Source organism: uncultured Zhongshania sp., assembly GCF_963975605.1.
GTDB lineage: Bacteria > Pseudomonadota > Gammaproteobacteria > Pseudomonadales > Spongiibacteraceae > Spongiibacter > Spongiibacter aquimaris.
On the sequence record NZ_CAXBHN010000001.1, the window covers coordinates 230,687 to 288,357 of the forward strand.

The 57,671-nt window shown below is 50.4% G+C and carries 42 protein-coding genes, 1 pseudogene and 1 riboswitch (2 of these 44 running past the window's edge); of the genes and pseudogenes, 31 read left to right on the forward strand and 12 right to left on the reverse strand.

All coding sequences use genetic code 11. The features are described 5' to 3' along the window. From AAC007_RS01055 to AAC007_RS01075, 5 genes are all read left to right on the forward strand, one after another. Positions 1–375 carry the end of an efflux RND transporter periplasmic adaptor subunit gene (locus AAC007_RS01055; RefSeq protein ID WP_339674134.1) on the forward strand. The gene continues 915 nt to the left of window position 1, outside the view, so 375 of the gene's 1,290 nt are visible here — the last part of the coding sequence; its start codon lies off the left edge, out of view; its stop codon occupies positions 373–375. A 9-nt stretch (positions 376–384) separates the two neighbouring features. Beyond that, on the forward strand, positions 385–3,492 hold the full coding sequence (locus tag AAC007_RS01060) for a multidrug efflux RND transporter permease subunit (protein WP_339674137.1): 3,108 nt from the start codon (positions 385–387) through the stop codon (positions 3,490–3,492). Further along, the gene (locus AAC007_RS01065) at positions 3,489–6,656 is read left to right on the forward strand and encodes an efflux RND transporter permease subunit (RefSeq protein WP_339674139.1); all 3,168 of its coding nucleotides are present in this window, start codon (positions 3,489–3,491) and stop codon (positions 6,654–6,656) included. Before AAC007_RS01060 ends, AAC007_RS01065 begins: the two co-directional genes overlap by 4 nt. A gap of 7 nt (positions 6,657–6,663) precedes the next feature. Beyond that, entirely contained in the window at positions 6,664–8,115 is a 1,452-nt protein-coding gene (locus tag AAC007_RS01070) for an efflux transporter outer membrane subunit (RefSeq protein ID WP_339674141.1), read from the forward strand. Positions 8,116–8,286: 171 nt separating this feature from the next. Further along, on the forward strand, positions 8,287–8,700 hold the full coding sequence (locus AAC007_RS01075; RefSeq protein WP_339674143.1) for an MAPEG family protein: 414 nt from the start codon (positions 8,287–8,289) through the stop codon (positions 8,698–8,700). A 144-nt stretch (positions 8,701–8,844) separates the two neighbouring features. Here the strand turns inward: AAC007_RS01075 and AAC007_RS01080 are convergent, their stop codons facing one another. Together AAC007_RS01080 and AAC007_RS01085 are read right to left on the reverse strand one after the other, a co-directional pair. Beyond that, complete coding sequence (locus AAC007_RS01080; protein WP_339674145.1) at positions 8,845–9,660, reverse strand: alpha/beta hydrolase; 816 nt, start codon at positions 9,658–9,660, stop codon at positions 8,845–8,847. Between the two features lie 129 nt (positions 9,661–9,789). Continuing rightward, a pseudogene (locus tag AAC007_RS01085) lies at positions 9,790–10,088 on the reverse strand (MerR family transcriptional regulator). A 132-nt stretch (positions 10,089–10,220) separates the two neighbouring features. Here AAC007_RS01085 and tmpT point away from each other — a divergent pair. Continuing rightward, positions 10,221–10,865, forward strand: coding sequence for a thiopurine S-methyltransferase (tmpT, locus tag AAC007_RS01090; protein WP_339674148.1), 645 nt, complete (start codon positions 10,221–10,223; stop codon positions 10,863–10,865). Positions 10,866–10,920: 55 nt separating this feature from the next. Here the strand turns inward: tmpT and AAC007_RS01095 are convergent, their stop codons facing one another. Beyond that, complete coding sequence (locus AAC007_RS01095; protein ID WP_339674150.1) at positions 10,921–14,001, reverse strand: parallel beta-helix domain-containing protein; 3,081 nt, start codon at positions 13,999–14,001, stop codon at positions 10,921–10,923. Positions 14,002–14,150: 149 nt separating this feature from the next. Between AAC007_RS01095 and AAC007_RS01100 the strand changes: the two genes are divergently transcribed. Next, positions 14,151–15,167 carry an AraC family transcriptional regulator ligand-binding domain-containing protein gene (locus AAC007_RS01100; protein WP_339674152.1) on the forward strand — a complete coding sequence of 339 codons (1,017 nt, stop codon included), beginning with the start codon at positions 14,151–14,153 and terminating at the stop codon, positions 15,165–15,167. 53 nt (positions 15,168–15,220) lie between these two features. On the opposite strand, the gene AAC007_RS01105 is transcribed toward AAC007_RS01100, so the two are convergent. Continuing rightward, the gene (locus tag AAC007_RS01105) at positions 15,221–16,462 is read right to left on the reverse strand and encodes a cytochrome P450 (protein WP_295870738.1); all 1,242 of its coding nucleotides are present in this window, start codon (positions 16,460–16,462) and stop codon (positions 15,221–15,223) included. Between the two features lie 142 nt (positions 16,463–16,604). Here AAC007_RS01105 and AAC007_RS01110 point away from each other — a divergent pair, with 142 nt between their 5' ends. Further along, positions 16,605–17,483 (forward strand): SDR family NAD(P)-dependent oxidoreductase, encoded by an 879-nt coding sequence (locus AAC007_RS01110; protein WP_295870741.1) that lies wholly within the window; start codon positions 16,605–16,607, stop codon positions 17,481–17,483. An 89-nt stretch (positions 17,484–17,572) separates the two neighbouring features. Beyond that, entirely contained in the window at positions 17,573–18,184 is a 612-nt protein-coding gene (locus tag AAC007_RS01115) for a TetR/AcrR family transcriptional regulator (RefSeq protein WP_339674156.1), read from the forward strand. Positions 18,185–18,218: 34 nt separating this feature from the next. Here the strand turns inward: AAC007_RS01115 and AAC007_RS01120 are convergent, their stop codons facing one another. Next, positions 18,219–19,160, reverse strand: coding sequence for a DMT family transporter (locus AAC007_RS01120; RefSeq protein WP_339674158.1), 942 nt, complete (start codon positions 19,158–19,160; stop codon positions 18,219–18,221). A gap of 178 nt (positions 19,161–19,338) precedes the next feature. On the opposite strand from AAC007_RS01120, the gene AAC007_RS01125 reads away from it, so the two are divergent. Next, positions 19,339–19,782, forward strand: a complete 444-nt coding sequence (locus tag AAC007_RS01125; RefSeq protein ID WP_339674160.1) for a septal ring lytic transglycosylase RlpA family protein — start codon at positions 19,339–19,341, stop codon at positions 19,780–19,782. 134 nt (positions 19,783–19,916) lie between these two features. Here the strand turns inward: AAC007_RS01125 and AAC007_RS01130 are convergent, their stop codons facing one another. Beyond that, positions 19,917–20,873 carry a sensor domain-containing diguanylate cyclase gene (locus AAC007_RS01130; protein WP_295870749.1) on the reverse strand — a complete coding sequence of 319 codons (957 nt, stop codon included), beginning with the start codon at positions 20,871–20,873 and terminating at the stop codon, positions 19,917–19,919. A gap of 507 nt (positions 20,874–21,380) precedes the next feature. After that, complete coding sequence (locus AAC007_RS01135; RefSeq protein ID WP_339674163.1) at positions 21,381–21,926, reverse strand: nuclear transport factor 2 family protein; 546 nt, start codon at positions 21,924–21,926, stop codon at positions 21,381–21,383. Between the two features lie 402 nt (positions 21,927–22,328). On the opposite strand from AAC007_RS01135, the gene AAC007_RS01140 reads away from it, so the two are divergent. The 10 genes from AAC007_RS01140 to AAC007_RS01185 all read left to right on the forward strand — a co-directional run bounded on the left by AAC007_RS01140 (position 22,329) and on the right by AAC007_RS01185 (position 35,443). Beyond that, complete coding sequence (locus AAC007_RS01140; RefSeq protein ID WP_295870754.1) at positions 22,329–23,303, forward strand: Rieske 2Fe-2S domain-containing protein; 975 nt, start codon at positions 22,329–22,331, stop codon at positions 23,301–23,303. Positions 23,304–23,369: 66 nt separating this feature from the next. After that, a complete protein-coding gene (locus tag AAC007_RS01145; protein ID WP_295870757.1) occupies positions 23,370–24,140 on the forward strand; it encodes an acetoacetate decarboxylase family protein in 771 nt (256 codons plus the stop codon). Positions 24,141–24,374: 234 nt separating this feature from the next. Beyond that, positions 24,375–24,502: riboswitch (guanidine-I (ykkC/yxkD leader) on the forward strand. A 61-nt stretch (positions 24,503–24,563) separates the two neighbouring features. After that, complete coding sequence (locus AAC007_RS01150; RefSeq protein ID WP_295871975.1) at positions 24,564–25,607, forward strand: putative urea ABC transporter substrate-binding protein; 1,044 nt, start codon at positions 24,564–24,566, stop codon at positions 25,605–25,607. Positions 25,608–25,708: 101 nt separating this feature from the next. Then, complete coding sequence (locus tag AAC007_RS01155; RefSeq protein WP_219042159.1) at positions 25,709–26,533, forward strand: ABC transporter permease subunit; 825 nt, start codon at positions 25,709–25,711, stop codon at positions 26,531–26,533. Continuing rightward, complete coding sequence (locus tag AAC007_RS01160; RefSeq protein ID WP_296434651.1) at positions 26,530–27,306, forward strand: ABC transporter ATP-binding protein; 777 nt, start codon at positions 26,530–26,532, stop codon at positions 27,304–27,306. The genes AAC007_RS01155 and AAC007_RS01160 overlap by 4 nt, the downstream gene beginning before the upstream one ends. 1 nt (position 27,307) lies before the next feature. Further along, positions 27,308–28,018: an urea amidolyase associated protein UAAP1 gene (locus AAC007_RS01165; RefSeq protein WP_339674169.1), complete on the forward strand. Its 711-nt coding sequence runs from the start codon at positions 27,308–27,310 to the stop codon at positions 28,016–28,018. A 15-nt stretch (positions 28,019–28,033) separates the two neighbouring features. Beyond that, positions 28,034–28,675 carry an urea amidolyase associated protein UAAP2 gene (locus AAC007_RS01170; protein ID WP_295870764.1) on the forward strand — a complete coding sequence of 214 codons (642 nt, stop codon included), beginning with the start codon at positions 28,034–28,036 and terminating at the stop codon, positions 28,673–28,675. 105 nt (positions 28,676–28,780) lie between these two features. Continuing rightward, positions 28,781–32,395, forward strand: coding sequence for an urea carboxylase (uca, locus tag AAC007_RS01175; RefSeq protein WP_339674172.1), 3,615 nt, complete (start codon positions 28,781–28,783; stop codon positions 32,393–32,395). Beyond that, positions 32,392–34,191, forward strand: coding sequence for an allophanate hydrolase (gene atzF, locus AAC007_RS01180; RefSeq protein WP_339674175.1), 1,800 nt, complete (start codon positions 32,392–32,394; stop codon positions 34,189–34,191). Before uca ends, atzF begins: the two co-directional genes overlap by 4 nt. Positions 34,192–34,408: 217 nt before the next feature. After that, positions 34,409–35,443: an alpha/beta hydrolase gene (locus AAC007_RS01185; protein WP_339674178.1), complete on the forward strand. Its 1,035-nt coding sequence runs from the start codon at positions 34,409–34,411 to the stop codon at positions 35,441–35,443. A gap of 103 nt (positions 35,444–35,546) precedes the next feature. Here the strand turns inward: AAC007_RS01185 and AAC007_RS01190 are convergent, their stop codons facing one another. Further along, positions 35,547–35,942, reverse strand: coding sequence for a carboxymuconolactone decarboxylase family protein (locus AAC007_RS01190; RefSeq protein WP_339674180.1), 396 nt, complete (start codon positions 35,940–35,942; stop codon positions 35,547–35,549). Positions 35,943–36,149: 207 nt separating this feature from the next. Here AAC007_RS01190 and katG point away from each other — a divergent pair, with 207 nt between their 5' ends. After that, on the forward strand, positions 36,150–38,318 hold the full coding sequence (katG, locus tag AAC007_RS01195; protein ID WP_339674182.1) for a catalase/peroxidase HPI: 2,169 nt from the start codon (positions 36,150–36,152) through the stop codon (positions 38,316–38,318). Between the two features lie 66 nt (positions 38,319–38,384). Here the strand turns inward: katG and AAC007_RS01200 are convergent, their stop codons facing one another. Further along, entirely contained in the window at positions 38,385–39,299 is a 915-nt protein-coding gene (locus tag AAC007_RS01200) for an SDR family NAD(P)-dependent oxidoreductase (protein ID WP_339674184.1), read from the reverse strand. 116 nt (positions 39,300–39,415) lie between these two features. Here AAC007_RS01200 and AAC007_RS01205 point away from each other — a divergent pair, with 116 nt between their 5' ends. Then, positions 39,416–39,613: a CPXCG motif-containing cysteine-rich protein gene (locus AAC007_RS01205; protein WP_295870779.1), complete on the forward strand. Its 198-nt coding sequence runs from the start codon at positions 39,416–39,418 to the stop codon at positions 39,611–39,613. A gap of 59 nt (positions 39,614–39,672) precedes the next feature. Here the strand turns inward: AAC007_RS01205 and AAC007_RS01210 are convergent, their stop codons facing one another. Then, positions 39,673–41,232 (reverse strand): sulfotransferase, encoded by a 1,560-nt coding sequence (locus AAC007_RS01210; RefSeq protein WP_339674187.1) that lies wholly within the window; start codon positions 41,230–41,232, stop codon positions 39,673–39,675. A 321-nt stretch (positions 41,233–41,553) separates the two neighbouring features. On the opposite strand from AAC007_RS01210, the gene AAC007_RS01215 reads away from it, so the two are divergent. The 5 genes from AAC007_RS01215 to AAC007_RS01235 all read left to right on the forward strand — a co-directional run bounded on the left by AAC007_RS01215 (position 41,554) and on the right by AAC007_RS01235 (position 47,009). Further along, positions 41,554–42,618, forward strand: a complete 1,065-nt coding sequence (locus AAC007_RS01215; RefSeq protein WP_295870783.1) for a Rieske 2Fe-2S domain-containing protein — start codon at positions 41,554–41,556, stop codon at positions 42,616–42,618. A gap of 29 nt (positions 42,619–42,647) precedes the next feature. Continuing rightward, the gene (locus tag AAC007_RS01220; protein WP_339674189.1) at positions 42,648–43,559 is read left to right on the forward strand and encodes a VOC family protein; all 912 of its coding nucleotides are present in this window, start codon (positions 42,648–42,650) and stop codon (positions 43,557–43,559) included. A gap of 108 nt (positions 43,560–43,667) precedes the next feature. Beyond that, positions 43,668–44,852, forward strand: coding sequence for an acyl-CoA dehydrogenase family protein (locus tag AAC007_RS01225; RefSeq protein ID WP_296434668.1), 1,185 nt, complete (start codon positions 43,668–43,670; stop codon positions 44,850–44,852). A gap of 182 nt (positions 44,853–45,034) precedes the next feature. Then, entirely contained in the window at positions 45,035–46,456 is a 1,422-nt protein-coding gene (gene pyk / locus AAC007_RS01230) for a pyruvate kinase (protein WP_339674192.1), read from the forward strand. Positions 46,457–46,604: 148 nt separating this feature from the next. Beyond that, positions 46,605–47,009, forward strand: coding sequence for a DUF1294 domain-containing protein (locus AAC007_RS01235; RefSeq protein ID WP_339674450.1), 405 nt, complete (start codon positions 46,605–46,607; stop codon positions 47,007–47,009). Between the two features lie 42 nt (positions 47,010–47,051). Here AAC007_RS01235 and AAC007_RS01240 read toward each other — a convergent pair whose 3' ends face one another. Next, the gene (locus AAC007_RS01240; RefSeq protein WP_339674193.1) at positions 47,052–49,748 is read right to left on the reverse strand and encodes a LuxR C-terminal-related transcriptional regulator; all 2,697 of its coding nucleotides are present in this window, start codon (positions 49,746–49,748) and stop codon (positions 47,052–47,054) included. Between the two features lie 132 nt (positions 49,749–49,880). Next, a complete protein-coding gene (locus tag AAC007_RS01245) occupies positions 49,881–50,894 on the reverse strand; it encodes an NADP-dependent oxidoreductase (protein ID WP_339674194.1) in 1,014 nt (337 codons plus the stop codon). 301 nt (positions 50,895–51,195) lie between these two features. Between AAC007_RS01245 and AAC007_RS01250 the strand changes: the two genes are divergently transcribed. The 4 genes in view from AAC007_RS01250 to AAC007_RS01265 are tightly spaced (at most 45 nt apart) and all read left to right on the forward strand, a layout consistent with a single transcriptional unit that may run on beyond the window. Beyond that, positions 51,196–53,136: a hydantoinase/oxoprolinase family protein gene (locus AAC007_RS01250; protein ID WP_339674196.1), complete on the forward strand. Its 1,941-nt coding sequence runs from the start codon at positions 51,196–51,198 to the stop codon at positions 53,134–53,136. 12 nt (positions 53,137–53,148) lie between these two features. Further along, complete coding sequence (locus AAC007_RS01255; protein ID WP_295870799.1) at positions 53,149–53,529, forward strand: acetone carboxylase subunit gamma; 381 nt, start codon at positions 53,149–53,151, stop codon at positions 53,527–53,529. Positions 53,530–53,543: 14 nt separating this feature from the next. Further along, on the forward strand, positions 53,544–55,688 hold the full coding sequence (locus AAC007_RS01260; RefSeq protein WP_295870802.1) for a hydantoinase/oxoprolinase family protein: 2,145 nt from the start codon (positions 53,544–53,546) through the stop codon (positions 55,686–55,688). Between the two features lie 45 nt (positions 55,689–55,733). Then, positions 55,734–57,671, forward strand: the 5' portion of a protein-coding gene (locus tag AAC007_RS01265; protein WP_295870804.1) for a hydantoinase B/oxoprolinase family protein. Its footprint extends 309 nt past the window's final position; the window shows 1,938 of its 2,247 coding nt (coding positions 1–1,938); the start codon lies at positions 55,734–55,736; its stop codon lies beyond the right edge, outside the window.

The following is a 57,671-nucleotide window of genomic DNA, read 5'->3' on the forward strand; positions in this document are numbered from 1 at the left end:
TTGAACAGTATTGCCGACGCATTAACTATTCCCGCTGACGCTGTTCAACACGGCTCGCAGGGTAGTTATGTGTACGTGGTGGAAGACAGCAAGGCGTATATTCGGCCGATTACCACCGGCATCGTTGACAGTGATCGCGTTGCGGTTATAGAAGGCTTGCAAGCAGGCGACCGGGTGGTGATAGAGGGCTTGGATCGTCTGCGCGATCGCCGCGATGTCATCGTTGATGGTGATGCGCCGGTGGCCGCCGCAGAGCAGCGGGCGGGTGGAGCAGCGGATTCAGGCTCTCGCGAGGGTGGAAAAGCACCTAATAGCTCAGCAGGCGGTCAACGCCCGAATCGTGATGGCGGCGCAGCCGCGTCGTCACCGCACTAAGGCGCGATCATGAATAGTATGTCGCGCCCTTTTATTTTACGGCCAGTGGCCACCTCACTGCTGATGCTAGCGCTTTTGGTGGCGGGTGTGTTGGCGTGGCGACTGCTGCCGGTAGCGGCGTTGCCGCAGGTGGAATATCCCATCATTCAGGTTTTTACCTTTCATCCAGGCGCGGGGCCAGACGTAACAGCGCGCACGATTACGGCGCCATTAGAAAGACGGCTGGGGCAAATTCCAGGCCTTAAACAAATGGCCTCTACTAGTTCGGGTGGCGCTTCAGTTATTACCTTGCAGTTTGCCCTAGAGGTGGACCTAGGTGTTGCCGAGCAAGAAGTTCAGGCGGCGCTTAACGCCGCAGACAGTTTATTGCCCAATGATTTACCGACACCGCCCATCTATCGCAAAGTGAACCCGGCTGATGCGCCAATTATGACTTTGGCGATTAGCTCAGAAAGTCTACCACTGCCGGAAGTTCACGATTTGGTCGACACTCGTATGGCGCAAAAACTAGCGCAATTGTCGGGTGTGGGCTTGGTCAGTTTGGCCGGCGGTCAGCGTCCGGCACTGCGTATACAGGTTAATCCCACGGCGGTGGCAGCTTACGGTTTAAGTTTGAATGAAATTCGTTCGGCAATTGCCGCGACCAATGTTAACCAACCCAAGGGCAGTTTTGATGGCCCCAATAGAACCACCTTGCTCGATGCCAACGATCAAATACGTTCGGTAAAGGATTATGAAAAGCTGATTATCGCCTACCAAGAGGGCGCACCACTGCGCTTGGGGGATGTGGCAAAAATAAGCGACGGCGCTGAAGACCGCTTTCTTGCGGCGTGGGCAAATAGTCAGTCAGCGGTGCTGCTAAACATACAGAAACAACCCGGCGCCAATGTGATTGATGTTGCTGACCGGGTGCGGGCACTGCTGCCGCAGTTGTCCGCAACCATGCCGACGGCGGTGGACGTCACGGTGTTGAGTGATCGCACCGATAGTATTCGCGCCTCTGTTCGCGACGTGCAAAAGGAATTGCTATTTGCCATCGGCTTAGTTGTGCTGGTGACCTTTGCCTTTTTGCGCAGCGTACCCGCCACCATTATTCCCAGCATAGCCGTACCGCTGTCTTTGGTGGGCACCTTCGCCTTTATGTATTTGGCGGAATTTTCTATCAATAATTTAAGTTTAATGGCGCTGACTATTGCGACCGGCTTTGTGGTCGATGACGCCATAGTGATGTTGGAAAATATTGCCCGTCATCGGGAAGAGGGTGATACGCCGATGGCGGCCGCGTTAAAAGGCGCCAAAGAAATTGGCTTTACCTTAATTTCCTTAACACTGTCATTGATTGCCGTATTAATTCCGCTGTTGTTTATGGCCGATGTCGTGGGGCGCATGTTCCATGAGTTTGCCGTGACCTTGGCGGTTGCCATCGCTATTTCGCTGGTGGTGTCGCTAACCCTAACGCCAATGATGTGCGCGAGAATGTTGCGCGAGCCACTGCAGTCTGAGGACAGTGCGCCCGGTGCAATGGATCGTTTTATTGCTCGCTACGGTGAAATGTTGGACTGGGTCTTGGCTCGTCAACCCGCTGCCATGATGGCTATGTTGGCGACCATTTTATTGACGGTCTTACTGTACTTTGCAGTTGATAAAGATTTCTTTCCGGTACAAGACAGCGGTGTCATTCAAGTCGTCACAGAGGCGCCGCAAAACACCTCGTTTGCGGCGATGTCCCGTCGTCAACAAGCTCTGGCAGCCGCCTTGCTTGAAGACCCTGGGGTCTCGAGTCTGTCCTCTTTTATCGGCGTTGATGGCAGCAATACCACGCTAAATAGCGGGCGCATGTTTATTAACTTACCCGCTCATCACGATCGTAGTGAATCGGTTTTTGATGTGATGGCACGCTTACGCGAGCGCGCCGACGATGTCGCCGGTATTGAAGCGTGGTTCCAGCCGGTGCAAGAGCTGAGTATTGAAGACCAGATTACTCGCACCCAATATCGTTTTACGCTTACCGCCGCCAGCACCGCCGAACTTGCCGAGTGGGTGCCAAAGCTTATGGCGGCTCTGCAGCAGCGCTCAGAGCTGGTCGACGTTGCCAGTGATCTACAACAACAGGGCGAAGAAGCGTATATCAATATTGATCGCGACGCGGCAGCGCGCCTTGGTGTAAGCGTATCGTCGATAGCAGATACATTGCAGAACGCCTACGGTCAGCGCCAGATAGCGACCTTATTTACCCAGTCGAATCAGTACCGTGTGGTGTTGGAAGTTGACCCCGTGCAGAGCAGTGGTTTGGCTGCATTGAACAATTTGTATGTGCCGACTTCCTCGGGCGTGCCAACACCACTGAATAGCGTGGCAACGGTGGAGCAGCGTTCAGCGGCCTTGCTCATTAATCATCAAGGCCAATTCCCCGCAGCCACCTTGTCATTCAATTTGGCGGAGGGAGCCTCGCTTGGTGAAGCGGTTAAGGCAATCGAAGCGGCCCAGCTAGAGATCGGTTTACCGCTGGGTATTGAAAGCCGCTTCCAGGGCGCCGCTGAGGCGTTTAGGGCCTCGCTGTCTAATACCTTGTGGTTGGTGTTAGCGGCGGTCGCCACCATGTATGTGGTGCTGGGCGTTTTGTATGAAAGCACGATTCACCCAATTACTATTCTGTCGACCTTGCCATCGGCAACCGTTGGCGCCTTGCTCGCGCTGCTTATCACCGGCCGCTCCCTGGATATGATCGCGGTCATTGGTGTGGTCTTACTGATTGGTCTGGTAAAGAAAAACGGCATCATGATGGTGGACTTTGCCCTCGATGCGCAGCGCAATCATGGTATGAGTCCGCGTGAGGCTATTCATCGCGCAGCCCTGTTACGCTTCCGTCCTATTTTAATGACAACCTTGGCGGCGTTGTTTGGCGCCTTGCCGTTGATGTTAGCCGGTGGCTCGGGCGCAGAGTTACGTCAGCCATTGGGTTTGGTGATGGTGGGCGGTTTGCTGGTGAGTCAGGTGTTAACGCTGTTCACGACACCGGTCGTGTATTTGTTTTTTGATCGTTTCAGCGGTGAGGAATATTCGGGTTCAGATTTAAACCTGAACGATGATGTCGATTCACCGAGTGGCAATGCATGAATTTGTCGCGCCCCTTTATATATCGTCCGGTTGCGACGGGTTTGCTGTCCTTGGCGCTGGTCTTGGTGGGTTTGCTCGCCTGGCGGCTGCTGCCGGTAGCGCCGCTGCCGCAGGTCGATTTTCCGGTAATCAGTGTCACCGCTAGCTTACCCGGTGCCAGTCCGGAAAGTATGGCGAGCACGGTGGCGACCCCATTGGAAAGGGCGCTCGGTAGTATCAGTGGTATCTCGTCAATTTCGTCATCGAGTAATCAGGGATCGACGCAAGTTGTGCTCACCTTCGACCTTGATCGAAACTTAGATGAGGCTGCCAGAGATGTGCAAGCGGCGATTAATGTGGTGCGCGGTGAGTTGCCGGCAGGTATGCCGGGCAATCCGGAATTTCGCAAAATAGATCCATCGCAGGCGCCTATTATGGGCCTGGCCTTGAGTTCGGAAAATCGTTCGCCGAGTGAATTATACGATGCCGCGTCGACAATCCTCGCCCAGCGCTTGGCGCAAATTGTTGGAGTGGGTGAAGTTGGTGTAAGTGGCGCGTCTTTGCCTGCAGTGCGGGTGCAGCTAGATCCGGGCGCGCTATTGCATCGCGGCATTGCACTGGACGAAGTGCGCAACGCCATTACCCAGGCAAATGCCTTGCGTCCCCTAGGCGTTATTGAAGACAGTCGTCATCGCTGGCGGGTGAGTACCAATGACCCGCTGCGCAAAGCCAGTGAATATCGCGATTTAGTGGTTCGTCACAATAACGGCGCTGTGGTGCGATTGGGTGATGTTGCCGAAGTTAGCGAGTCGGTAGAAAACCGCTATAGCAGCGGCTTCCACAATGATCGCCCAGCCGTAATTTTGATGGTTAGCCGTCAGAGTGGTGCCAATATCGTGGAGACCATCGACGCTATTTATCAGGAGTTACCACGCTTGCGCGCGTTAATGCCAGCCGATAGTGAACTGTCTGTGATTATGGATCGCTCGCCGGTGATTAGATCGACCTTAAGTGAAGCGCAGCTGAGTCTGTTAATTTCCGTTGCCTTGGTCATGTTGGTGGTGTGGCTATTTTTGGGTAGCTTTCGCACGGCCTTAATTCCGTCTATTGCCATTCCCGTGTCGTTGATCGGCGCTTTTGTCGCCATGTATTTCTACGGTTTTTCGCTTAACAATTTATCCTTAATGGCCTTGGTCGTTGCCTGTGGTTTGGTGGTTGATGACGCGATTGTCGTGCTCGAAAATATTGAGCGGCATATTGAAGCCGGCTTGTCGCCACTGCACGCATCGCTGGTGGGTGCCAAGGAAGTAGGCTTTACCCTATTGGCGATGAACTTGGCATTGGTGGTGGTCTTCGTCTCTATTTTATTCATGGGTGGGGTGGTCGAGCGCTTATTCCGCGAGTTTTCAATTACCCTGGCGGCGGCTATGCTCATTTCGCTATTGGTATCGCTCACCTTGACGCCGAGCTTGTGTGCGCGCTGGCTGCGACCCCACCGTGATTCACACTCTGTCGACGAGGACAATGGTGAAAAAGGTTTCGAGAACCGCATGGCGGCTTATAGCCATGAGATGTTTGAGTCTCTTAAAAATGGTTATGCCAGCAGTTTAGACTGGGCCCTGCGCCACAGTATTGTGGTGATGTTAGTGTTGGCTGGGGTGATTGCCTGCAATGTCTATTTGTATATTGCACTGCCTAAAACGTCCTTGCCGCAGCAAGATACCGGACAAGTGCGTGGCTTTGTCCGCGGCGATGACGGCTTTTCCTTCCAATTAATGCAGCCCAAAATTGAGGTGTTTCGCAAATACATTTTGACCGATCCCGCAGTTGCGGACGTGACGGGCACCAGCGGTGGCAGCGGCGGTTTGACTAATGCGCAGCTCACCTTAAATTTAAAGCCGCTGTCTGAGCGCGGTGTCTCTGCACAAGCCGTCGTCGATCGCTTGCGCGCCAATGCACCCAAAGTGCCGGGCGCGATGTTATACATGATGGTTGATCAAGATATTCGATTGAGTTCGCCGTTTAGTCGCAGCGAACATGAACTGTTACTGCGCTCGGATTCGCTGGAAGCCTTGGATATATGGAGTCGCAAAGCGTCGTTAGTCATGCAGGAACTACCCGAGTTAACCGACGTTGATGCCATTGGTATGGCCGATGCGCGGCAGATCACCTTGAACATTGATCGGGAGCTAGCTAGGCAGTACGGCGTTGATATGAGTACGGTGGCATCCATGCTGAACAACGCCTTCTCTCAGCGTCAGGTTGCGACACTATACGACGACATGAATCAGTATCGCGTGGTGATGGAGCTATCGCCCGTTTATACCTCCCAACCGGCGGTACTGAGCCAGTTAAATGTATTAACCAGTGACGGTGCGCGAGTGCCACTGTCGACTTTTGCAACCTGGGATTATGGCATGGGCGAAGATCGCATTCGCCACGAAGCCCAGTTTGCATCAGAGGGAATAGGCTATGCACTGGCACCTGGCGTAACGGCACTTGAGGCGGAAAGCGCCATAGCGGAGGCACTTGATAGCATTATGCTGCCAACCGCAGTCCACGTTGCACCGGATGGTGGGCGCCCGGATTTTGGTGCCGATCTCAGTCAGCCGTGGTTGATTCTGTGGGTTCTATTAGCCGTGTATTTGGTACTTGGGGTTCTGTACGAGAGCACGCTACATCCACTCACCATTTTGTCGACCCTGCCGTCGGCGGGAATCGGCGCGCTGCTCGCGCTGAAAATTAGTCATACAGAGCTCAGCTTGATTGCCTTGCTGGGGCTGTTTTTATTGATCGGCATCGTAATGAAAAATGCCATCTTGATGATCGACTTCGCGCTGCAAGCTCAGCGTCGCGATGGCATGTCGCCGGATTTGGCTATCAGGCAGGCCGCGCGTTTACGTTTGCGGGCAATATTAATGACAAATCTCGCCGGCTTATTGGGGGCAGTGCCGTTGGCGATAGGCTTTGGCGAAGGCGCGGAATTACGTCGGCCCTTGGGGATTACGATTATCGGCGGGCTGGCTGTTAGTCAGTTCTTAACGCTGTATACCACACCGATTATTTATCTCTATTTAGAGCGTTTACGCCAATACGTATTGCGTGACAAATCGCAGGGTATGGATAGCGGCGATAAGCGTCTCGCGGCAGAAAACACCGATGCGACTTATGTCGAAAAGAAGTGAAAAATTTATGAATTTATTAAAAGTTAAATATGTTTTTGTGTTGCCGCTGCTACTTGGTTTGGCGGCCTGTAGTGTTGGCCCTGATTACCAGCAGCCGCAGTCTAGCGTTCCCGCGGTCTTTAAATACGAGGCTGGCTGGCAAACGATTTCGCCACAAAGTTGGGCGGCGCAGGGCGATTGGTGGACGGCGTTTAAGGACCCCGAATTAAATTTATTAATTACCCAGGCAAACGAAGCGAATCAAACCCTGGCACAGGCGGAAGCTCGCTATCGTGCTGCGCAGGGACAGTGGCGACTGACACGCGGTGATTACAGCCCGCAGCTCGACGCGTCCTTAAGTGGCAACCGCAGTGGTGGAGACAGCATTAGTGTCAGCGAAAGTTATTCTGCTCGGCTAAACGCGAGTTGGTCACCCGACTTGTGGGGGCGTGTGCGCCGTAGCGTAGAAGCTAGCCGCGCGAATATGCAAAGTAGTGCAGCCAATCTCGTAGCCGCTCGTTTAACTATTCAGCTCGCCGTGGCGCAAAGTTATATCCGCTTGCGAGCACTAGACTTACAGAAGATTATTCTTGAACAAACCATGGTTGCCTACGAGCGATCAAGCAAGCTAACAAGCAATCAGTATGAGGCGGGTATCGTACCGCGCTCAGATGTGATTCAGGCTGAGACTCAGCGTCAGTCCTTAAAAACGGATCTTATCGATTTAGAAAATCAGCGCGCGATAGAAGAAAACAGCATTGCGGTGCTGCTTGGTAAAGCGCCGGTAAATTACGCCTTAACGCCTACCGAGCAACTGCCAGAGCTGCCGGTGTTACCTGCTTCACTTCCGTCAACACTTATATCAAGGCGTCCCGATGTGGTGTCTGCCGAACGTCAGCTCGCCTCCGCCAGCGCGCAAATAGGCGTTGCTCAAGCGGCGTGGTTACCCAGCTTTAGCATCACGGCAGGTTACGGTGCAAGTGCTGCACGGTTTAGCGATTTGTTTGATGCACCGCAAGCTATTTGGTCAGTGGGGCCGTCGCTGGTGCAAACCCTGTTTGATGGCGGCGCGCGCAGGGCGAGCAAAGATATCGCCATTGCCCAATATGACGAGCAACTCGGTAACTACCGCCAAACCGTTTTGGATGGCTTGGCAGAAGTAGAAAATGCCCTCGCCACAATCAGCCTGCTAAAAGATAAAGCCGAGCAGCAAGATATATTGTTAAAGCTCGCCGAAGAAAACGAACGCATCGTCAATAACCGCTATAAGTCTGGTCTGGTAAGCTTTTTAGAAGTGGCCACTGCGCAAAACCAAACCCTTAATGCGCGACGTACAAGACTAAATACCTCTGCAGATCGCCTGCAAGCATCGCTGCAATTGGCAGCGGTGATTGGCGGCGGTTGGGATTTGAATGATCCGGTGGTGCAGTCGGTTAGTTTGGGGGCTGAGGCTGATGATGATTTGGAAGATGCGCAGTAGTCATCGTATTATTGATTATTCAATAAAAATGATGCAGTTTGATGTCTTCTCCTCCCTTGTTGTTTTTAGTCAATGATGTAATTAGTCTAATTGGATAATGTTTAAAAAAGTATGCAGCCAGACGTCGGAGTTTAGTGTAAGTTCGAGTCACCAAATGAATTTGGAATATATATGAATAATAATTTAATTTTGATTCCGGTGCTGGTACAGGTTTTACTCACGATAGTTTTGTATATTTCGCTTAACGTAGTTAAAGTTCGCGCAGTTAAGGCGGGTGAAGTAAATGAGGCACGACGTAGTTTGTATGAAGATGCATGGCCTGAGTATGTATTAAAATTAAACAACTGCATTCGCAATCAGTTTGAAGTACCTGTTTTATTTTATGTGCTCTCAATTTCCTTAATGGTTATTGAGGCTGTTAACTATCCTGTATTAATTCTTTCTTGGCTATTTGTAATTAGCCGGGTCGCTCATGCATACATTCATACAGGATCTAACTACGTGCCGCTTAGACGGAGAATATTTACCTTTGGTGTCATTGTTGTTCTGTTGATGTCGATAATGCTCGCTGTTTCGATTTTGTGACGATTAGGGTGTGGCGTTCTAGTATTAGGCAAAGAGTGCAGTGTCACTACGATACCCGCACCTTACCCCAATCCACCGTCAAAACTGCTGAGTACTGCAGAAAGTAACGGTTTAATTGCTAGGCTGTTTGAGCCGAAGGCGAATTTACTCACTCGCCTCGTGTGCTTTTACAAACTCAATACCGCTGCGCTCGGCGCCGCTGGCTATGGCGTAGGTCAGAATGTGACCTAGTAAGTTCACCGTGTAAGTTTCAACCGGGACGTTTTGTTTCTTTAGGGCGTCGGCCATTAAGGCCATTTGTTCCGGTTCGACAAGGCTGTCCCACTGGCCGTGGTATAAAAATACCGGCGGTGAATTTTTAACGACGCGGTTGACGGGCGAGGCTTCTATCCAAGTTTCTTCGGCGTTCGCTAAAGGTTCGCCAATCAGTTTCAATACCAGTGGTGAGTTCGGCCAGCGAGTGAGGTCGGCGGGGGTGCCACCGGCGACGATGCTGCGTAATTGCGGTGATTTGTCGCGATCTAAGCCCGCCATTAAGATTAAGTGCGCCCCAGCGGAATAACCCCAACCGCTGATGTTGAGGGGGTCAATTTCGTATTCGTCGGCGTGCTGGTAGAGCCATGTGATAGCGTCTGATACATCTTCAACCTGCGACGGATATCGGCTTTCAGGTGCGAGTCGGTAGGTGATGTTGAAGACCACAAAGCCATCGTGAGCGAGTTTTTTGCTGATGCCTTCCATTTTTCCGCTGCGGTTTGTCCAGCCGCCGCCGTGAACCACAATCACTGCGGGTTTGGGGCCAGCAATGTCAGGGATATACATATCTCCGGCTAGCGCGCTGGCGTCGACTTCCTTAAAAACAATATTCTCGATTTTGCGGACGTCAGTGGATTTGTTAAAACCGGTCGTCGAACAGGCTAAGACGAAGAGTAGGGCAAAGGCAATGAGAAGTAGTTTCATAGTCGCTGTCGTGGTTTGTGTGGCGTAAATACGCGCTGGGGCCGCTGAATATGTTAGTGAGTAATTATCTGTGCTGTTTGTACGGATATTAACGACAAGTAGATTCAGATCGAACGCCTTTACGGGCTTTTACCAGCTTGGCTTCGGCCGGTGGCGTGATTTGCCAGCGATGTTTAGCAGCCGTAAAAATGTAGGGCATTCAAAATGGCTATCAGCCTTGCAGACGGAGGCGTGCCTAAGTCCATCGCGAATACGGCTTAGCTCGGCAATTTTCTTGTCGAGATAAGCGCTAAGCGGTCTAATGCCTCTGCTTAAAAAAGTCGTCGAAATCCCTTTCTATCGGTGGATTGGATAAGGCCTTTTTCTTCGTAATATCGTAGCGTAGAGCTTGGCAATCCGGATGCCTTGGCAACTTCAGTGATGTCCATGGATGACCCCGTTATTGGCAGTATGATCGCGACACTTGACTTCAAGTTGACTTGAACTTGTATGCTATCTGTCAGCCGTGATACTCCCAAGCACAGCTACCGATACACGTTAATTGCTAATAGGAGTCGTTTATGGATGCAGAGTTTTGGCACCAACGCTGGGGCGCTAATGAGATTGGGTTTCACCAAGAGCAGGGAAACCCCTTGCTTAAAGCGCATTTTTCTAAATTGAATTTGGCTGTGGGTAGTCGGGTTTTTATTCCCCTGTGCGGCAAGACTAAGGATATTGCTTGGTTGTTAGCGCAGGGTGTCCACGTTATTGGTGCCGAGCTTAGTGAGTTGGCGATAGAGGCCTTATTTGCGGACTTGGGGCTGCGTCCTGATGTGACAGAGCTGGGCAAACTTCGTCGCTATCGGGCGCCATATATCGATATATTTGTTGGCGATATTTTTGAGCTGTCGGCGGAGCTAGTCGGCGAGGTAGACGCTATTTACGATCGCGCGGCATTGGTGGCCTTGCCTGAGAGCATGAGGCGCAGTTATACCGTTCTGCTGACGGAAATTTGCCGCGCGGCACCGCAGCTCATAATTTGTTTTGAATACAACCAAGACCTGCAAGAAGGACCGCCGTTTTCAATTGGCGAAGCTGAGCTGCGTGATCATTATGAGGCAGTTTACGCTCTGCAATGCCTAGATCGCGTGAAATTAGAGGGGGGGTTAAAAGGCGGTGCTGCTGCCAATGAAGTGGTGTGGTTGCTGAACAAAACGGAAGTGTAACTGCTGTGAGCAGTTTGGACATACACCGACAAAGGTGTATGTCCAAATGAACTACTTAAAACTCACCGAATATTGAGCTAAGTGGTAGACATTGGCCACCAAGCAGCGGTATTTCGTCGGGTGCACACAGAGATTCTGTGCTGCCGCCACCGGTGCTGCCTTTACAGGCATCGGCATTGTCATAGCTGTCGTCCACCACCTCATTGATCCACTGGGTCACCAAATTAAAGGCAGTGCCGTGAACTGTGCTGCGGGCAATCGGAGGCATGCGCGCGGCGAGGGTTGTCGCCTCGGGCCCCAAGCGATAAGGTAAAATAGAGTCTATGGCGCTGCCGGGCACGATGTCATATTCGCGTCCGCCGCGGCCTTCCGTGCCACTCGCGGTTGGTCCCTTGCAAATACCGAAGGTGTCGTTCACCGAGCGGAACACATCGAGGTAAAAGCCGGTGTTCTGGGCTAAGCCGCGAGGGTTATGGCAGTGGCTGCAGTTTACTTCTAGGTATGAGCGCACGCGCTTTTCAATATCTTGATCGCTGCCAGCGGCGAAGCCCGCATCACCAGGAACATTAAATTTGGGGTTGCGCTCAACGGCGGTTAAATACTGCGTCGTCGAATCCAATGCTAAGTTACTAGGGCAGTTTTTCATCAAGCCATTTTGGCAGAGATATAGCAATTGGTTTTTGCCATTAATTGGGTGTGAATCAATGCCGCTAGGCAGTGGGGACTCACTGGCAAAGGGACGGTTCAAATTACGCGCTTTAGGCCCAATCGGAGCGGTGCCTGTTTCGGCGTCGTCGTTGGCATGACAGCTTTGACACTGGTTGGCGTTCGGCAATGAGTAACTGTCGGTAGAGCCCACGTAGTGCTCGCCACTGTCGACATCGTGGTAATCCCAACTGCCGCTAACGACGTCGCCTTGTTGTAGCAATCTGGCGACTTTTTGGCCATTTTCTACTGTCCACTTATATTCCAAGCCTTCCCAGTAGAACTGACCGCCACTGGTTTGACGCTTTATTATCAAGCGCGTTTCAACAGCTGTTTCAGTTTGACTTGGTTCGTTAGTGAAGGAGAACGTCTTGGCTAATATAGTGCCTAGCGGGAACAATATGGCGGCGTTGGCATTGTCTTCGCCATCGCGGTAGATGGCTTGCTCGCCTTCTGGAATATAGGCCACGCGATACTTGGTGGAATAATCAGAAAACAATTTTGTATTCAGCACAAACGGCACACCTTGGCCGTTAGGTAGACTGGTCGGATCTTGTGGATCGCTGAATAAATGATACTGATCCAAGCGCGGGCAATTAACTCGATAGGCGTCTGCATTAATTTTTCCGTCAGCCACATTAGTTTGGCAAAGCTGATCGATTAATGATTGTGGTGGCGCCGGATCAATATTACCCGAGGCGACAAACTCCGGTATCACAATTGGCGGCAAGGCTGCCATATTGCTGCCATAGCTTTGTTCGCACAAATGGGGGGTTAAATCCGTGTCGGCCGGAAAGTTTGGAACACTGGTAATAATATCTACTATATCTTCTGGTCCGTCTGGTGGTAAGTTAATTAATACTTCTAAGCCTTCTGTGCCGTGGAAATTAGCAAAGGTTGCGCTGTCACTGTCGAAGTTGTTATCCGCGTCGATACACGAATACCACCATTGAGGTTTTTTGCGCTCGCCTGCGTCGTTAAATTTGTAGGCGTTATAGCGACAAGACGGGTTAGGGTATTGGTTACCTGAAATAGGCTTACCTTCCGCATCTGCAGGAATAGGTTCGCCCTTGCTGTCAGTTGGGTAGGGGCAGTCGGCATTGTATTCGTCCTCATAACCATCCCAAACGATATGCGCACCGCGATATTCTCCCGCGCCAGCGAGCATTTTTAAACCGACCAACATGGGAAAGGCCGATGTGATTTGCTCACCACCGGTTTCTAAAATGGCGGCAAAATCTGGCTGCGGTAGATCGTTACCATTATCCTTAAAGGTGTTATTCCAAATGTGTACGCCTTCGCTGTACAAGTCCATGCGCCGGTCGCCGGGCACACCAAATAACTCGTAGCTGGTGTGGACAATACCTGCGGTGCCGTTGTTCTCGAAGGTGTTTTCGAATACATCGATTTTGTCGTAGCCCATGGTTAGCATGCCGGTACCACGGGGCACATTAGAGACAATGCTGCCGGGTTCGGCAAAGTTGTAGCTATTGTTGTTGCGAGAGGTATTGCGGTACATACGGGTGCGGCTACCGTAGCGTGTTAGACCATCTAAATCGTAGACCAGGAAACCACCGGTATTACATTCAGATAGGTTGTCGACGTATTCGCCACCGCGCACGTTTTCTATTTCAAAACCAAAAACGTTATAGGCTGCTCGGCTATTGCGAATGATGGCATTGTCAGTTTGGCCAACATAGATGCCGGCGTCTGACGCACCCACCGATTCAGTATCTTCAACCAAGATATTTTTTGAATTAACGGGATAGATTCCGTAGCGCCCAGATAGCTTGCTCACAGTGTAGTCGGGGGAGCTGGTGTCAGTTTCCAATGGGTTGGGATTGTCTGGGTTGTGGCGTGCAGGGTCGGTACAGGCAACGTTAAGCTTGCTCGTGTAGTTGGCGGCGGTAATGGGGTCTTCGTTAGCGGTATTGCGACCACTGGACCAGATGGCGCGAACGCCGCGCAGCGTGCCGTGGTCAACGCCTTGCAGTTTAAACGCGTCGCCTGGTGAGTCGAGCACGGTTAAGTCTTCTACCGTAATGCCGCGCACGGTGGTGGCTAAAAAGCCTTCTTGAGAACCGCTATTTTTAAAGGATAACACCGTTTTGTCTTTGCCCTGGCCTTTAACCAAGATGTCTTCGGTGCCGGAAATTTGAATGCCGGATGTCAGCTCAAAATAGCCTTCGGCGAATTCGATAACATCTTTTGGCTTAACCTCAATCATTGCCACAAGCATTTGCTGGGTGGCATCGGCGCCTGGCTGAATGACAAAGGTACGGCCCAGGGAAGCATCACCTGGGTTACCCGTGTCTGGGCTTTCTGTTGCTGGAGTGCCGGCAGATGACGAATTGCTGCTCGAACCTCCGCAAGCGACAAGCCCAAGTATTGCTACCATGAGCGTAAGTCTGATCAATTCTCTATTTAGCATTTGCATTCATATCAGCCTGTAATGTTTGTCTTAGCAGAGTGGGCGCTAGCATTATTTATCGCCTCTCTGTTTTTGGTTCTCCCCAAACTCTATGCTAGCGGGTAAAAATTTGCGTACAATGCAAATTCGTGCCGAGAATAGGTTAATTCGTGACAAAAAACTCAGCGACCATTACGACCAATCTGCAATGGGCGCATATGATTGCCCAGGTTATCGCAGAAGGCTGTCATGTCGATCGGGAACACCTATTTAAGGAGGCCAAGTTGCATCCCAAAGCTTGGCAATCACTAAGCCGGGTCAATCAAGGTGACATTACCGCGCTGTGGCGAGCCGCAGATCGCTTGGGTGCTGCACCGGATATTGGCCTTGGCGTTCTAGAGCATTTTCATTTCCGTACTCTTGGGCCACTGGCATTTAAAATGATGGTGGCCACAACTTTTCGGCAATCTATTATTGAAGCACTCCAGCAAATAAGCGTGGTCAGCGAAGCCTGGCATTACACGCTAAGCGAGCAGGGCACGCTTAGCGTGATGACGTTCAAACTCGCCAATCCGCGAATGGAGATAACCCATCACTCCTACGATGCCTTTATTAGTGCCTGTACCCGTACTATGCAGGACTGTTTTCCCGGCGAAAATTACCGTTTTGCAGAGGTTTGGTTTGCCCATCCAGACTTCGGTTTACGCAATAAATACGAGCAACTATTAGGCTGCCCCTGTAAATTTAATACGACTAGCTATGCGATTTGCTTAGAGTCGCGGGTACTCGATTTGCCCTTAGCGTCTGCTGATCCGCTACTGTACGAATCGCTGGATTCCCGTTTAAAGCACCAAGCGCTCAATCTCAAAAACCTCCGCGGTGCCATCGAGACCGCGATCTTGGCGCAGATTGATAGTGGTCTGGTTCCTAGCCGCAAAACCGTTGCTGACAAGCTGGGCTTGGGTGAGCGCACCTTGCTTCGTCGATTGCAGGACGAAGGCATTAGCTACAAAGAAATTCAGGAACAGGTTTTCGAAAAACTTGCGCGGCACTGGCTAAAGCGCAGCGAATCCATGAATTTTATTGCTGAGAAACTATGCTACTCCGATGCCGCCTCACTTAGAAAAATGCTTAAACGCAGAACCGGACTCAGTGTCCGTGAACTCAGGGCATCCTTGCTCGATTAACGCGGCAATAGCAGCTTCATTGTCGGCCGCTTTCGCTACTCAACTAGTGTTTTTTATAAATTGGTATTAAGCATTAAGCGCTTAAATACCACTGCGTTGTGATCTTCTAAATCCCGCTCTGGTTCTTCTGCAAGTGAGATATTCGGGAAGCGCTTAAACATTTCTCCCAAAGTTAAGTACAGCTGACGTTTGGCTAATGCCGCGCCAATACAAAAACGTGGGCCGTAGCCAAACAGTACATCGGGCTCGAACTTGCGTCTTACGTCGAGTTTCTCCGGCTTGTCGAAATGAGCCGGATCGTGGTCTTTTAGGTGTGGCATCATCAACACCATTTGACCTTTCTTCACGTCTTGACCAAGCAGCTGCATATCGCTGGGCGCGTAGCGCGCAAAGCCCATTTTAGAGTTGCCGGACCAGCGCATAATTTCGCTGAAGGCATTGGAAAACGCATCGGCAGATTCCAGTGCGTAGGGCACTTGATCAGGGCTTTTTAATAAGGCGTAGACCGACCACTGCTGTGCGATCAAGGTGGTGTCTGCCCCAGCGCCGATCAGCGCGAGAATGAGGGTGATAATATCCCACTCATTGAATTTTTCATTTTCCGCTTCGATTTTTAGCAGGGCGCTGAGGAAGTCGCCTTCCTGCGGGTTTTCGCGGCGCTCGGCAATCACCACCTGCAGTATATCAATGGCCTTATTGCTGTCTTCCTGGGCGCGAAGACGGCGCTCATCCGATATGGTGGGGTTCCATGTTTCGGTGAAGGTTTGGGTAACGCGTTTCATTTCCGGCCAGTATTTTTCTGGTACGCCGACCATCGCGGTAATAGAAATAAAGGGGATGTGTTGGGCAATCTCAGTAATGTAGTCGAAGGACTCTGGCGTGCCGATGTCGTCAAACAGGCGCTTAACGTGCGGCTCTATTTGGCGCTGAATGTTTTCAACCACATTGCGCGAGAACGCCGGCGAGGTAATACGGCGAACTAGGCGGTGATGATCGGGGTCGGCTAGCAGACTGTGGCCTACCAGCGCTTTCTCGAACTTGTTCCAGTTCTCCTCGGTGGGGCGCGGCGGGGCAAATTCCCAGTCGTAAAAATCAGAGGAGAGGTATTCGCGCTTCCAGCAATCCATGATGTCTGGCATCTGGGTCATGATCCACGCCTGCCAGGGGGCATACCAAACTAGAGGGCCGCGCGCGGCTATGGCCAGGCACTGCGGCGCGGGGTTTTCGGCATAGGACTGTGAGTTAGGATCGAATAATGACTCGATGGGGGGCAGAGCAGTTGCACTTTCTGACATGATTGATCCTCTCTGGTGACGCGCTTGGCGGCTCAGATTGTTATTGATGCGATAAAATTTTAGCTGCTTGCAAAAAAATATACTCCAGTGTAATTTTATTCTCAAGTTACTTAATAAAAATTAACATCTGGAGTCCCAAGCTATGAAAGATTTCAAAGGCAAGGTAGCGGTTATTACCGGCGGTGCGAGCGGTGTAGGGCGGGCAATCGCCCATTTACTCGCCAAGGAGGGGGCAAAGGTCGTTGTCGCTGATATCGAGGCCAAGGCCTTAGACCGCACCGTGTCTGAGCTAGCGGCACTGGGTTGCGAATGCATGGGCCAGCGTGCCGATGTGACGGACGCAAGCTCGATGAATTCTCTGGTAGACGCTGTTATGGCGCGCTTTGGTGCAATTCACCTGGTGTTTGCTAATGCGGGTGTGGGCACCGGCGAAGCCGGCAATATGTGGGACTATGAGTTAAACGACTGGGAGTGGGGCTTTCGGGTGAATACCTGGGGCTTAATCCACTCGATCAACGCTTTCTTACCTAAATTAGTTGCGCAGAATGAAGAGGCCCATTTTGTGGTTACGGGCTCGGGCAATGGCGCCTTTTTAATGTTGCCAAATACGCCGATCTACACCGCAAGCAAAGCCGCTGTACAGGCCATTACGGAAAATCTTCACTATCAGCTGCAGGCTAGCCAGTCGCCGGTGAAAGTGAATGCCTTGTTCCCCGGCCCCAATGTGGTGAACACCGGTATCTTTAATTCTGAGCGCAACCGTCCGGAGTCGCTGCCGGGTAATCCTGATAAGCCCGATTCTGGTATTCATTCGGTAGAGGATATGAAGGCCATTATGGCGCAGTACGATATGCAATTGCAGACCACCGAGCCAGAGGAAGTAGCTGAGTTTGCCATTCAGGGCATTCGAGACGAGCGCTTTTGGATATCACCAATGTCTGACAAGGCTCGAGCCGCCTTTGTGGCAAGGGTAGACAGCATTTTAAATAAAACTACGCCGACGGTTCCCGACGTTTTGTAGTTAACCCGCGCTGGCGCTCAGTGCGCCAGCCTCGTTTGGTTCTCTGCCTAAGCTTGCGGTACTATCGCAATCCAAATCGGGGTTTAGAGGTGAATATTTTGCCAGTAGTGCAGCTTGGACGTAGAGAAAGAAAGAAAAAGGCGGTTCGCGAAAATATTTGTGAGCAAACCCTGCACTTGATTAGTCGATACGGCGTGGATGGCATCACCATTGATGCGATATGCGATTGTGTCGATATCGCCAAGAAAACCTTCTACAACTACTACGGTTCCAAGCACGATCTATTGGTAGATATTTGTCAGTCTGAGTTATTGCAGCGCACCGACGATCTGATTACCGAAGCCATAGCGCAGAGTGATGAACTGGTTGTACAGCTAGATTTTATTCTCAGCGTATTGGCTACACGCAACAGCACCGCCAGCAAATTAGAACGCGAATTGATTGGCTATTTAGTGGGCTCGCTGTCAACGAATATGAGTCAAGGAGCCGGGCAGTTACAATTTATGAGCAACTGCTATCACCGTTTATTCAATCACAGCAAAGAGCAATTGAAAGCGGGGCTTAGCCCGCAGTTTTGCGCGGAAATGACGGTGGGTATGACTAATGTGATCACCCTTAATTGGCTGCACGATGATCACTACGACACCTCTGCGCGGTTTCAGTCTCTGCAGCGCTTTTTGAAAGACAGTATGCTGAAGTAATTCTTTATTTGAACAGTGCTCTTATTGCTGGCAGCTATCCTAAGCGCAAAAGCTGAGTGATTGCCTTCAAGCGATTAATGACCAATGACAGTAAAATAAATAAGCAGCCTACTAGCTGGCTCGCGTTCATGCTCTCACCAAACCACGCCATCGCTATTAGTGTCGTCCACAGCGGTTCTAGCACCATAATAACGACGCCGTGGCTATTGGCCGTTAGGCTCTGCGCATAGGTTTGAACTAAAAAGCGCAGGGCGGTACCAATCGTCGCTGAGAGAAGAATCCAAACAACTAATTCGCCATGCATATCGGAGACTGTGGGTTGCCAGGGCTCAAGAATAGCTGATGCTAGCCCGGTTATTATGCCCGTAGTCGCCAGAACAATCGTCGTTAAGGCCAGCACTGGAACCTTGTTCGTTTTACCTTCTTCGCCATCGTCACGAACAAATGATTGAATATTGGTGACACGCGCATTTAAGTTGAAATACAAGGCGAAAAGAGCCGCGGACGACAGTAATAGAATATGGGAGGTTTCTATTTTTAAGGCGTGATCCATTGGCGCACTTAGCGACAGAAAACCGAGACCGATAAGCGCGACCGGCAGGGCAACCCAGGTGCTGGTGGGAATGGCTTCCTTAAATAAAGCTCGTCCAATTATCGGAACCATCACCACGCCGAGGCTGGCCAAAAACGCCGCTTCACCAACATGGCTTGCTTTAGCGAGGCCTGTCACCCAAAAACACATGGCAATACCAAATACTAAGCCAACCCGCGCTGAGTGCAGCCACGCGGAGACAGCCAGCTTGCCCAGGGCACGGTAAGACGCACAGCTGAGAAGCAAGGCCGCTAGAAAAAACCGAATTGACATAAATAGCAGGGGTGGCATCTGCAGCACAGCTTCTTTTGAAAACATCCAGCTGATAGAGGCTAGCAGGGTCACAAGCACCAGTAGCAAATCAGATTTATACGCGTTGTTCAAAAGTTCGGCCTGATTGATATGGGGCGGCTAGTATAAAGGGTCTCTAGTGACTTCGCATTCACCGCAACTTGTAGATGGTGTGGGTGTCTACTCTCGCTTATGCTATTACGCCACATCGCCTCTTAGGTTTGTGGCGCCATAAGAGTCTTTTAGCGTGATGTTTATTTATCGAGTGACAATGAAGATCGAATTAAAATACCTCGCCATTGCGCTGCTTGCCCTTGTGATTGCCGCTTGTAGCAACCTTCCGAAGGATGCGGGTAGTGCAGATTCAAGTCCGCTGGACGGCAGCGAACAGCTTCACCCAGATTTAGGCTCAGAATCCACTGCTTACAGAGAGAGCGGCCGGGCGTCATTTTATGCGGATAAATTTCAGCTCAGAAAAACCGCCAGCGGTCAGCGATATTTGCATGAGAATCATACGGCGGCACATAAAACACTGCCATTCGGAACAATAGTAAAAGTAACTAATCTTCAAAACGGCAAGAGCGTCGTTGTCAGGATTAATGATCGAGGTCCATTTATTCGCGGACGTATTATCGATTTATCAAAATCAGCGTTCAGTAGTATTGGCAATCTCGCGAGTGGCATTCTTAAAGTAGAAATTGAAGTTATTGAATAACCCTATGTCATTTCGAGTCGGGCGCAGCGGGCCTGTAGCGATGAATACCCCCGTGGCGAGGTCTCGTACCACGAGGGGTTTTCGGCACAGGGTTGATAAGTAAGGCGTCTATAATTTTTTGGTGACAGTTTCGATTATCGCTTTTTTTTGTGTTTGTACATTGCGGTATCAGCCTCTTTAATCATCTCCTCAGCTGATTTCTCAGTGTCATAGTCGAAGCGCTCTATGCCAACGCTGTATTCAATCTGGTAGGGCTTGTTCATGGATGAGTTGGTTTCTGCTACTGCTTTTGCCAAACGGTCTAAAATATCTTGGGTGTTTTGTTGATCCGAATCGGTGATCATGGCGACGAACTCATCGCCACCTAGTCGACCGATAACGTCGGTGTTGCGAAAGGTGTCGAGCATTATTTTGGCAAACGTGCTTAGCACAAAGTCGCCTTCATGGTGGCCGAACTCGTCATTGATGATTTTAAATTTATTGAGGTCAATGAGTAAGAACGACATGGACATTTGTTTGCGACGACACATTTTTATGCTGTGATCGGCAAGTGATAAAAAACCGCGCCGATTCGAGATCAACGTTAACTCGTCTAGCGTTGCTAGCTGAATTGACTTTATCTCTTGTTCAATCATCGCGCCGAGATCTTCGAGAAGTTGTTGATCTTCTGAGTCCATCTCTCTAGGTTTTTGATCGATCAGGCATAAGGTGCCGATGTTTAAGCCGGTTCTGATTTTTAGGGTATAGCCTGCATAAAAACGTATGTGGGGAGCATCTGTGACAAGTGGGTTGTCATGGAATCGTTCATCCTCAACAGCGTTCGGTATGATGAACAAACCGTCTTGGTTGATAGCGTGTCCGCAAAATGAAATATCCCTGGGCGTTTCACTTGCTTCAAGTCCTTGCTTTGACTTAAACCACTGACGGTCCTCATCTATTAGACTCACGAGCGAAATAGAGACGTTAAACATCCGCTTGGCCATCCTAGTGACGCGGTCAAAGCGCTCTTCGTGGGACGTGTCGAGGATGTTTAGTGTTCTTAGCGCATGTAAGCGCTCGGCCTCATTACTCGGGATTGCAGGTTTAATCATTACACTACCTTTAAAGTAAAACTTGCTCGTCAATTACCGTCAGCTTGGATTGTAAATCATGGCGTCGAAATCAAAAATATCTACCCTGTGTGAAAAGCCAAAAAAATGCCTTTCACAGTCACGCTGTGTACTAGTTCGCATAATGCGTTAAATCGACACAGGCATAAGTAGAACGAAGATTCGCTTTACGACCGCTAGTTCAGTCTGGATTTCGAAAAATGATGTGTTAATGGTGCGGATGCTAAATCGCAAATCGACAATAAGCCATTGTGTACTCTGCGTATATTTACGTTTAAGGCGGTTTCTCTAGCAAATAGACACCCAGCGATGATCTTTCATTCGCCTATGTGTGTCTGAAAACTCTGTGCAGATAGCGATTTTGAGAACTAATGAATGGCAGATTTCGACGCGCTGAAACGCCTTCGAGGCTTTATCTCAGGACTGTAATCACAATCAAGTAGCTTGAACTCTTGATCGTGAATTTGGAATGACGAAAGCGCTATGGTTTTAAGGTGTTTGCCGCTTAATGAGTTTAAAAAACGCGTAGGAAGGATCATCGGCCCCTGGGCAGCCGATATGAGAGCCGGCGACAAACGGATGCTCCAGGTTGACGATGCTAGGGTCTTGGATATTTACCCAGTCTGCCACCACTACGCGATGAGAGAATTTCCATTCGCCATCCCGCTTTTCGTACTTGTCAAAATAGCGACCACCTATCAACACGTCGATACTGCCGTCCGGCCCCGCTGCTTTATGGAACGCTAAAATGTAGACTTCGCCCTCTGCGTAGTCACCGTCAATTTCGATATTTACGGTGGTTACATTGTGGTGAAGTATTTCCATGGGCGCCTGAATGTCAGGCAGTTTGTCGATAAAGTCGGTCGCCAGCCCCTTAAAGAAAGCCCCGTGATCATCAAGTGCGTCAGCATGGTAGAGCGCGCGCAGGGCATCGTGGTCATGCCTGTCAGCCGCTTGGCAATACCGATTAACTAACTCCAATATCTCCTGTTTATCGATGAAATAGTGAAGTCGTTCGTCTGTTGATGTTGTCATTTTCATTATTTCACTTTATCGGAGGTGTTTTTATTACGGCATCGTCTATAAGCACTAGTACTCCTTCAACATCATGTTGAAGGAGTACTAGCAAGCAAGGTAATAGTCATTGCTCTTAATTTCGTCGTAGATAGTTTGTCGCGCTTGCGATATGTGGGCTTGAATAGATCGCGGTGGATGAAAAGCACTCGTTTGCTTTGCGTTGTTTAGTTTTGGACGATTAACGGCTAAGCAACGTGCGATTCGAGCTAATTTGATCGCTCATTTGCTCAGTGAATGATCTTTCATGTGCATATTTGTAATCTCTACTTGACCTGCAAAGGGAAACCTTATACTTTTTTTACACTATGGTTACCTTTTTTATGGTCATGCTATTCGGTAGGGCCGGTGTGGGAGAAAAGTATGGGTACGCGTTATGACAAACCAATCCCATTTGGGTGGTTTGCGATTGAATATACAGCGCAATTACAGATTGGCGATGTAAAGCCGCTGCGCTATTTCGGCCGGGATCTGGTGCTGTTTCGCACTGAATCTGGGGTGGCGTCGTTGCTCAATGGCCACTGCCCGCATTTGGGCGCGCATCTCGGTCATGGTGGCGTGGTAAAAGGCGAGAGTATTAGCTGTCCCTTCCACGCGTGGGAATACAACGGCGAGGGCTTTTGTACCAAAGTCCCTTACGCTAAGAATATGCCACCCAAGTTTGACGGTAAGCAGGCCATCGTCCGTTATCCGGTCGTGGAACGTAACCAAATGATTTGGGCGTGGTATCACCCCGAAGGTATTGAGCCGCTGTGGGAGGTCGAACCCCACCCAGAGCTGCACTCTGCCGAGTGGACGCCGATGGATGTCTACGACTGGAAATTCAATTCGATTATTCAGGAAACTGGCGAAAACGCGGTGGACATTGCCCACTTTGTCACTGTGCATTCCTCACCCGAAATGCCGGTGGGTGAAGTCACAATCTCTGGCTATCAGCGCAGCACAGTGATGGACAGTTTAACCGAGGCCATTGATGAGTTCGGCAATATTGACCGCAGTGGTGAAAACTTTGATATGGGCCGCTTGGTAACCTCGTCATATGGGCCGGGGCAGACCTATCAAAAATTCTCGCGTTTATTTGAAATCGTCATGATGGGTACCGTTACCCCCATTGATGATCAGAGTATGCACATGCGCTTTAGCTTCAGTATGCCTAAGCAGCAGTCAGATGAGCACAAGCTATACGCCAATGCCTTCCGCGATGAGATTGTTCATCAGGTGGAGCAGGATATCCCGATCTGGGAAAACAAAGTCTATTTAGACGACCCAACACTGTGTGATGGCGACGGCCCCATCGCCAAGTATCGTAAATGGTTTCAACAGTTCTATGTTGCTTAACGGCAGGCTGTGAATAGCAGAATAAAAATCTGAATCTTAAATGCTAATAATAATGAGGAAATGATGATGACAAATGCGACTAAGCCAGTGGGTGTGCCGGGCGATATCTTGAATTGGCCAATGCTGAAAATAAGCTACCTCACCGACCCCGCCAGTATTGCCGCCTTATTGCCACCTGGCATCACGCCGGGTAAAACGCCGAAGGTGACCTTAACCGTTTACAATTTCCCTGTGCTCAATGAGCCTGAGTATGGTTGCGTGGTAAATATCGATGCCAATTACAATGGTATTGAAGGTGAGTACACCTTGGGTATTGCCATTGATCAGGAGGCTGCCATTTACGGCAGTCACGAGCGCTGGGGGCAGCCAAAGTATTACGGCGAAACCAAGTATTTCCGCTTAATGGATTACATCAGTGCCAGCGTGACCCATCGCGGTTACACCTTTTTAGAGTACAGCGGCCAAGTCACTGGTGAAGGCGAAATTCCGCCTGAGTTTGAAACCAATGAATGGTGGATTAAATGCCTGCGCGGTGTCGATATGGCGTCGACTGACTATGACTTCCCTCCCCATGTTGTGCGGGTATACAGTAAGTATGGCACCGCCTATGTTGAGAAGTTGAGCGGTAAACTTACCCTTAACGACAGCCCTTGGGACCCGGTGGCAAGTAAGCTACCAGTGCGCAGTGAGCCCGAAGCTCATCTGTGGACGCCGATATTTTTAGATCGTCGTATCACCCTCGAAGGGCCGCTAGATCCAGAGGGATTCCAGCCCTTTGCCGACACCATCGGCGGCTCTCGTTGGCCGGGTGAATTTGGTGCGCCTAAGAAAGGGTAGGGTGGTTTTTGGCTTGAGTGGTCTTCTGTTAAGCGGCCACTCTTGTCAAGCGTATTGCTTTATCTTGGTGCGCGACATGCTGCTCGATGGTGCAATTCATGGTGGGCAGACTTTTAAGGAATGGCCGTTTTTTTACTTAAACGCCGGTATAGCGGCGTTTTATTGGGCTTGGCACGAAACCTGTATTAGTTCTAATGTCCGCACTCTTGGTGACATTGGACGACCTACAATTTAGAAATGGAAAGCTAGGGTTCCGATCTCAGATAATTTGAGATGACTGGTCCGAGAGCTTTCGACCTTCGGCGATGTTAGCAGTTATGCTAATTCACAAGGTTACACGGCGGGACAAAAGCCCGGGAGACGATCGGCGATATTCGCCAGGAGTGCTCTATGAATCTGTGTAAAACCGCTGGAGGTTTACCTATGAAGCGAATTGCCGCTTTACTGCTTACCCTGACGTTCTCGTCGTTCTCTTCTGCTGCTACTGACAGCTTTAAAATCTGCTGGTCTATCTACGTGGGTTGGATGCCTTGGGGCTACGGCGCCGAGCAAAAGATCGTGGATAAATGGGCTAAAAAATACGATCTCGATATTGAGGTTGTGCAGATCAATGACTACATCGAATCCATTAACCAATACACCACTGGTGAATTTGCCGCCTGTGCCATGACCAATATGGACGCGCTGACTATTCCCGCTGCTGGCGGCGTTGACAGTACTGCGCTGATCGTGGGCGACTTCTCTAACGGCAATGACGGCGTGGTGTTGAAGGGTTACAAAGACCTTAAAGACATCAAGGGCCAGAAGGTCAACTTGGTTGAGCTTAGTGTTTCTCATTACTTGCTAGCGCGTGGCTTAGAAAGCGTGGGTATGAGTGAGTCTGACGTCACAGTGGTAAACACATCTGACGCCGATATGGTCGCTGTATTCCCGACTGCGGGCGTGACATCGGTAGCAACTTGGAATCCGCTGTTAAGTGAAATCATGACTATGCCGGGTTCGAATAAAGTATTCGATTCTTCGCAAATTCCAGGTGAAATCATCGACCTGCTAGTGATTAACACCGACGTGTTAAAAGCCAATCCAAACCTGGGTAAGGCCTTAACCGGTGCGTGGTATGAAATCATGGCTACCATGAGTGATTCAGGTAAAGCCGGCGTTGCTGCAAGAACTGAAATGGGCACGGCATCTGGCACTGATTTGGCTGGTTATGAATCGCAACTAGCGAGCACAAAAATGTTTTATACCCCAGCCAGTGCGGTTGAATTTACTAACAGCGCAGCGCTAAAAACCACCATGAAAAATGTTGCCGAGTTCTCGTTTGCCCACGGACTACTGGGTGACGGCGCGCCGGATGCAGGATTTATCGGTATCGAAACACCCGCTGGCGTATACGGGAATAGCGAAAATATTAAATTCCGCTTTGATCCTAGTTATATGCAAATGGCCGCAGACGGTAAGTTGTAAGGCTGAAGATCGACCTTTGTGCGACGATAAGCGACGCGAAATCGCCGCGCAAATGAGCAAAGCAGCTTACACAAGAAATACAGTCAACAAGGCAAGAACCTATGAAGCGACTTATCAATTTTACACCCTCGAGAATATGGCGAATCGGCTTAGCTCTGCTGCCCTTCGCCGCCATTATTCTGCTGTATATTTCAGCGTCAGATGCGCGACTGGCAGAAAACGCTGCCGATAAGTTGCTCCCTAGTTTCTCGCAAATGGGAGACGCTATTCAGCGTCTCGCTTTTGAACCGAGTAAGCGGAGTGGCGATTACCTGTTTTGGCAGGATACCGTGAGTAGCCTCCGTCGCCTGGGTCTGGGCATGCTAATAGCAGCATCGCTGGGTATGTTCTTTGGATTAATGACGGGGGCATTGCCGGTTTTAAATGCCAGCTTCGCGCCCTTGCTTACCGTGGTGTCGCTGGTGCCGCCGATGGCCCTTTTGCCGGTTTTGTTTATTGTGTTTGGTTTGGGTGAAGTGTCGAAGGTGGCGTTGATTGCTATTGGCGTTACACCCTTTATTGCCAGAGATATCCAAAAGCGAACCTTGGAAATTCCCCGAGAACAATTGGTCAAAGCCCAAACCTTGGGCGCCAATAGTGGACAAATTATCTTGCGGGTTTTGATTCCGCAATTGATGCCTAGGCTGATCGATGCAGTGCGCTTGTCACTTGGTTCTGCGTGGTTGTTCTTAATCGCAGCCGAAGCGATTGCCTCAACTGACGGTTTGGGCTATCGCGTGTTTTTAGTTCGCCGCTACTTGTCTATGGATGTCATTTTACCCTACGTAGCATGGGTTACAGTGTTGGCATTCACGATCGATTATTTACTCGCCCAATTAAGCCGCTTTGCCTTTCCCTGGCATGCGCAGCAGGAGGGCAAGTCATGATCGAGATTAAAAATATTTGGAAACGCTATGGCGACAATGTCATTTTGGAAAACATTTCTGCCACGGTAAAAGAAGGCGAGTTTATTACCTTGGTCGGCGCGTCCGGCTGCGGGAAGAGCACTTTTTTGAAAATGCTCCTGGGTACAGAAACGCCGTCGCAGGGCAGTATTTTATTAGATGGCAAGCCGATTCCGTCGGAGCCGGATGCAAATCGCGGTGTGGTTTTTCAGCAGTATTCGGTCTTTCCCCACTTAAGCGTATTAGAAAATGTAGTAATCGCCCGTGCCTTTGAGAAAACGCGCTTAGGTTTTTTATGGGGCGGAGCAAAAAGGGCTGCCCGTCAGGAGGCCGCTGAATTACTAAACATTGTCGGTCTTAGTCATATGCAACATCGCTTCCCCGATGAGTTGTCGGGCGGTATGCGACAGCGCTTGGCCATTGCGCAGGCCTTAATTTTAAAACCTCGAATTTTATTATTAGACGAACCCTTTGGTGCGCTAGATCCGGGTATTCGTGCCGACATGCATGAGCTGGTATTGGATCTATGGCGCAAGCATAAGCTCACCGTCTTCATGGTGACCCACGACTTAAAAGAGGGTTTTCATTTGGGTACACGGCTGTGGGTATTTGATAAGCGTCGAGTAGATGCGCAAGCACCTAATGCCTACGGGGCGGGGATAACCTATGACCTGCCAGTGGGTGTCTGTGAGCAGGAAATACTCGATGAAATTGACCAGAGCTTGGCTGTAAAAAGTCAGGTGGAGCACGTTTAAAATGCAAAAATATCAAACCGAATTGCCCGCAGGAGGGCATTGGTCATTTGAGGCGCGACGGGGTACACAGCTTACGCTGTGCGATATCAATGGCGGCGGCAATGCCGGTATGTTGTTTTACAATCCACGAAATTTATTAGAGCGCTACAACGCGCCAGACACCTTGAAATGCCAGCACACCTTTAAGCTGACCAAAGGCCATTGCCTGTATTCAGATATGGGACGGATTTTTGCCTCGGTGATTGTGGACGATCACGGTTGGCACGACACCGTCTGCGGCAACTCCCACGCCAGCCATGTGGCTGATCGCTGGGGTGCGCGGGACTATCAAAATGATCGCAACGAGTGGCATCAAAACGGTTACGACGCCTTCCTAACTGAGTTGGCTAAATACGGTTTAGGGGCGGCGGATATGGCGGCCAATATCAACTGGTTTAGCAAGGTGATTACCGACGCCGAAGGCAATATGTCCTTGGCTTCGAATGCAAGTGAAGCGGGCAGCAGTGTCACCCTGCGTTTTGAAATGGATACACTTGTTGTGGTTCACGCCTGTCCGCATCCCCTTAGAAGTGATGTGCAGTATCCTCGCCACCGCATTGGTATTGAGTTAGGTCTCGCTGCGCCGATGACAGAAGACGATGTGTGTTTAAACCACTGTGACGAAAACCGTCGCGGTTTTAAAAACAACGCACTGTACTATTTAGGCAGCTGAGGGGAGGGCCGCAACATGATTAGAGAAAGTAGCTTGTTAGTAGACGACGCGGTGTTCCGCGAAGTGGTTTGGGCGGGTGATTATTATTTAGGCAAAGTCGATGCCGGCCAAACATTCCGTATTCTCGATTTAGAGGGTAATCAGGCAGCCGATACCCTGTTTTTTTGTGCGGACAATCCCGCTGAGCGATACAGCGCCACCGATACCATTCGCGAACAACACAATGTGTATTTAACGGCGGGCTCGCTGCTGCGCAGCAATGAAAATCGCGCCATGCTAGAGATTGTAGCCGACACCTGCGGTCGTCACGACACCCTCGGCGGCGCTTGTGCCACGGAGAGTAATACCGTGCGTTACGATCTCGAAAAACGCTGTATGCACGCGTGTCGAGATAGTTGGATGTTAGCGATTGCCGAGAAACCTGAATACGGTTTGAGCAAGCGCGACATAAGCCACAATATTAATTTCTTTATGAATGTGCCGGTGACCGAAGACGGTGGTTTGAGTTTTGCTGACGGAATTTCCGGCGCGGGTAAATATGTTGAACTAAAGGCCTTGGTAGATGTGTACGTTTTGATCTCCAATTGCCCGCAGTTAAACAATCCCTGTAATGCCTATAACCCAACACCGATTGAATACCTAGTGTGGGATGCGTAAAGGAATCCTCAGACGCCTGACCCCCGACGTCTGACTAATTTAAATCATCTTCAGTGGACGGCCACTGTCGTATGACATAACGGGACGGCCCGTTACCGGATTGCTATGTTCCAGAAAGTATTAATCGCGAACCGTGGCGCCATCGCCACCCGTATTATTCGCACCCTCAAAAGCTTCAACATCACTGCCGTCGCTGTTTATGCCGAAGCCGATGCGCGCAGTCTTCACGTTCGCAATGCCGACGAAGCCTATAGCTTGGGCGACGGCGCAGCGGCCGACACCTACCTAAATGCCGATAAAATCTTGGCGATCGCGAAGGAGTGTGGCGCAGAGGCAATTCACCCTGGTTACGGTTTTCTTAGTGAAAACGCAAATTTTGTTGTCAACTGTGAGGCAGCTGGCATCGCATTTATTGGGCCGACCGCCCAGCATATGCTCGACTTTGGTTTAAAGCATCGCGCGCGGGAAATTGCCGAATCGGTTGGCGTACCGCTGCCACCCGGCACGGGTTTGTTAAACGATTTAGAGAGTGCGGTCAGTCAAGCCTCGGCTATTGGCTATCCGGTAATGTTAAAGAGCACCGCTGGCGGCGGTGGTATTGGCATGCAGGTCTGCCACGATGAGGCGGATTTGCGCAGCGGTTTCGAAAAAGTTAAAAAATTAGGCGGCAATAATTTTTCAAACGATGGGGTATTCCTTGAGAAATTTATCGCCCGCGCTCGCCATATCGAAGTGCAGGTGTTTGGTGATGGCTACGGCCAGGTAGTTGCCATTGGCGAGCGTGACTGCTCGGCGCAGCGCCGAAACCAAAAAGTGGTGGAGGAATGTCCGGCACCGAATCTGCCTGATTCAGTGCGGCATTTGCTGTATACCCAAGCCGAAGATTTGCTGTCGGCGGTTAAATACCGCAATGCTGGCACGGTGGAATTTATTTACGATCAAGACAGTCGCGAATTTTATTTCTTAGAAGTCAACACACGCCTGCAAGTAGAGCACGGCGTGACGGAAGCAGTTTGGGGTATCGATCTGGTGGCGTGGATGTTAATGCTGGCCAGTGGTGATTTACCTGACCTTGCCGATTTGCGCAAAAAGTTGGTTCCTAAAGGTCACGCAGTACAAGTGCGGGTTTACGCCGAAGATCCCTATCAGCAATTTCAGCCCTGCGCGGGCTTGCTCAGCAAGGTTAAATTTCCTGAGGCTGATGGCTTGCGGATTGATCACTGGTTGGACAGCGGCATTGAGGTGTCGCCGTACTTTGATCCGATGTTGGCTAAGATTATTTTTCATGCCCCCGAGCGAAGTGCGGCGCTGCAGGGCGTGGCGGCGGCGCTAGATAATACTGAGCTGTATGGCATTGTCAGCAATAGGGAGTATCTGCGAACTTTGCTCGATGATCCCTTGCTAAAAGAAGGTTTGGTCACCACGCGTTATTTGAATGACTTTCAGTGGCAGCCAAAGCGTATCACAGTGTTGCAAGCGGGTACTCAAACCACCGCTCAGGATTTCCCTGGCCGCAGTGGTTACTGGGATGTTGGCGTGCCGCCGTCTGGTCCCTTCGACAGTTACTCATTCCGCTTGGCAAATCGCTTGTTAGGCAATGACGAGCGCGCCGCGGGTTTAGAGATAACCCTGCAAGGTCCGAGTCTGCAATTTAGTATTGCCACCGATATTGTCTTGGGTGGTGCGGACATACCCGCTACGGTGTTTGGTGGTTCGGCCGGCTCGCAAGGACTGGCGATAGCAAGCTGGCAGGTCGTTCGCATTGAGGCTGGTCAGACCCTAACACTTGGTCGCATTAGCGCCGGTGCCAGGGCGTACTTGGCTATCGCCGGCGGCATTCAATGCCCGGAGTATCTGGGATCACGCTCTACCTTTACCCTGGGGCAATTTGGCGGTCACAGTGGCCGTGCTTTGCGGGTGGGTGACGTCTTAGAATTGAGCGACACGCCTGCACAGATTCACAGCTTGCCCGAACAACTCAAGCCACTGATAAGCAACGACTGGACTCTGCGGGTAATCTACGGGCCGCATGGCGCGCCGGACTTTTTTACTAACGCAGATATTGAGGCGTTTTTTTCTGCGAGCTGGGAAGTACACTACAACTCCAGCCGCACCGGTGTGCGCTTAATCGGTCCTAAGCCCACGTGGGCGCGGGACAGCGGCGGCGAAGCGGGTATGCACCCATCTAATATTCACGACAATGCCTACGCCTTTGGCACGGTGGATTTCACTGGCGATATGCCGGTTATTCTCGGCCCGGATGGCCCGTCCTTAGGTGGCTTTGTGTGCCCCGCAACAGTGATAAGCGCCGACCTATGGAAGCTCGGTCAGCTGCGTGCCGGTGATAAATTGCGTTTTGTGGCGGTGACGATTGACGATGCCGTCGCGGCCGAGGCAGCACAGCAAGCGAGTATCAACACCTTGGCAGGTGATATGCCCGACGTGATATCACTCACGGAATTACCATCACCCATCGTTCAGCGCTTGAGCGCTGACGAAGTCGGCGACGAGGTTGTGTATCGGGTTGCTGGCGATCATTTCCTATTGGTTGAATACGGCCCACTAGAGTTAGATATACGCCTGCGTTTCCGCGCTCACGCCCTAATGCAGTATTTGCAGAAGAATCCGGTGGGCGGTGTGCGGGAGTTAACACCGGGTATCCGTTCCCTGCAATTGCATTACGATTCTCAGCGTATTTCCTTGGCAGAATTGCTGGCGGTACTGAGCGCGGCGGAAAGACAGCTCGCCACCCAACTTGAACAATTAAATGTACCGTCGAGAACCGTTTACCTGCCGCTGAGTTGGGACGACGAAGCCTGTCGCCAAGCCATTGCGAAATATCAGCAATCGGTGCGTGAGAATGCGCCCTGGTGTCCAAGCAACCTTGAATTTATTCGCCGTATAAATGGCTTAGACAGTATTGAGGCAGTGAAAGACATTGTCTTCGATGCCGCGTATTTGGTGATGGGTTTAGGCGATGTGTACTTGGGTGCGCCTGTGGCTACGCCAGTTGATCCGCGCCATCGTTTGGTGACCACAAAATACAATCCGGCGCGAACGTGGACGGCGGAAAACTCGGTGGGTATCGGCGGTTCCTATCTTTGTGTGTATGGCATGGAAGGGCCGGGTGGCTATCAATTTATTGGTAGAACACTGCAAATGTGGAATCGCTACCGGCGCACGGCGGAATTTACCGAACCGTATTTACTGCGCTTCTTCGACAAAATTCGTTTCTACGAAGTGAGCCAGGAAGAATTGCTACAAATTCGTGATGACTTCCCCTTGGGTAAATATTCGCTGCGCATTGAAGAAGGCGAATTTTCCTTGGCGGATTATCAGCAAATGCTGGCTGATAACTCATCCGAAATTACTGCACATACCGAGCAGCGCGAGCAGGCTTTTGCGGAAGAATTAGCACGCTGGCATGCCGATGGCCAATTCCATTACGAGGCGCCTGAAATTGATGACGCCGCCGATGTGGTCAGTTTGCAAGAGGGCGAAATTCCCGTAGATAGTTCCGTCGCTGGCAGCGTTTGGCAACTGCTAGTCAAAGAAGGCGACGTGGTTGAAATGGGACAGCCATTGCTGCTGCTGGAGTCGATGAAGATGGAGATAGCCGTGTTTGCGCCACAGGCGGGACGGGTTAAAAAACAATTATTACGCGAGGGTGCGCGGGTGAGTGCCGGCCAGTCTGTGCTTATTTTGGAGGAGTTGTCATGAATCTTTCACTGACTGAATTACGAGCGGCCTATGCTGCTGGCACTGCCACACCGCGAGATGTAATGGCGATTATTGGCGAGCGCTGTGAACAATATGCGGATCACAATATTTGGATTCATCAGCTTACGGCCACGGAGTTAGAGCCCTATTTAAAACGTTTGGAAGCTAGCTCGCCATCTGCCTTGCCCTTATACGGAATTCCCTTCGCCATAAAAGATAATATTGATTTGGCGGGAGTGCCGACAACAGCTGCCTGCGAGGAATTCACTTACACACCGGAACGCTCTGCATTTGTGGTGAAACACTTGATTGAGGCGGGGGCAATTCCGGTTGGCAAAACCAACCTCGATCAATTTGCGACAGGCTTGGTGGGCACGCGCTCACCCTGGGGCGCATGCAAAAATAGTTATGACCCGAGCATGATTAGCGGCGGCTCCAGCGCGGGGTCGGCGGTGTCGGTGGCGCTGGGCATGGCAACATTCTCATTGGGAACCGATACCGCAGGGTCTGGACGCGTACCGGCCTGCTTTAATAATTTGGTGGGGGTAAAACCCAGTATCGGCTTGCTCTCTGCCAGCGGCATGTTACCCGCTTGTCGGTCTTTAGATTGCATCACCATTTTCGCCCTGCAGTGCGACGATGCCAATGCGATTCTAGCGGTCGCCGAGGGCGAGGATGCCACCGACGCCTATAGTCGCAACAACCCCTTTGCCAACCACGCAAGACATTATGGACAGTGGCAGGGTAGCTTGCGAGTGGGTGTATTGCCCGCCGAGCAGCTCGCCTTTTTTGGGCATGAAGAATACGCACAAAGCTATCAAGCGTCTTTGGCAGCGATCGCCGCGAACGGCTTGGAATTGGTCGAAGTTGATTTCTCAGCGTTTATAGAAGCGGCGCGTTTGCTATATGAAGGCCCTTGGGTGGCCGAGCGTTATATTGCGACTTCGCCGCTTATTCAAAAACGTCCGGAGGCCTTGCTGGATGTTACTCGAACTATTATCAGCGCCGGTGACAAAGGCTCTGCGGTCGATGCTTTTCGCGCGCAGTACCGTTTAAAGACATTGCGCAAAGCGGCAACGGCCGTGCTAGAAAGCGTCGATTGTTTGCTTACCCCCACCGCTGGTCGCCCCTATAGTATCGACGCGGTGAATGCAGACCCAGTCACCCTGAACAGTAATTTGGGCTATTACACCAACTACATGAATCTCTTCGATTTAGCCGGTGTGGCGGTCCCAATCGGATTTACCGGTAGCGGTTTCCCCTTTGGCTTAACCTTGGTCGGTGAGGCTTTTACAGATCGGCGGCTATTGTCGGTGGCGAATCGTTTACAGCAGCTCTTCCAGTTGCCGCTAGGAAAGGGGCAAGGCGACTACCAGCCCTTGGCTTCAGTGCCCGTTAAAGATCAACAATCTATTTCCGTTGCGGTGTGCGGCGCTCATTTAGAAGGGCAGCCGCTAAACTGGCAGTTGACCGAGCGCGGTGGCTATTTGCAATCTAAAACCATGTCGTCGCCTGACTACAAACTTTACGCCCTAGCCGGAGGCCCGCCGTTTAGGCCTGGGATGGTGATAGCGCCAGCGGGTGAAGGTTGCGCTATCGAAGTCGAGGTGTGGGCAGTGCCGACCGCCGAGTTTGGAAGCTTTGTAGCCGGTATACCTGCACCCTTGGGTATCGGTAAAGTTAGCCTGCAAGACGGTAGTCAGGTAAGTGGTTTTATCTGTGAAGCGTCGGGCTTAGCTGGCGCAGAGGATATTAGCCACTTTGGCGGCTGGCGGGGGTATTTAGCCAATAAATAATTATTATTTTAGGGCGCATTAATAGTTGGGTGAGAGGATCTACATTATTAATGCGACCTATAATGCTGAGATCTAAATCGCCATAGCGAAGTCTCGTATTTCTGTTCTAAGCCCGTTTTGTTTTGATCGCCGTTCGCTTCTGAAAATTTAAATGGTGTAGTATCTCTCGTCTAGTTATCGCCTTCAGAGCGCTAATACTACGACGGGGAATAATAATATGGATGGTTTGGATTCGAAATTTGCATATGTAAATGGCACTCGGCTGCATTACTTTGAACAGGGTGCCGGGCCGCTGGTATTGTTGGTTCACGGCTTTCCCGAAATTAGTTATTCATGGCGGCATCAGTTGCCCGCATTGGCGAAGGCAGGCTATCGCGTCGTAGCCTACGATCAGCGTGGTTATGGCCTGTCGTCTAAATACGCAAACTTAGAAGCCTACCGTATTCATCAACTCGTGGACGATGCCGTTGGCTTGGTGCAGGCCCTCGGTGAAGAGTCGGCTATTATTGTCGGTCACGACTGGGGGGCTGCTGTTGCGTGGTCGGCGGCATGGCTCCGGCCTGATATCTTCAAAGCAGTAGCTGGGTTGTCTGTCCCATTTGGCGGTAGGGGCATTATCCCTTTGCCAGGAAGCCCCTTTGGCGAGTTAGAACCCGATCCACTTCATGAGGCACTTGCAGGGCCTGGCCAAGATTTTTATCAAACCCATTTTGGCAAGATTGATGGCGCAATCGCTGAAATGGAAACTGATGTTCGCGGGTGGCTGCGTGGTGCAGTACTGAGTTTGTCTGGTGACGGACTTCGTCCGACGGGGATGGATTTTGCGGCTATGGACCCGATCGATCTTATTCGCGGCAGTGCTCTATGCATTGCCCATGGAGAGCAGATGAAAGATCGGTTTTTTGATATCCCCTCGTTGCCAAACTGGTTTAATGAGAATGATTTGGACGCCTATACCACAGCCTTTGAGGGCAGTGGATTTGTCGGTCCGCTCATGTATTACAAAAATCTGAATGCGGACTGGGAAGATTTAGCCTCAATGGGCGATAGCCCTCTGCAGGTTCCTGCTACCCTTATTCTCGGTGATTTAGATATTTGTTACGGCTGGGGTCAAGAAGCGATATCCCGCGCGCCTGAGCGGATTCCTAATTACCGCGGTACTCATCTCCTTGGGGGCTGCGGCCATTGGACACAGCAGGAGCGTCCGGAGGATGTGAATCGCTTATTGATTGAGTTTTTTAACTCCCTCTAAAAATCGAGGGGCTAATTTTCAGTAAAGCATACCGAGCACTTAATATGGCTATGTGCTCGGTAGTTGAAGGTTAGTTCTTAGTACTTGCTTTGATCGATTAAGTCTACTTTTGCTCAAGCGGCCAAAGGCCGTTTTCTTCCAGTACGCCGCGCAGGGTAAGCAGCGCATTATTCATGGCCGGAAAGCCCGCATAGACGCCTATTTGGAAAATGGATTCGCTAATTTCCTGCGGCGTGCAGCCGACGTTCAGGGCCGCGTGAATATGGAGTTTCAGCTCATCTTGTTTGCCCGTCGCGCTTAGCGCGGCAATAGCCACTAATTGGCGAGTGGTTTTGGGTAGTACATCCCGCGCATACATATCCCCCACCACAAAACGGGACATCTCCTTGGCCAGATTCTTATCAAAGCTTAGCCATAACTCATAGGGCTTTTCTTCTGTGTAGCCACTGAATAGCGCAGCTGCGGTGACTTTTATTTTCTTTGTCTTGTCGTCGGGCATGATTTGATTCCTTGCTGGTCTGCTTCTGCACAGATAGTAACAGGCCCAAGCTCATGATAAAGGAACATTCCTAGCGTATGGCGGCCTCAATCTAAGTCCAAGAGTTAAAAGCTATCGTAATGATTGAAAAGTACAGTTGGATAGTTTGCCTGCATGGGGCTATAACTATGTCTGGCAAAAGAATTATTTATCTCAAGGGAGAGCGCAATGTCGAATAACAAATGTCCAGTGAACCATACAGCTGGTGGTGGCACGACAAATAAGGATTGGTGGCCGAACCAGTTGCCATTAGAGATTTTGCACCAGCAGTCCGCTAAATCTAACCCAATGGGTGAGGATTTTGATTACGCAAAAGAATTTAAGAGCCTCGATTTTGCCGCCTTAAAGGCCGATATTGCGGCCCTGATGACCGATTCCCAAGACTGGTGGCCGGCTGATTTCGGTCACTATGGTCCCTTGTTTATCCGTATGGCTTGGCACAGCGCCGGTACCTACCGTATTGCTGATGGCCGCGGTGGTGCTGGTAGCGGCAGTCAGCGCTTTGCGCCCTTAAATAGCTGGCCAGACAACGGCAATCTCGATAAAGCACGCAGATTGCTGTGGCCGGTAAAGCAAAAATACGGCAAGAAAATCTCCTGGGCAGATCTGATGATTCTGACCGGCAACGTCGCGCTAGAAACCATGGGTTTTAAAACCTTTGGCTTTGCCGGCGGTCGCGAAGATATTTGGGAACCTGAGTTAGATATTTACTGGGGTGTTGAAGGCAAGTGGTTAGAGGACAAGCGTTACTCCGGTGATCGCGATCTTGAAAATCCGCTGGCAGCGGTGCAGATGGGTTTGATTTATGTGAATCCGGAAGGCCCAAATGGCAAGCCCGATCCCCTAGCGGCAGCGACAGATATTCGCGAAACCTTTGCGCGCATGGCGATGGATGATGAAGAAACCGTTGCCTTGATTGCCGGTGGCCACAGCTTTGGTAAAACCCACGGTGCAGGAGATGACGCGTTAGTTGGTGCAGAGCCAGAGGCGGCGGGTATCGAACAGCAGGGCTTCGGCTGGAAAAGCAGCCACGCCAGCGGTAAGGGCGCCGATGCCATCACCAGCGGCTTGGAAGTGACATGGACAAGTACGCCAACCCAGTGGAGCAATAACTTCTTCGAGAACCTGTTTGGCTATGAATGGGAATTGACCAAAAGCCCAGCGGGCGCGCATCAGTGGCAGCCCAAAGATGGCGCGGGTGCAGGTGCGATTCCAGATGCCTTTGACGCGACCAAGCGCAAAGTGCCGATGATGCTGACCACCGACTTGTCGCTTCGCGTTGACCCTGCTTACGAGAAGATCTCACGGCGTTTTTACGAGAACCCCGATCAGTTTGCCGATGCCTTCGCCAGAGCGTGGTTTAAATTAACTCACCGCGACATGGGGCCGCGTGCGCGCTTCCTTGGGCCGGAAGTCCCAGCCGAAGAGTTGATCTGGCAAGACCCGATTCCAGCGCTAGATCACGCCTTGGTGGATGAGAGTGACATCGCTGGCCTAAAAACAAAGATTGCCGCTGCCGGTTTGTCGGTTGGCGAGCTGGTCTCTACTGCTTGGGCGTCTGCGGCCACCTACCGTGGTTCAGACATGCGCGGCGGCGCAAACGGCGCTCGTATTCGCTTGGCACCGCAAAAGGACTGGGAGGTCAATCAACCTGCGCAGTTGGCTAAGGTTCTCAACGTGCTTGAAGGTATTCAAAGCGACTTTAATAGCGGCGGCAAAAAAGTCTCACTGGCAGATTTAATTGTGTTGGCCGGTGGGGTCGGCATCGAACAAGCGGCTAAAAATGCGGGGCAGACAGTAAGCGTGCCGTTCACTGCGGGACGTATGGATGCCACTCAGGAACAAACTGATGTGGACTCTTTTGCCGCTTTGGAGCCGATTGCCGATGGTTTCCGCAACTACGTCAAGGGTCGTTACTCAGTTCCTGCAGAAGCATTGTTAGTAGATCGCGCACAATTGATGACCTTAACAGCACCAGAAATGACGGTACTTGTCGGCGGTATGCGGGTGTTGGGCACCAACGTTGGCGGAACTCAGCACGGCGTGTTTACCAACAAAGTCGGCGCGCTTAGCAATGACTTCTTTGTGAACCTGCTAGACATGGGCACCGAGTGGAAAGCGACTTCGAAAACCGAGGAGGAGTTTGAAGGTCGAGACCGCAAAACAGGTGACTTTAAATGGACGGCAAGCAGAGCAGACCTCGTGTTCGGGTCAAACTCACAGCTGCGTGCAGTGGCAGAAGTCTACGGTAGTTCAGATGCCCAAACTCGATTTGTAAATGACTTTGTGGCGGCGTGGACGAAGGTCATGAGTGCAGATCGCTTTGATCTTGCTTAATTTCAAACCTTAAAAAAATCCCCAGCATGCTGGGGATTTTTTTATCTTAATTTTAAAAATAAATTATTATTTATCCTGCAAATATTTCTGCGCCTTTAACAAAAACTTCTCGGACTGATTAAAGCCCGTTTCCATTTTTGATTGCTCAGAACAGTCGCTGATCTTATCCCAGTGTGCGACGACCGCTTCTGGGGTTTGTTGTTCTGGTGGCAGATAGACGCCTTCTGTTTCAAAAATAGCACTTGTTGCGTAGCCACCTGCGCCGGCGCAGAGAATATTTCTGCTTGGTGCGTCGTCATGGCAAAGTACGAGTGCGCCAGCGGTAACCGCTTCGGGGACTAGCATGGCTAAGACCTCTGCGGGCATAAGGTCTTCGGTCATGCGAGTTGCGGCGGTGGGGGCCAGTGCATTTACGCGGACATTGTTTTTCGCGCCTTCAATGCCCAGGGTATTCATTAGGCCGATAACGGCCATTTTGGCTGCGCCGTAGTTGCTTTGGCCAAAGTTGCCGTATAAGCCGCTTGAGGAGGTGGTCATCACAATGCGGCCGTACTGTTGTTCTTTCATAATGTCCCACACGGCTTTGCTGCAGTTGACTGAGCCCATGAGGTGAACATCCATGACTAAGCTGAAATCGTCTAGCGACATTTTAGAGAATGTCTTGTCGCGCAAAATACCGGCGTTGTTGATGAGAATATCGATGCGGCCCCATTTTGCGATGGTTTGCTGCACCATGTCTTCCACTTCAGAATAAATCGCGACGTTGGCACCGTGGGAGATGGCTTCGCCGCCGTTCGCTTCAATTTCTGCGACGACGGCTTGCGCTGCGGCGGATGAGGCGCCGGTGCCATCTCTGCTGCCGCCTAAATCATTGATGACGACTTTTGCGCCGCGAGCGGCGAGGGCGAGTGCGTGACTGCGGCCTAAGCCATTGCCGGCGCCGGTAACGATGGCGACTTTGCCATCAAAACGAATGCTCATGGGGTTTCCTCGCTGATGTTTTTTATAAGGCGTGTATCTTAGAGTGTGGGGCAGTATAAATCGATATGGGCGGTGCTGCTCGTGTTTTACTTAGACGCTTCTGAAGGAGAAAGTACATGAATGCGATTGAATCGGTCTCAGATTTTTGTCCCTACTGTGGCGAGGCGATAGAGATATTGGTGGATGCCTCAGGTGGTGATGATGAGTATATCGAAGACTGCGAGGTGTGTTGCCGGCCGATGACGATTGCCTTGTCACTTGATGGCGACGACAGCATCAATATTCGCATATATGCGGAGAATGAGGCGTTTTAGGAATGTTGAATCCTCGTTGCTCCGCTGTCCTTTAGTACTTCTCTTGTTTGTCTTACTTTTTATTCTATTTCGCCAAGTTCGCGCAGGCGTTGGTACATAGGCTGAAGTTGCTGTTCAAACTTTTTCCATTGATCTATGCGGCTGGTGTTAATGGGCGATCTAACCTGGGTTGCCGATGTGGTTCTTACCGCCCTGGGGTTGTTGTAAAAATGCAGGCAGTTTTCTTCCCACGGTAAGTCGAGAAAGTGTAGTAGCGCTTTTACGGTGGCTTCGTAATCGCTGATCAGTGTTTCGTATTCCAGGAAGAACACCTTGTCGGGCAGTGCGCTTTGCCAGTAGCGATACAATTCACTGGCGGCCTGGTAGGTGTCGGCTAATTCTTCTTGATCGTAGGTGAATCGCAGTCCGTCGGCAAAATACTGGCGATAGCATCCCCACAAATTATCCATCGGCGCGCGTCGGCAAAAGATGATTTTGGCCTCGGGGTTGGCAAGGTGGATGAGTCCCAATGCTTTATAGTTTTGTAAATTTTTGTCGGTAAAAAATGGTGTGCCGTGTAGTTCACTCGTCATTGATTGGTAGTTGTCACCGATGGTTTTCCAGTCGGCTGGGCTTAAGTCATTGGCCCACAGAGGGAAGGACTTATCTATTTTCTTTTGCCGCAATACGGCGGCCGTGGCGCGCTGCAGAGCGACCAATTCGTCACCGGCGGTGACCATGGAATGGGTCGATATAATTTGTTCTACCAAGGTGGTGCCGCTGCGTGGCAAGCCGCAAATAAAGATTGGGCTGGCTTTTTTAGTCTCTCTTGGCAGTGGTGTTTGCGTTAACAGCTCTTGGCTAAAGTGCTTCGGAATATCGCGGGTTTGTTGTATTTCATCTGCGTGATGATATTCGAGTAAGCCACGTTTTAATTTTGCGCCTTGTTCGATATGGCTAAATTGCTTTTGGGTGTCGCCTTGAAATTCATAAGCGCGGGCTAGGGCGTAGTGAATACGCGCTTTATTGTGAGCCGTGACTGCGGGCTTGCTCACTACCGCTTCCATGCTTTCTAGTTCTTCAGTATCGATGTCGCGCAGTAAATCAGATCTATTCCAATAGGCGTAGCCGTCGAGTGGCGAGAGGCGTACGCAGCGATTAAAGCTGTCTAAGGCCTCGGTCATATTCCCCATTTCTTTGAGTATCACGCCGCGTTGATTCAAGGCACTGGTGTTTGCTGGCGCTAAACGCAAAGCCTTGTCGATAGCTTGCAAAGCCTTGTCGTGTTGGCCTAGCAACCTAAGTGCGGTTGTTTGAAATAGAAGCGTAGTGAGGTCGCGAGGCTTGCTACTTAAATACTGCTCGCTGGCGGTGAGCAGTCCGCTGTAGTCGCCGGCCTCGACGAGCCCTTTAAATAGTAAATGCCAGGCGCGTGTGAGTTGCGGAATTTGAGTGAGTAGTTGCCGGCACAGCACGATGACTACCGGCCATTTGCCGTCATTGCCTAATTGGGTGGCGAAGTTGAGCGCTTGCGCTGCGGGCATTTTATTGTTGCCGGAGCGGCCGGGAAGGCTAATGGCGACGTCTTTTCGTTCGTGCTTGTCGACAGGTGATTTACTCGAGCCTTTTTTACTTGCCATTGGTGACCATATTTAAGTGGGAATAAATGCAGATATGTTTTCGCGGCTTAGTCTTTTTACGGTTAAAGCGGCACTTGCTAACAGATTGAAGGTTTATTGTAACGGCTGGCTATAGCCGGCGATACCGGCGAATGGGTTTTTTAAATTCCGCGTCAGATTTGCTGATCAGGGCTTGTCTTTTTGGTAAAAAAATTAATAAAAACAGTGCTTTATGGATTGAGTGCAGCTCGTCTAAACGGAGGATGGTGTGGCTGGGGGGCATGTGTGAGAATTTTTCACCATGCAGAACCCTTATAAAAACGAGTTGGAAGGAGAGATACAATGAGTCAGGTAGCGCAAGTGCCGCGCCAGCCGCATATTATTGAGGCAGCGGAATTACCCGATCGCTATGCCCGCGGTTGGTACTGTCTCGGCCTGGCGAGCGAGTATACAAGTACGCCGGTCAAACTCAATTATTTTGGTACGCGTTTGGTTGCCTATCGCGGCGACGATGGCGAGATTCATATCCTGGACGGCTACTGTCCACATATGGGTGCCGATCTCAGTGAAGGTTGTGTAGAGGGTAGCTCAATTCGCTGTCCTTTCCACGCTTGGCGCTGGGGTGCAGACGGTGTTTGTGATGATATTCCCTATGCTAAGCGTATTCCGGCGAAAGCGGTTATCCGCTCTTACCCGACTTTAGAAGAAAATCATTTGCTGTTTATGTGGTTTGACCCTGAAGGCAATCCACCGATAGAAGAGCAGCGCCCGCCACGTATCGACGATGTGTTCAGTGACGATTGGACGATCTGGCAGATGGATTTGATGACCATCAACACCAATGCCCGCGAATTGATCGACAATATGGCTGATGTTGCGCATTTTGGTCCGATTCATGGTGCACCGATTACCGAGTTCAAAAATATAGTCTATAAACATACTTATCGGCAGGAATTAACCGGTGGCTCCGAGTTGCTGGCAGAAGATGGCGCTCTGAGTTCCGAAGCGACCTACTATGGCCCTGCCTATATGAATACCTATATGACCGGGCAGGCTGGTGGTGTGGACATCGCTTCTCGTTTACTGGTGACGCATGTGCCTATTAACCACAACAGTTTTGACTTGCGGTTCGGTGTGGCAGTGAGAAAAATCGCTGGTATGTCGGAACAGCAAAACGAGGAAATGGCGCGTGAATATGTTCAGCAAAACCGCACGGCATTTTTTCAGGATGTCCATATTTGGCACACTAAAACACGGGTAGATAATCCGGTCTTGTGCGATGGTGATGGCCCAATTACGCGCTTGCGTCAGTGGTATAACCAGTTTTATGTCGATGTTGCCGAGGTTCCGCAAGCGTTCAACGAGAAGCGTGAATACGTTGTGGATTATGCGCTTCGAAATACCTGATTAATTTAGTGTAAAAACGGGAAGCAGTAATGGATGTTCGCAGTTTAGCTTACGTAGTGATTGAATCGACAGAGCCACAGCAATGGCTAGACTACGGTACGAATATATTGGGCTTGATGGTTGCGCCAACAATGCCACAAGACGGCAATGTGTATTTGAAATTGGATACGCGGCCTTATCGCTTTGCGATTGTGAAGTCAGACCAGAATCGCCTAGCTCGCTGTGGCTGGGAGCTGGCAGACGAGGCGGGATTTAATGACGCAAAAGCGGAGCTGGCAGCGGCGGGTGTGGCCTTTGAAGAGGCGTCTGCGGCAGATGCACAGGCGCGTCGTGTTCGTGGCTTGATTCGCTTGCAAGATCCCTCAGGGAATGGTCTTGAGCTATTTTGGGGTGGCGAGCTGGACTACGCTAAGTTTATCTCGCCAAAAGGTATTTCGGGTTTTGAAACTGGCTTTAACGGCGATATGGGGCTTGGCCATGCAGTTCTGCCAGCGGCAAAGCTGAAGGAAACCCACGCGTTTTATAAAGAGCTGTTGGGCTTTGGTGACAGTGACTATATGCATTTTAAATTTTCGCCGGACCCCGATGACCCGGGTCAGGGCTTAAATTTCATGCATGTGAACAACCCCCGCCACCACAGCTTGGCCTTGTATGAAGATCCGGCTAACCCGGTAGGCTGCGTGCATTTAATGTTAGAGGTCACTGAGGTCGATGAGGTGGGTTACTGCCTGGATCGAGTTCAAGAAGCTGAGATACCCATAATATCGACCTTGGGTCGTCACACCAACGACAATATGTTGTCGTTTTATATGGCTACCCCGACTGGCTTTGCCATGGAATTTGGCACCGACGGTTTGCAAATGGACTGGGAGGGATTCACCCCAACGGTCACCAGTCTGCCAAGTTTGTGGGGCCATAAATTTTCTATGCCAGACGCGTAATTCTGCGCGGCTTTTTGCGGCGAGTAGTCGCATCGGTTTAGGTCGTGGTTTGGCTATTTAAAGTTTAATAGTCATCTCGCCATTAAGAATGTGTACAGGAGAAGTGCGATGAGCGTAGCGCAAGCTAAAAGTGACACCAAGGTATTGTCAGTACCAGAGATGATGGCTGCCATAAAAGACATGCAACCGCGTTTGCGGGAGCGGGCGGCGGAAACCAAGGCACTGCGGAAGGTGCCGCAAGCCTCTATCGACGAATTGCAGGAAATTGGCTTTTTCCTAGCCCTGCAGCCAAAGCGCTACGGCGGCTTAGAGCTTTCGCCACAAGATTTCTTCCGTATGCAAATTGCCTTGGCAGAGGGTTGTATGTCGACGGCTTGGGCAAGCGGTATTATCGCCGTTCACGCATTTCAAATTGCCGTTATGGATGACCGTGCTCAGCAAACCATTTGGGGCGACAATATCCACACACGCGTCTCGTCATCGTATGCGCCAATGGGTAAGGTCACGGTAGTTGATGGTGGCTTTAAGCTCAGCGGTCGCTGGGGTTGGTCGAGCGGTAGTGACCACTGCACGTGGGCTTTGCTTGGCGCCATTATTCCCGGTGACGGCTATCGTACTTTCTTAGTGCCAAAGGGTGACTACGACATTATTGATACCTGGCAGTCTATGGGTTTGGAAGGCACAGGCAGCAATGATATTGCGGTTAATGATGTGTTTGTACCAGATTACATGACCCATAAACAAACTGACGGCTTTGCCTGCACAAATCCGGGCCAAGCGGTGAATACCGCGCCATTGTACCAACTGCCTTGGGCGCAAACCTTTATTCGCGTGGTGTGTACGCCGGCGATCGGTGCCTGCAAAGCGGCAGTCGATCTCTATAAGCACGCAGTACTGAATAAGGCGAGCGGCGACCCGACTAAACTGGCTGGCGACACTCAAGTGCAAGAGCGTATTGCCGGTGCATTGAACGGTATAGATGAGATGGAAGCGCTGCTGTTCCGCAATTTCGATGCGATGATGGCGCTGGTGGAAGCGGGTAAACCGGTTCCCGTTGAGGATCGTGTTCGCTATCGCTATCACGCCTCGCTGGTTATTACGAAAAGTATCGACATCATTGACTCATTATTTGAAGTGGCTGGCGGTCAGTCGGTGTTCTTGGGTAGCGAAATCCAGCAGCGCTTTTTGGATGTTCACACTGCCCGGGCGCATGTGGCCAATAACCCAACTAGCTTTGCGCGCAATTTAGGTGGTCTGGGGTTGGGCATGGATAACGGGGACTTCTTCGTTTAAACCATCACTGGTTTGAATGAAAACCCGGCACTGCCGGGTTTTTTTATGTCCAAAATTTGTACGGCGTTAGTGTTTGAAATCGATAAATCATAAAAACTACACATTTGCTTAGTCGCTGTCTGTTGGATAGAGGTGTAACATAGGGTTTTTTATCACTATTTATTTAAAGGATAGCGCCATTCATGCGAAGAACTAAGATTGTGGCCACGGTCGGACCTGCTTGTGACTCTAGAGACATGCTCGCAGAAATGATTAGCGCTGGTGTGAATGTCTTTCGCTTAAATTTTTCACATGGCACCGCTGCTGAGCACGCGGATCGTGCAGCCTTAATTCGTGAATTGGCGCTTGAAGCCGGTTGCTATGTTGGTTTATTAGGTGATTTGCAGGGGCCAAAGATTCGTTTGCGCAAGTTGGCTGTCGACCCGATTGAGCTTAAAAAGGGCACCGAACTGATCTTAGATACCGAACTAGCCGATGGCGAGGGAGATGCCGCTCATATTGGGGTAGATTACGAGCCCTTGGCGCGCTCGGTCAGTGCCGGTGATGTTTTGCTATTAGACGATGGTCGTCTGCGTTTAAGCGTGGACAAAGTCGTTGGCGAAAAAGTGTATTGCCGATCTGAAAGCGTGGGTAAATTGCAGTCTCGCAAAGGCATTAACCGCTTAGGTGGCGGTCTGTCGGCTCCCGCCTTAACTGAAAAAGATATGGAAGATATCAAACTCGCCGCGCAAATTGGCCTCGACTTTATTGCCGTGTCCTTCCCCAGTAGCGCCGAAGATATTGAGGATGCGCGAGTTAAATTAGAAGCCGCTGGCTGTTTTGCCCATATCATCGGCAAAATCGAGCGGGCCGAAGCGGTTGCCAGCGACGAGCATCTCGACGCGCTTATTCGTGCTTGTGACGGTGTGATGGTGGCGCGCGGTGATCTTGGTGTGGAGATTGGCGATGCGAGTTTAATCGGCTTGCAGAAGCATATTATCAAGCGTGCGCGGGTGCTTAATCGCCCTGTCATTACGGCGACCCAAATGATGGAGTCGATGGTGAGTAGCCCCGTTCCTACCCGCGCCGAAGTATTTGATGTGGCCAATGCCGTCCTCGATGGCACCGATGCCGTCATGCTATCTGCAGAAACCGCTTCTGGGCTTTATCCAGTTGAAACAGTAAAGGCCATGGCCCGCAACTGCGAAGGCGCTGAACTTTACCCCTCGGCGCGCAAATCCAGCTATCGACTCGAGCGCAAATTTGAGTCGGTCGAAGAAACCTTGGCGATGAGCGCAGTCTATGCCGCCAATCATCAGCTTGGTGTAAAGGCGATCGTCTCAATGACCGAGACGGGCAGAACCGTATTGCTGATGTCGCGGTTGACGTCGGGAATTCCGATCTTTGCCTTTAGCCGCAACCCTACGACCTGCAATCGCGTAAGTCTATATCGCGGTGTCTATGCTATTGCCAGCCCAGCAGCAGGCATAGAAATTGACGATTGCGTAAGTGCAATTAAGGATCGCGGGCATGTGGTAAGTGATGACTTGATTCTAGGGACCACCGGCGATCAAGTGGGTGTCGACGGTCACACCAATACCTTGAAAATAGTGAGGGTGAGCTAAAGCGGTTGTGCCGATTTATGTGTCATTTAAGGCTCCAGTGTTGGAGCCTTTTTTATGTCTACTACACTCCAGTGTCGTGATTGGAAGTCGAGTTTTAGCGATGAAAAGCGTCAAAATTATTACCTGTTTTTTGATTTTATGTTTTGGAATGTCATATTTCCTTGGGTATACGCCGCTCTTGCTAAGTCTGTTTGTTCTGATCATCAGCCTACTTTGCTATTTTTATTACGCGAAAGATAAGAAGGCCGCGATGACCGGTTCTTGGCGCGTCTCTGAAAATACCCTCCACCTTCTCGCCTTGCTTGGAGGCTGGCCCGGTGCCTTATATGCGCAGCAGCGTCTTAGGCACAAAACCCAAAAGACATCGTTTCGAGTTGTGTTTTTTCTAAGCGTGTTAGCAAATTGTAGTGGCGTAGTCTTATTGCATTCGCACGATGGGCAGAAGCTGCTGCGCGTAGCGATGAACAGCGTAGATAGTGCGCTTATTCGCTATGTTGATTCAGACAGGGCCAGATTGCCATTATTGTTTATCACAAGACTTCGAACGCGCTAGTGCAATACCTATCAAGCTATCTTTCGTGTAATGAGCAGCAAGCTAAATAAGCCCGTGTTTGCTTGCGCTACTGATCGCCTGGGTGCGAGTGCTAACGCCAAGTTTGTGAAAAATATTTTTTAAATGAAATTTGACGGTGTTTTCTGAAACGAAGAGGCTGCGCGCAATATTTTTATTGGTTTCCCCCTTGGCGAGTAGGGACAGGATTTGCATTTCTCGTGACGTTAATGCTTCCGGTAGTTCGGTCTGAGGACTGGTGATATTGTCGCTTTCCTCACATTGACCCAGTAGATTGGTAATGTAACGATTAAGCGTACTTGACCAACTTCCGTTTAAGCGCGCTTTGAGAAGACTGATTACCTTTGGCCCTTCATCTAAAACACTGCGAATGACGCCGTATTCAGCTGCCAAGGTCAGCGCAATTTTTAGTTCGCTAGAGGATTTTTCTGCATTACCTTCGTTGCTCTCCAAAATGGCATTGAGCAAGTGAAGCTTTATTTCCCGCGCGATTAGATTGTGGTCTTGGGCTCTTTGAATCGCCAGTTTGAGTTTGCTTCGGGTGTCTTGCAGCGGCTTAGTGTGCACTTCTAAACGTATTCTACTTAAGGTCGCGTCTTCTATGGCGTCGGCAAAGCTTAGAAACGAGGGTGTGCTTAATTCTGGTGCCGGGTAGCCCAAGGTTGCGGCTATTGATAAGGCTTGTTGACTATTTTCGGTTAGTAAAGCTCGGCGGACGTTTTCCCATGCGCAGAGACGAACAATCCTCGGCCAGTTTGCGCTGATGGCAATATCTTCCAGTGTGTCTAGTAGCTTTCTGGCTTTGTTTGGCTCCCCTTTGGCGTCGTAAATTCTGATCATAGGCAGGTAAGCCGCTGACACAAAGTCGGGAAGTAGTCCGGTATTTATTTCCTGATGATACTGTTCAAAAACTTCTACCGCGGTGTCGAAGTCATTATTCTCGTAGAGTGGGAATAAGCAGCAGCAGACCGCCGATGTTGCTGCGTAGGACTCTTCAATATTAAGACCTTTGGCTTTTAATATTGAAATACTGCGTTCGTAGGCGTCGTTGATATTGCCCTGTAGGTAGCTGCTGATAATAGTTAAGCCAGTGTTGTAGCCGGCTAAAAATGGCGCGCTATCACCGTGGTTGTGATTGCGACCAACCGCAATATGATATCTTGCGGCGGCAAAATTGCCGTATGCAATGCGGCGGCATGCTTGAATGTTGGCAGCCGCGCCCAGTTCAAAAGCCCAGAAACCTCTGGCTTCGTGATTTTCGGTATTGATATCTGCAACGTTGGCAAAGGCGTGGTCAAGATGATCTAGCGCCATTTCAACGACGGCCATTGTTATTTGACGTTCAATTGAAAATTGCTCGTCTAGCGCTTGCTCGCCAAGTTTTTTAAGTACGTCGAGGTAGGGAAGTACTTTCGATCTGCGCCGCAGAAATGTCAGTGCCCATGTTATTTTAACAATCAGTCTGGGGTGCTGAAAAATATGTGCCAAAGGAATTTTATCGGCCCAGCGCTCTACAGAATGTAAGCAGGCATTGGTGATTTGATCGGTTGCCCAGATGTCCATCGCGGTGGTGGCGAGATTGAAATCTTGGGCTGCCACCGCGTGAAATAAGGCATCTTCATACAGCTGGTGCTCTAAAAACCACGTGGCAGCTTTGCTATGTATTTGACTGCAGCGCGCAGGGTGGCGTTTTCTAACTAGCTCTTGCAAATAGTGCGCAAAAAGTCGGTGGAACTGGAACCAGTAGCGTTCATTGTCGATATTGTTGAGGAAAAGCCCTTGGCGTTCTAACTGCTCTAGAATGTCTTGGCTATCTTTTCGCCCAGTGATCTCTTCGCATAGCGGTGCGCACAATTTGGGTAGTAGCGAGCAAGTTAGTAAGAATTCCTGCACATCGGATGCTTGCTGCTGTAGTACATTGCTCGCGAGGTATTCTGTGATCTGGAACGGTGTGTAGGACTCTAGATTATTTAGAGACTCTTTCACGCTTCGTTTTGCCAGTGTAAGTCTGAATAATTGCAGGGCTGCCGCCCAGCCTTCTGATCGACTGTATATGATCGCGAGGTCTTCATCGCTGAGGGATAACTGTTGTTCTTTTTGAAAGAATTCCTTTGTCTCTTGGAGAGAAAACTTAATTTCTGCGAAACGAAGCAACTCTAATCGCTGCTGGACCTGAAGTTCGGTTAGTCCAATTTTTGGCAGCGAACGTGAACCAATAAATACTTTGACAGAGTTGGGCAAATTGCTAAGTATATTTCTGAAGAGGTGTTCAATTTCAGGTTCGTCGATGAACTGAAAATCATCAAAGAATAAATGTATATCAGTACCTATTTCGGCAAGCCGATTATTGAAGCGCTCTGCCCGGCCTTTCGGTAGAGAGTTTTCCTTAAGGGTTTTACTGTGTTTTGCCTCTTGGCTTTCTTCAAGGTCGCTTATTATTTTGTCGAGGTGGAGTAGTAGCCGATGTAAATCATTGTCGGACTCATCTAATTTAAGCCACGCAGTCAGTTTTCCCGCGTCTTTGCTGAGATCAAAGATTTGCTTCAGAAGGGTGGTTTTGCCATGTCCAGCTGGCGCTTGAATAACCACGCACTGGATTGCGCCAAGCTCGCCAATTCGGGTCAATAGCTCCTGGCGGAGAACCTGCTTTTGCTCTCCTAGTGGCGCTTGGAACTTGTGATGCGATAGTCCAAGGTCTGAAATATTACTGCTAGTCAGCATAATTATTATCGTTGCTTGCCAAAATTGGCTGAGGACCGATGAGTGTACTTATCGTATAAGCTACTCACCTAGTCTACTTGTTTTATTTTGGCCGTGCACGGTGGCTGTCGCTGGTATTTTTGCTAAGTGAGTTTACAGCTTAACGAGAACTTTGCCGTTGTTTTCGCCGGTGTATAGACTCTGTAGCGCAGTCGAGGCGTGCTCTATCCCCTGATGACTGTGCAGTTTAAATTTTATTGCCCCATCTTGTATCCACTGGGCTAAATAGCGCTGCATGGCCGGAAACTCTGCCGCGTGGTCGAGTATGACAAACCCTTCTATTTTTAGTCGTTTCATAATGCTGTTGTGAAACATATACGGTCCAGGAACATTTTCCGCAGAGTTATACATGGAGATAAGACCGCAAATTACCACACGACCATTGTTGTTCATTAGCTTTAGGCAGCTGTCCAAAATACTGCCGCCAACATTTTCAAATTGAATGTCTATGCCATTTGGGCAGGCCTGGCGAAGGGCATCCTCAACGTTGGCGTCGCGGTAGTTTATTGCGGCGTCAAAACCTAATTCTTCGACTAAATACCGGCACTTGGCATCGCTGCCTGCAGTCCCGACGACATGGCATCCGCTAAGCTTGGCGATCTGCCCTGCCAGACAGCCGACAGCGCCAGAGGCGGCGGTGACCACCACTGTTTCACCCGGTCTGGGATGCGCAATATTAAGCAGGCCGTGGTAGGCCGTGGGGCCCGCGATGCTCATTACGCCAAATGCCAGGTCTAGCGGCATGTCTTTTGGTGCGACAAACGCTTGCACCGCGTTGGCGTCCAGTATTGAGTACTCTGCCCATTCTGTCAGTGAGCTTACTAGTTGTCCTTCTTGATATAAGCGGCTGTTGGATTTAACAATCTGGCAAAGCCCAAAGCCTCTCATGCTGTCGCCCAGGCTTATTGGTTCCATATATAGCTCTTCACGCTCGCCCAGCCAAAGGCGGTTGGTTGCATCCATCGACAGTATTAGATTTTTGACAAGCAACTGGCCCTCTTCTAGGGGAGGTAATTCTCGTTGCTGAAGGCTGAAAGTGCTGTCGTTGATGTTCGCTTCTGGGCGATTATCGAAGCGCCAGAACTGGCTGTGCGAAGGGCTGGTCATCATTATTTCCTAATTTCTATTTATATGTTTTTTGTTCAAGTGCCGCCCACGCTTATGTGATCCGTATTGTAGCTAGGCCGCGCAAGCGCTTGATACATTCCTAATTTGTACCTTAAACCGTGGCTTGATTCATCTACCCATGTGGGTAGTGCTAGCCGGGCGCGTTCTTTGCCAATAATAGCCTGATTCTCTTAGTGATCACGCCCACCGCTGAATAAAAATAACTGCTCGTTTGGGTAGTTGGCGCAGGGCTACTCGACGGAGAGAATGCAACACATAAATAGATAAGAAGAGATCTGGCATGGGAAAACTTATCAACATTGATAACGGCGGCACGCTTACTGATATTTGGGTATTGGACGGCGATAACTCGTATCACACCAAGACAATCACTACTCCCTTTGATTTGAGTAAGTGCTTTTTCGAAGGCCTTAAGAAGATTTCAGAGGATATCTATGGTCATGAAGATTTGCGCGCGCTGCTGCAATCTACTGATCACATAAGATACAGCACCACGCAGGGAACCAATGCTCTGGTTGAGCGCAAAGGGCCTTCGCTGGGGTTGCTGCTGAATACTAGCGACAATGACTGGTGCCGTGAAGACGATCATCAAGCGTCTTTATACGCCGATCTTTTGGGCGCTCGAGTGGTAGTGCTCGATACGACGCTCGCTCCTGAGGATTATCATACAGCGCTGACTGAGGCGGTAGGGCAGCTCGCGGCTGCTGGCGCGAGTCGAATTGTTGTTGCCTATACGGGCGATGCGTATGTCGAGCAAGAGCGGGCATTGCACAGGATGATGTTGCGCTCGTTTCCGCGCCATCTGCTGGGCTCGGTGCCGGTATTGTATTCCAATGCCTTGTGTCGGAACGCAAATCCAAATGTTCGTTTGTGGACCGCCCTGTTCAATGCATTTCTACATCCAGCGATGGAGCGTTTCCTCTACAACACCGAAAGTGAATTGAGTCACTTTCGTACCCGAAATCCCTTGCTTGTATATCGAAATGACGGCTATTCCGGTCGAGTTGCGAAAACAATTGCATTAAAAACATACAGCTCAGGTCCCCGTGGCGGTGCTGAGGGTGCTTTGGCATATAGCAATTATTACGACTACCTGCGTGTGATTACGGTGGATGTCGGTGGTACTACCACTGATATCGGTTTGATCGAAGATGGCAAGATTGTCGATAGTCGCCTCGGTTTAATCGAGGGTGTGCGCTGCAGCGATCCGCTGGCGGAAATTGTGAGTGTCGGCGTTGGCGGTGGCTCAATAATTCGAGCTGAAGGCGGCGAAATTAGAGTTGGCCCTGAGTCGGTGGGTGGAGCGCCTGGCCCTGCCTGCTTTGGTATGGGGGGCGATAAAGCAACAATTACCGATGCCTTGCTGGTACTTGGCTTGCTCGACCCCAAAACGTATTTCGGCGGCAAATTGGCGCTTAAGTATGACAAGGCGGAAGCCGCCATTCTTCGTCATGTTGCCGAGCCGTTGTCTCTCAGCTTAGAGCAGGCGTGTACGCAAATGCTAGACGCGTGGGCGGGAAAAATCGCCGATGGCATTCGTGAGTACACCACGATTACCGACGATACCGTATTAATGGCATTTGGTGGTGGTGGGCCGATGGGTGTCGCCGCAGTCGCCAAAAGCGCCGGGATTGCTACGGTGCTAATTCCACGCTTATCGGCGGTATTTAGCGCCCACGGTATCGGCTTTAGCGATATTGCTCATCAGGCAACTGAGGCAGTAAGCGATGTGAATAGTGGCACGATTGCCGAGGCCTATGAACGACTTAAAGATCGTGTTTTGCGTGATATGAGCACAGAAGGCTACAGCGCAGAGCAGTGCGAGTTAGAGGTGTGGTATGAACTTGCAGGTGAGTGCCATGAGTTAGCGGTGGGTAGCGATGGTGAGCTTGTTTGTGCGGAGGTGCAGGGCGACAACGTGCTCCTCAGCGTGCGCGCAGTCCGACGCATAAGCCACGCGAGACTAGCCCCGAAAGTCCATTTGGAATCCAGTGAGCCGAAGGTGTTTTCTGATCGAGCATTGATTGGTCCGGGCGGTGAGTCTGAGCGCGTACCGGTATTTCGTGTCGAGGATCAAATTGCGGGTGCGGCGGGTATCGGGCCGGTGGTTTTGGAAGAAGCGTTTTGGACCTGCAGCGTACCGCGCGGTTGGGGATTTGAGTTTACCGCAAATCGCGACATTGTATTAAGTGCCACAAGTCAGCAAGCGATTTCAGAATAAGGAGAAATAATAATGAAGGTGTTAGCGACGGAATATTTGCGTGTCGATCTTCAAAAAGAGATGTGGGAATGCGATAGGTGCGATCACGTTTTAGGATCGGCAAGAGAGAATTATAAGCGGTTTTTACTCATTTATGATCGTAACCCCCGAGAGGTGCATCACCCATTGCTCGACCCTGAGCGGTATCGGTTTTGTTTTTCTCCGGATCCCGAAGTGTGCGTGATATATGAGTTTTACTGTCCCAATTGCGGCTTGATGATGGACGTTGAATACACCGTCCCCGGCCACGCACCGCTTCACGACTTGGAACTTGATATCGACTCCTTGAAAGAGAAGTGGAGCGGATCTGACTTGCAAGCCAATTCAGCGACTACCGCTGCGTTTCGATCTTAGTTGGAGGCACAATAATGAAACGTATAGCAGTAGATATCGGCGGCACATTTACAGATTGCTTTGTCAGTTGGGGCGAGCAGTTTATACAAACCAAGGCGTTGACTAGCCATCATAATTTGGCGCTGGGTTTTAATGATGCCCTTGATCAGGCTTGTGAAATTTTAACCATAGATCGCCGCCAGTTGTTGCAGTCGGTAGATTCCGTGCGCTATGCGACAACCTTAGGTACCAATGCACTTATCGAACGCAAGGGCCCTAAAGTTGGCGTTTTGATTACCACGGGTTTCGAAAGCACGATTCCTATTTCCCGCGGTCGCGGCTATTGCGATGGCCTTTCAGACGAGCAAGCCAGGGATATGTCTAGGGCCAAGCGTCCAGATCCCCTGGTGCCAATTTCGCGCATACGTTCTGTAAAACAGCGTATGGACTATCGCGGCAAAATATTAATGGATTTGGACGAAGCCGACGTTAGAGAAAAACTCAAACAGTTGGTGGATGCTGGTGTTCAGGCCCTTGTTGTTACCCTCATCAACTCGGTTGAAAACCCTGAGCACGAATTGCGTATTCAGGAAATATTCGAAGAAGAATTTCCGTCGTCGATGCTCGGTGCAATACCCATGGTGTTGTCTCATCAGGTGGTGGGGCGCAAGGGTGAATATGTTCGGAGTTCGTCAGCTATAGTTGACGCGTTTTTGCATTCTACAATGTACTTTGCGATGAGTGCGCTTGAACAAAATCTTCGCGAAAACGGCTACACACGTCCCATGTTGTTAGTACACAACTCGGGGGGCATGGCCCAGTTAAACTCCACCGATGCGCTAAAAACCCTGCACTCCGGTCCTGTGGCGGGAATACACGCAGCAGGCCAATTATCACTACAGGGTGATATTCAAAATATCGTTTGCGGTGATATGGGGGGAACCTCATTTGATATCGGCTTAATTACTGACGGCGGCACTAAACACTACGATTTTAACCCCGTGGTCGACCGGTGGCGGGTGTCGCTACCCATGGTGCATCTAGTGACATTGGGTGCCGGTGGCGGTTCTATTGCAAGTTACGACACGATTTTTAATACCGTGCGTGTCGGTCCTCAAAGTGCCGGCAGCGATCCCGGTCCAGCTTGTTATGACCGAGGTGGAATGAACCCTACCGTTACCGATGCCGATTTACTTTTGGGTTACTTGGATGCGGAGAATTACGCCAAGGGCGCGATCCCATTGAACACTCGTCGCTCCTATCAGGCGCTCGAGGATATATGTGATGAAATGGATATTTCAGAACTTGATGCAGCCCTCCTTATTAAATCAATGGCCGATAGTGAAATGGCTGCCGGTCTCGTTCGAGAGCTAAATGGCGGCGGCTACAAAGCCAGCGAGTTTGTGTTTCTAGCCTACGGTGGCAACGGCCCTTTGCACGCTTGTGGTATTGCCGACAAGGCGGGTATTAAGAAAATTCTCGCGCCGCCATACAGCAGTGTGTTTTCCGCATGCGGCGGTGCGGGTTTAGATCAAATGCATATCCATGAAAAAAATGTGTCGCTGGGTTTTTACAATAAACATACCCGTGCACTTTATTCGGAATACAGTGCATTCAATCGTTTGGTTGAATCTTTGGAAGAGAAGGGGCGCGCTGATTTGCTGCGTCAAGGCTTCCGTGAAGAGGATATTCAGTACTCCCTGGAATTAGACATGCGTTACGGTATTCAAAAGATGGAAGTGAGTATCGAACTTGAAAATCGTCGCTTGAAGAAGCCGCAGGAAGTGTTGGCGGCGATTGAATATATGAACGCAGATTTTGCCAAGCGATATGGCAGCGAAATTGTATCCCCTGAATCGGGAGTATGGGTTTCTACCGTTCGAGTCGTGTCCCGCGTGGATTTAGGTACAGTGAAATTTTCAGACTTGCGGCCACCGACCGAACGGCTATCTCCGCCGGAACCGGTGACCTATCGGGAGTGCTATTTCAATGGTAACTCCGGCCCGATACGCACGCCGATATACGGTCCTGACGCACTGAGTAAAGGTGTTGAAATCTCTGGCCCAGCAATCGTTAACCCAGGAGAAACCACCTACTTGGTAGAACCCGGTTGGCGCTATGTTGCAGCCGCCCAAGGCGCGGTGTGGTTTATTTGCGAAAACGACACGCTCGAGCAGTAATTCAATAATTGACGGCTCCCCAGCATTGGAGTGAGGAAAATAACAATGAGCACAAATTTGGTAAATCCTGATACCGCTGATGATCAAGAATTGGTTGATCGTTTTCTGAGTAAAAATAGGGCCTTCTTGGGCCCCGATCCAGAGATCCAGCGTAATCATCATGTTGCTGCGCGTTCGCTGCATGAAGAGCAAGTGTTAAGTGCTGGGGTGGACAGCCATCTATACGCTGAAATCCGCTCCGGCCTGCGTGCAGCGCTTGACGAAACATTTAAAATTGCGGAAATGACTGTGGCTTCACCCGCTGCGCAATGCGCAGATATGTCTACTGGCTACTTTACCGCGGCAGGTGATCTTTCACTTGCGTCTACTCGTGGTGTGGCCGGGTTTACGGTAAGCCTGCATTATCCCATCCGCTTTATTCGGAAATATTTTGAGGCCGATGACACGGTGGGTATCAATGAGGGCGACGGCTTCTTGCTAAATGATGCTCACTACGGTGGTATTCACAGCCCTGATCAACATCTTTTTATGCCCATTTTCCATGACGGAAAAATTGTTAGCTGGTGTGTTTGCGCCATGCATGAAGGTGAAATTGGCGCACGTGTGCCAGGCGGTATGGGGCCGATGATCGAGTCGCCTTGGGATGAGGGTCTGCGTGGCTCGCCGATTAAAATGGTAGAGAACTACGCCCTAAAAACGGATTTAGTGACGTTTTTTCAGAATAGTTGTCGTGAACCGCAAACCATGTTGGCGGATTTGAAAGCGCGCTTAGCGGCCTGCTGCCGAATGGAGCGCCGAGGCAAAGAGCATATCGCTCGCTACGGCATAGATTCAATTGTTGGATTTTTGCGAAGCAATGTGGAATTTATGCGCGACGAAGGTCGTCGTCGCATTGCGGAATTGCCCGACGGCACTGTGCGCACACAATTCTATATTGACGATACCATGCGCGAGCCCGCGTTATTAAAAGTGATGTATTGCTTCACGGTGAAGGGTGACAAAGTCATCGTTGATTTGCGTGGCAGCTCTCCGGAATTATTTAATCGCCCCATCAATAGTTTGTTGAGTACTCAGGTACTGGGTGTAGCGATAACGCTTGCTCACCATATTTGGCCTGATATGCCGTGTGCACAAGCGATTATTGATTGCTTTGAGTTTATTACTGACCCGGGTTCTATTGCTGATTGCTCAGATCAGGTTCCGGTGGCGCTCTGCATTCAGCCAATGTTCAAGATTATGACGGCTGCAGAATTGGCCTTTGCCAAATTGTATTTCGGTGCACCTAAGAAGTATGGCAAAACCAAAGCGGGCTGGTTTAACCAACCCGCCGCCATTATTTACGGGGGGGTAACTCAGCATCAGGATTCCTGCGGGAATATGTGTGGTGATCTCAATGGTATGGCCGGTGGTGCGAAGTGCGACGAGGATGGTGAACACAGTATTGCACCGTGTTTCGGCGCCAATGTCGATATCGGCGAAAGTGAAGATGCTGAAGAGAAGTTGCCATTCATATACGCGATATCTAAACGAATTTGGCCGGGTAACTGCGGCTTCGGCAAGTTTCGAGGCGGAGCGGCTTATGAATACGGCCTCATGCGTTACGGCGAGCAGCCGTTTGGTTTTCAAACGTTTACTGGTGGCTCTTACTTCCCGTCTACCTTTGGTCTTTATGGCGGCTATGCCTGCCCTACCTACGGTACGGTGAGAGTACGCGGTAAAAATTTGTTCAATGTATTGAAAGAAACACCGGAATTGTTCGAAGCGTCGATGGCAAGCATTATGAATGACCGCCTGATCGAGGGAGCGGAATACAGCAGTCATTCGATGGCAGTTGCATTCGAGTTGTACCCTGAGGGCGAGCTGTTCATGACCAGCCAAGGTGGCGGCGGTGGCTACGGCGACGTGTTAGATCGCGATCCTGAGATGGTTATTAAGGATTTGGAAGAGGGGCTTATCCGCGCAGAGACGGCGAGCGATTTATAC

Coding starts and splice junctions, on each gene's coding strand:
- AAC007_RS01165 (WP_339674169.1), top strand. CDS start 27,308: ATGCAAAAATATCAAACCGAATTGCCCGCAGGAGGGCATTGGTCATTT.
- katG (WP_339674182.1), top strand. CDS start 36,150: ATGTCGAATAACAAATGTCCAGTGAACCATACAGCTGGTGGTGGCACG.
- AAC007_RS01145 (WP_295870757.1), top strand. CDS start 23,370: ATGACAAATGCGACTAAGCCAGTGGGTGTGCCGGGCGATATCTTGAAT.
- AAC007_RS01215 (WP_295870783.1), top strand. CDS start 41,554: ATGAGTCAGGTAGCGCAAGTGCCGCGCCAGCCGCATATTATTGAGGCA.
- AAC007_RS01225 (WP_296434668.1), top strand. CDS start 43,668: ATGAGCGTAGCGCAAGCTAAAAGTGACACCAAGGTATTGTCAGTACCA.
- AAC007_RS01095 (WP_339674150.1), bottom strand. CDS start 14,001: ATGCTAAATAGAGAATTGATCAGACTTACGCTCATGGTAGCAATACTT.
- AAC007_RS01185 (WP_339674178.1), top strand. CDS start 34,409: ATGGATGGTTTGGATTCGAAATTTGCATATGTAAATGGCACTCGGCTG.
- AAC007_RS01060 (WP_339674137.1), top strand. CDS start 385: ATGAATAGTATGTCGCGCCCTTTTATTTTACGGCCAGTGGCCACCTCA.
- AAC007_RS01190 (WP_339674180.1), bottom strand. CDS start 35,942: ATGCCCGACGACAAGACAAAGAAAATAAAAGTCACCGCAGCTGCGCTA.
- AAC007_RS01140 (WP_295870754.1), top strand. CDS start 22,329: ATGGGTACGCGTTATGACAAACCAATCCCATTTGGGTGGTTTGCGATT.
- AAC007_RS01075 (WP_339674143.1), top strand. CDS start 8,287: ATGAATAATAATTTAATTTTGATTCCGGTGCTGGTACAGGTTTTACTC.
- AAC007_RS01110 (WP_295870741.1), top strand. CDS start 16,605: ATGAAAGATTTCAAAGGCAAGGTAGCGGTTATTACCGGCGGTGCGAGC.
- AAC007_RS01130 (WP_295870749.1), bottom strand. CDS start 20,873: ATGATTAAACCTGCAATCCCGAGTAATGAGGCCGAGCGCTTACATGCG.
- AAC007_RS01065 (WP_339674139.1), top strand. CDS start 3,489: ATGAATTTGTCGCGCCCCTTTATATATCGTCCGGTTGCGACGGGTTTG.
- AAC007_RS01245 (WP_339674194.1), bottom strand. CDS start 50,894: ATGACCAGCCCTTCGCACAGCCAGTTCTGGCGCTTCGATAATCGCCCA.
- tmpT (WP_339674148.1), top strand. CDS start 10,221: ATGGATGCAGAGTTTTGGCACCAACGCTGGGGCGCTAATGAGATTGGG.
- AAC007_RS01170 (WP_295870764.1), top strand. CDS start 28,034: ATGATTAGAGAAAGTAGCTTGTTAGTAGACGACGCGGTGTTCCGCGAA.
- atzF (WP_339674175.1), top strand. CDS start 32,392: ATGAATCTTTCACTGACTGAATTACGAGCGGCCTATGCTGCTGGCACT.
- AAC007_RS01220 (WP_339674189.1), top strand. CDS start 42,648: ATGGATGTTCGCAGTTTAGCTTACGTAGTGATTGAATCGACAGAGCCA.
- AAC007_RS01250 (WP_339674196.1), top strand. CDS start 51,196: ATGGGAAAACTTATCAACATTGATAACGGCGGCACGCTTACTGATATT.
- pyk (WP_339674192.1), top strand. CDS start 45,035: ATGCGAAGAACTAAGATTGTGGCCACGGTCGGACCTGCTTGTGACTCT.
- AAC007_RS01205 (WP_295870779.1), top strand. CDS start 39,416: ATGAATGCGATTGAATCGGTCTCAGATTTTTGTCCCTACTGTGGCGAG.
- uca (WP_339674172.1), top strand. CDS start 28,781: ATGTTCCAGAAAGTATTAATCGCGAACCGTGGCGCCATCGCCACCCGT.
- AAC007_RS01210 (WP_339674187.1), bottom strand. CDS start 41,232: ATGGCAAGTAAAAAAGGCTCGAGTAAATCACCTGTCGACAAGCACGAA.
- AAC007_RS01105 (WP_295870738.1), bottom strand. CDS start 16,462: ATGTCAGAAAGTGCAACTGCTCTGCCCCCCATCGAGTCATTATTCGAT.
- AAC007_RS01135 (WP_339674163.1), bottom strand. CDS start 21,926: ATGACAACATCAACAGACGAACGACTTCACTATTTCATCGATAAACAG.
- AAC007_RS01200 (WP_339674184.1), bottom strand. CDS start 39,299: ATGAGCATTCGTTTTGATGGCAAAGTCGCCATCGTTACCGGCGCCGGC.
- AAC007_RS01155 (WP_219042159.1), top strand. CDS start 25,709: ATGAAGCGACTTATCAATTTTACACCCTCGAGAATATGGCGAATCGGC.
- AAC007_RS01260 (WP_295870802.1), top strand. CDS start 53,544: ATGAAACGTATAGCAGTAGATATCGGCGGCACATTTACAGATTGCTTT.
- AAC007_RS01150 (WP_295871975.1), top strand. CDS start 24,564: ATGAAGCGAATTGCCGCTTTACTGCTTACCCTGACGTTCTCGTCGTTC.
- AAC007_RS01070 (WP_339674141.1), top strand. CDS start 6,664: ATGAATTTATTAAAAGTTAAATATGTTTTTGTGTTGCCGCTGCTACTT.
- AAC007_RS01255 (WP_295870799.1), top strand. CDS start 53,149: ATGAAGGTGTTAGCGACGGAATATTTGCGTGTCGATCTTCAAAAAGAG.
- AAC007_RS01160 (WP_296434651.1), top strand. CDS start 26,530: ATGATCGAGATTAAAAATATTTGGAAACGCTATGGCGACAATGTCATT.
- AAC007_RS01125 (WP_339674160.1), top strand. CDS start 19,339: ATGAAGATCGAATTAAAATACCTCGCCATTGCGCTGCTTGCCCTTGTG.
- AAC007_RS01240 (WP_339674193.1), bottom strand. CDS start 49,748: ATGCTGACTAGCAGTAATATTTCAGACCTTGGACTATCGCATCACAAG.
- AAC007_RS01080 (WP_339674145.1), bottom strand. CDS start 9,660: ATGAAACTACTTCTCATTGCCTTTGCCCTACTCTTCGTCTTAGCCTGT.
- AAC007_RS01235 (WP_339674450.1), top strand. CDS start 46,605: ATGTCATATTTCCTTGGGTATACGCCGCTCTTGCTAAGTCTGTTTGTT.